Origin of the sequence: Lapillicoccus sp., assembly GCF_025353065.1 — a bacterium.
In the GTDB taxonomy this organism is placed as follows: domain Bacteria; phylum Actinomycetota; class Actinomycetes; order Actinomycetales; family Dermatophilaceae; genus Lapillicoccus.
Window position 1 is genome coordinate 1 of sequence record NZ_JANXRJ010000009.1, and the last position, 55,566, is coordinate 55,566.

General features: G+C 71.0%; 57 protein-coding genes and 2 pseudogenes (1 of these 59 only partly in view). 33 read left to right on the plus strand and 26 right to left on the minus strand.

Annotated features, from left to right (window positions below; all coding sequences use genetic code 11):
• The coding region (locus Q0R63_RS00435; RefSeq protein ID WP_295692380.1) for a PAC2 family protein at positions 1-387 on the minus strand (387 nt) is incomplete at its 3' end.
• 121 nt (positions 388-508) lie between these two features.
• Here Q0R63_RS00435 and Q0R63_RS00440 point away from each other — a divergent pair.
• Together Q0R63_RS00440 and Q0R63_RS00445 are read left to right on the plus strand one after the other, a co-directional pair.
• The gene (locus Q0R63_RS00440; protein WP_295692383.1) at positions 509-1,201 is read left to right on the plus strand and encodes an HAD family hydrolase; all 693 of its coding nucleotides are present in this window, start codon (positions 509-511) and stop codon (positions 1,199-1,201) included.
• Between the two features lie 154 nt (positions 1,202-1,355).
• A complete protein-coding gene (locus tag Q0R63_RS00445; RefSeq protein ID WP_295692386.1) occupies positions 1,356-2,093 on the plus strand; it encodes a GntR family transcriptional regulator in 738 nt (245 codons plus the stop codon).
• A 39-nt stretch (positions 2,094-2,132) separates the two neighbouring features.
• On the opposite strand, the gene Q0R63_RS00450 is transcribed toward Q0R63_RS00445, so the two are convergent.
• From Q0R63_RS00450 to metH, 6 genes are all read right to left on the minus strand, one after another.
• The gene (locus Q0R63_RS00450; protein WP_295692389.1) at positions 2,133-3,050 is read right to left on the minus strand and encodes a PD-(D/E)XK nuclease family protein; all 918 of its coding nucleotides are present in this window, start codon (positions 3,048-3,050) and stop codon (positions 2,133-2,135) included.
• A 53-nt stretch (positions 3,051-3,103) separates the two neighbouring features.
• Entirely contained in the window at positions 3,104-3,655 is a 552-nt protein-coding gene (locus Q0R63_RS00455; RefSeq protein WP_295692392.1) for a hypothetical protein, read from the minus strand.
• Between the two features lie 125 nt (positions 3,656-3,780).
• Positions 3,781-4,464, minus strand: coding sequence for a hypothetical protein (locus Q0R63_RS00460; RefSeq protein ID WP_295692396.1), 684 nt, complete (start codon positions 4,462-4,464; stop codon positions 3,781-3,783).
• Entirely contained in the window at positions 4,461-5,102 is a 642-nt protein-coding gene (locus tag Q0R63_RS00465) for a hypothetical protein (protein ID WP_295692398.1), read from the minus strand. Before Q0R63_RS00465 ends, Q0R63_RS00460 begins: the two co-directional genes overlap by 4 nt.
• Before the next feature lie 86 nt (positions 5,103-5,188).
• Entirely contained in the window at positions 5,189-5,503 is a 315-nt protein-coding gene (locus Q0R63_RS00470) for a hypothetical protein (protein WP_295692400.1), read from the minus strand.
• A gap of 28 nt (positions 5,504-5,531) precedes the next feature.
• The gene (gene metH / locus Q0R63_RS00475) at positions 5,532-9,272 is read right to left on the minus strand and encodes a methionine synthase (protein WP_295692583.1); all 3,741 of its coding nucleotides are present in this window, start codon (positions 9,270-9,272) and stop codon (positions 5,532-5,534) included.
• Between the two features lie 177 nt (positions 9,273-9,449).
• On the opposite strand from metH, the gene Q0R63_RS00480 reads away from it, so the two are divergent.
• Complete coding sequence (locus tag Q0R63_RS00480; RefSeq protein WP_295692404.1) at positions 9,450-10,625, plus strand: M50 family metallopeptidase; 1,176 nt, start codon at positions 9,450-9,452, stop codon at positions 10,623-10,625.
• A gap of 235 nt (positions 10,626-10,860) precedes the next feature.
• On the plus strand, positions 10,861-11,313 hold the full coding sequence (locus Q0R63_RS00485) for a single-stranded DNA-binding protein (RefSeq protein ID WP_295692407.1): 453 nt from the start codon (positions 10,861-10,863) through the stop codon (positions 11,311-11,313).
• Positions 11,314-11,348: 35 nt separating this feature from the next.
• Here the strand turns inward: Q0R63_RS00485 and Q0R63_RS00490 are convergent, their stop codons facing one another.
• Positions 11,349-11,825 carry an SRPBCC family protein gene (locus Q0R63_RS00490; protein ID WP_295692410.1) on the minus strand — a complete coding sequence of 159 codons (477 nt, stop codon included), beginning with the start codon at positions 11,823-11,825 and terminating at the stop codon, positions 11,349-11,351.
• Between the two features lie 10 nt (positions 11,826-11,835).
• The gene (locus Q0R63_RS00495) at positions 11,836-12,258 is read right to left on the minus strand and encodes a TetR/AcrR family transcriptional regulator C-terminal domain-containing protein (protein ID WP_295692587.1); all 423 of its coding nucleotides are present in this window, start codon (positions 12,256-12,258) and stop codon (positions 11,836-11,838) included.
• 47 nt (positions 12,259-12,305) lie between these two features.
• Between Q0R63_RS00495 and Q0R63_RS00500 the strand changes: the two are divergent.
• A pseudogene (locus Q0R63_RS00500) lies at positions 12,306-12,503 on the plus strand (hypothetical protein); the annotation flags it as partial.
• Here Q0R63_RS00500 and Q0R63_RS00505 read toward each other — a convergent pair.
• Both Q0R63_RS00505 and Q0R63_RS00510 read right to left on the minus strand, forming a co-directional pair.
• Entirely contained in the window at positions 12,431-13,090 is a 660-nt protein-coding gene (locus tag Q0R63_RS00505) for an ABC transporter permease subunit (protein WP_295692412.1), read from the minus strand. The pseudogene Q0R63_RS00500 and the gene Q0R63_RS00505 sit on opposite strands and share 73 nt — an antisense overlap.
• A gap of 164 nt (positions 13,091-13,254) precedes the next feature.
• Positions 13,255-14,402, minus strand: a pseudogene (locus Q0R63_RS00510) (ATP-binding cassette domain-containing protein).
• A gap of 130 nt (positions 14,403-14,532) precedes the next feature.
• Between Q0R63_RS00510 and Q0R63_RS00515 the strand changes: the two are divergent.
• Entirely contained in the window at positions 14,533-15,600 is a 1,068-nt protein-coding gene (locus Q0R63_RS00515) for a tRNA (adenine-N1)-methyltransferase (protein WP_295692589.1), read from the plus strand.
• Between the two features lie 236 nt (positions 15,601-15,836).
• Positions 15,837-17,444, plus strand: a complete 1,608-nt coding sequence (gene arc, locus Q0R63_RS00520) for a proteasome ATPase (RefSeq protein ID WP_366521055.1) — start codon at positions 15,837-15,839, stop codon at positions 17,442-17,444.
• 21 nt (positions 17,445-17,465) lie between these two features.
• Here arc and Q0R63_RS00525 read toward each other — a convergent pair whose 3' ends face one another.
• A complete protein-coding gene (locus tag Q0R63_RS00525) occupies positions 17,466-18,245 on the minus strand; it encodes an SDR family oxidoreductase (RefSeq protein ID WP_295692417.1) in 780 nt (259 codons plus the stop codon).
• Positions 18,246-18,345: 100 nt separating this feature from the next.
• Between Q0R63_RS00525 and Q0R63_RS00530 the strand changes: the two genes are divergently transcribed.
• From Q0R63_RS00530 to Q0R63_RS00540, 3 genes are read left to right on the plus strand one after another with little or no spacing between them, the layout of a single operon-like run.
• A complete protein-coding gene (locus Q0R63_RS00530; RefSeq protein WP_295692420.1) occupies positions 18,346-18,726 on the plus strand; it encodes a metalloregulator ArsR/SmtB family transcription factor in 381 nt (126 codons plus the stop codon).
• The gene (locus Q0R63_RS00535) at positions 18,726-19,208 is read left to right on the plus strand and encodes an SRPBCC family protein (RefSeq protein WP_295692423.1); all 483 of its coding nucleotides are present in this window, start codon (positions 18,726-18,728) and stop codon (positions 19,206-19,208) included. The genes Q0R63_RS00530 and Q0R63_RS00535 overlap by 1 nt, the downstream gene beginning before the upstream one ends.
• A gap of 27 nt (positions 19,209-19,235) precedes the next feature.
• Positions 19,236-19,664, plus strand: coding sequence for a VOC family protein (locus tag Q0R63_RS00540; RefSeq protein ID WP_295692426.1), 429 nt, complete (start codon positions 19,236-19,238; stop codon positions 19,662-19,664).
• A gap of 10 nt (positions 19,665-19,674) precedes the next feature.
• Here Q0R63_RS00540 and Q0R63_RS00545 read toward each other — a convergent pair whose 3' ends face one another.
• The 4 genes from Q0R63_RS00545 to Q0R63_RS00560 all read right to left on the minus strand — a co-directional run bounded on the left by Q0R63_RS00545 (position 19,675) and on the right by Q0R63_RS00560 (position 23,401).
• Positions 19,675-20,721, minus strand: a complete 1,047-nt coding sequence (locus Q0R63_RS00545; RefSeq protein ID WP_295692429.1) for a biotin/lipoate A/B protein ligase family protein — start codon at positions 20,719-20,721, stop codon at positions 19,675-19,677.
• Positions 20,722-20,845: 124 nt separating this feature from the next.
• On the minus strand, positions 20,846-21,325 hold the full coding sequence (locus Q0R63_RS00550; RefSeq protein WP_295692432.1) for a DUF3054 domain-containing protein: 480 nt from the start codon (positions 21,323-21,325) through the stop codon (positions 20,846-20,848).
• Between the two features lie 19 nt (positions 21,326-21,344).
• Positions 21,345-22,322: a ribose-phosphate diphosphokinase gene (locus Q0R63_RS00555; protein ID WP_295692435.1), complete on the minus strand. Its 978-nt coding sequence runs from the start codon at positions 22,320-22,322 to the stop codon at positions 21,345-21,347.
• A gap of 86 nt (positions 22,323-22,408) precedes the next feature.
• On the minus strand, positions 22,409-23,401 hold the full coding sequence (locus tag Q0R63_RS00560) for an alpha/beta hydrolase (protein WP_295692437.1): 993 nt from the start codon (positions 23,399-23,401) through the stop codon (positions 22,409-22,411).
• 52 nt (positions 23,402-23,453) lie between these two features.
• Here Q0R63_RS00560 and dop point away from each other — a divergent pair, with 52 nt between their 5' ends.
• From dop to Q0R63_RS00585, 5 genes are read left to right on the plus strand one after another with little or no spacing between them, the layout of a single operon-like run.
• A complete protein-coding gene (gene dop, locus Q0R63_RS00565; RefSeq protein WP_295692441.1) occupies positions 23,454-24,980 on the plus strand; it encodes a depupylase/deamidase Dop in 1,527 nt (508 codons plus the stop codon).
• A 57-nt stretch (positions 24,981-25,037) separates the two neighbouring features.
• Complete coding sequence (locus Q0R63_RS00570; RefSeq protein ID WP_295692443.1) at positions 25,038-25,244, plus strand: ubiquitin-like protein Pup; 207 nt, start codon at positions 25,038-25,040, stop codon at positions 25,242-25,244.
• Positions 25,241-26,068, plus strand: a complete 828-nt coding sequence (gene prcB, locus Q0R63_RS00575; protein WP_295692446.1) for a proteasome subunit beta — start codon at positions 25,241-25,243, stop codon at positions 26,066-26,068. The genes Q0R63_RS00570 and prcB overlap by 4 nt, the downstream gene beginning before the upstream one ends.
• A complete protein-coding gene (prcA, locus tag Q0R63_RS00580; protein WP_295692448.1) occupies positions 26,065-26,937 on the plus strand; it encodes a proteasome subunit alpha in 873 nt (290 codons plus the stop codon). The genes prcB and prcA overlap by 4 nt, the downstream gene beginning before the upstream one ends.
• Positions 26,934-27,425, plus strand: coding sequence for a glutathione peroxidase (locus Q0R63_RS00585; protein WP_295692450.1), 492 nt, complete (start codon positions 26,934-26,936; stop codon positions 27,423-27,425). Before prcA ends, Q0R63_RS00585 begins: the two co-directional genes overlap by 4 nt.
• Before the next feature lie 113 nt (positions 27,426-27,538).
• Here Q0R63_RS00585 and Q0R63_RS00590 read toward each other — a convergent pair whose 3' ends face one another.
• From Q0R63_RS00590 to Q0R63_RS00600, 3 genes are all read right to left on the minus strand, one after another.
• Positions 27,539-28,597 (minus strand): hypothetical protein, encoded by a 1,059-nt coding sequence (locus Q0R63_RS00590; protein WP_295692452.1) that lies wholly within the window; start codon positions 28,595-28,597, stop codon positions 27,539-27,541.
• 60 nt (positions 28,598-28,657) lie between these two features.
• Positions 28,658-30,880, minus strand: a complete 2,223-nt coding sequence (locus tag Q0R63_RS00595) for a hypothetical protein (protein ID WP_295692455.1) — start codon at positions 30,878-30,880, stop codon at positions 28,658-28,660.
• Positions 30,881-31,107: 227 nt separating this feature from the next.
• The gene (locus Q0R63_RS00600) at positions 31,108-32,121 is read right to left on the minus strand and encodes an NAD-dependent epimerase/dehydratase family protein (protein ID WP_295692458.1); all 1,014 of its coding nucleotides are present in this window, start codon (positions 32,119-32,121) and stop codon (positions 31,108-31,110) included.
• A 145-nt stretch (positions 32,122-32,266) separates the two neighbouring features.
• Here Q0R63_RS00600 and pafA point away from each other — a divergent pair, with 145 nt between their 5' ends.
• The 3 genes from pafA (at position 32,267) to Q0R63_RS00615 (ending at position 35,214) form a co-directional block, all read left to right on the plus strand.
• Positions 32,267-33,628: a Pup--protein ligase gene (gene pafA, locus Q0R63_RS00605; RefSeq protein WP_295692461.1), complete on the plus strand. Its 1,362-nt coding sequence runs from the start codon at positions 32,267-32,269 to the stop codon at positions 33,626-33,628.
• A 109-nt stretch (positions 33,629-33,737) separates the two neighbouring features.
• Positions 33,738-34,751 (plus strand): FKBP-type peptidyl-prolyl cis-trans isomerase, encoded by a 1,014-nt coding sequence (locus tag Q0R63_RS00610; protein WP_295692464.1) that lies wholly within the window; start codon positions 33,738-33,740, stop codon positions 34,749-34,751.
• Positions 34,752-34,827: 76 nt separating this feature from the next.
• Positions 34,828-35,214 (plus strand): FKBP-type peptidyl-prolyl cis-trans isomerase, encoded by a 387-nt coding sequence (locus tag Q0R63_RS00615; RefSeq protein WP_295692466.1) that lies wholly within the window; start codon positions 34,828-34,830, stop codon positions 35,212-35,214.
• A gap of 76 nt (positions 35,215-35,290) precedes the next feature.
• Here the strand turns inward: Q0R63_RS00615 and Q0R63_RS00620 are convergent, their stop codons facing one another.
• Positions 35,291-36,397: a DUF3866 family protein gene (locus Q0R63_RS00620; protein ID WP_295692469.1), complete on the minus strand. Its 1,107-nt coding sequence runs from the start codon at positions 36,395-36,397 to the stop codon at positions 35,291-35,293.
• A 41-nt stretch (positions 36,398-36,438) separates the two neighbouring features.
• On the opposite strand from Q0R63_RS00620, the gene Q0R63_RS00625 reads away from it, so the two are divergent.
• From Q0R63_RS00625 to Q0R63_RS00650, 6 genes are all read left to right on the plus strand, one after another.
• Entirely contained in the window at positions 36,439-37,536 is a 1,098-nt protein-coding gene (locus Q0R63_RS00625) for a WYL domain-containing protein (protein WP_295692472.1), read from the plus strand.
• A complete protein-coding gene (locus Q0R63_RS00630; protein ID WP_295692474.1) occupies positions 37,533-38,534 on the plus strand; it encodes a WYL domain-containing protein in 1,002 nt (333 codons plus the stop codon). The genes Q0R63_RS00625 and Q0R63_RS00630 overlap by 4 nt, the downstream gene beginning before the upstream one ends.
• 88 nt (positions 38,535-38,622) lie before the next feature.
• A complete protein-coding gene (locus Q0R63_RS00635) occupies positions 38,623-38,946 on the plus strand; it encodes a hypothetical protein (RefSeq protein WP_295692477.1) in 324 nt (107 codons plus the stop codon).
• 31 nt (positions 38,947-38,977) lie between these two features.
• Positions 38,978-39,322: a Sec-independent protein translocase subunit TatA gene (gene tatA, locus Q0R63_RS00640; RefSeq protein ID WP_295692480.1), complete on the plus strand. Its 345-nt coding sequence runs from the start codon at positions 38,978-38,980 to the stop codon at positions 39,320-39,322.
• Positions 39,323-39,354: 32 nt separating this feature from the next.
• Positions 39,355-40,215, plus strand: a complete 861-nt coding sequence (tatC, locus tag Q0R63_RS00645; RefSeq protein ID WP_295692484.1) for a twin-arginine translocase subunit TatC — start codon at positions 39,355-39,357, stop codon at positions 40,213-40,215.
• A gap of 36 nt (positions 40,216-40,251) precedes the next feature.
• Entirely contained in the window at positions 40,252-41,208 is a 957-nt protein-coding gene (locus tag Q0R63_RS00650; RefSeq protein ID WP_295692488.1) for a diacylglycerol kinase family protein, read from the plus strand.
• A gap of 40 nt (positions 41,209-41,248) precedes the next feature.
• On the opposite strand, the gene Q0R63_RS00655 is transcribed toward Q0R63_RS00650, so the two are convergent.
• Positions 41,249-41,857: a flavin reductase family protein gene (locus tag Q0R63_RS00655; RefSeq protein ID WP_295692491.1), complete on the minus strand. Its 609-nt coding sequence runs from the start codon at positions 41,855-41,857 to the stop codon at positions 41,249-41,251.
• 79 nt (positions 41,858-41,936) lie between these two features.
• Here Q0R63_RS00655 and Q0R63_RS00660 point away from each other — a divergent pair, with 79 nt between their 5' ends.
• The 5 genes from Q0R63_RS00660 (at position 41,937) to Q0R63_RS00680 (ending at position 48,279) form a co-directional block, all read left to right on the plus strand.
• A complete protein-coding gene (locus tag Q0R63_RS00660; protein ID WP_295692494.1) occupies positions 41,937-44,846 on the plus strand; it encodes a DEAD/DEAH box helicase in 2,910 nt (969 codons plus the stop codon).
• Positions 44,847-44,978: 132 nt separating this feature from the next.
• Positions 44,979-45,389, plus strand: coding sequence for a TOBE domain-containing protein (locus tag Q0R63_RS00665; protein ID WP_295692497.1), 411 nt, complete (start codon positions 44,979-44,981; stop codon positions 45,387-45,389).
• Positions 45,390-45,475: 86 nt separating this feature from the next.
• Positions 45,476-46,276, plus strand: coding sequence for a molybdate ABC transporter substrate-binding protein (gene modA, locus Q0R63_RS00670; protein ID WP_295692500.1), 801 nt, complete (start codon positions 45,476-45,478; stop codon positions 46,274-46,276).
• An 18-nt stretch (positions 46,277-46,294) separates the two neighbouring features.
• A complete protein-coding gene (locus Q0R63_RS00675) occupies positions 46,295-47,146 on the plus strand; it encodes an ABC transporter permease (protein ID WP_366521054.1) in 852 nt (283 codons plus the stop codon).
• Positions 47,143-48,279 (plus strand): ABC transporter ATP-binding protein, encoded by a 1,137-nt coding sequence (locus Q0R63_RS00680; protein ID WP_295692503.1) that lies wholly within the window; start codon positions 47,143-47,145, stop codon positions 48,277-48,279. The genes Q0R63_RS00675 and Q0R63_RS00680 overlap by 4 nt, the downstream gene beginning before the upstream one ends.
• Positions 48,280-48,408: 129 nt before the next feature.
• On the opposite strand, the gene Q0R63_RS00685 is transcribed toward Q0R63_RS00680, so the two are convergent.
• Complete coding sequence (locus Q0R63_RS00685; protein WP_295692505.1) at positions 48,409-49,350, minus strand: 5'-3' exonuclease; 942 nt, start codon at positions 49,348-49,350, stop codon at positions 48,409-48,411.
• A gap of 133 nt (positions 49,351-49,483) precedes the next feature.
• On the opposite strand from Q0R63_RS00685, the gene Q0R63_RS00690 reads away from it, so the two are divergent.
• The gene (locus tag Q0R63_RS00690; RefSeq protein ID WP_295692507.1) at positions 49,484-49,936 is read left to right on the plus strand and encodes an Lrp/AsnC family transcriptional regulator; all 453 of its coding nucleotides are present in this window, start codon (positions 49,484-49,486) and stop codon (positions 49,934-49,936) included.
• 226 nt (positions 49,937-50,162) lie between these two features.
• Here the strand turns inward: Q0R63_RS00690 and ybaK are convergent, their stop codons facing one another.
• A complete protein-coding gene (ybaK, locus tag Q0R63_RS00695) occupies positions 50,163-50,669 on the minus strand; it encodes a Cys-tRNA(Pro) deacylase (RefSeq protein ID WP_295692510.1) in 507 nt (168 codons plus the stop codon).
• Between the two features lie 403 nt (positions 50,670-51,072).
• Between ybaK and Q0R63_RS00700 the strand changes: the two genes are divergently transcribed.
• Positions 51,073-51,936: a MerR family transcriptional regulator gene (locus tag Q0R63_RS00700; RefSeq protein WP_295692513.1), complete on the plus strand. Its 864-nt coding sequence runs from the start codon at positions 51,073-51,075 to the stop codon at positions 51,934-51,936.
• Positions 51,937-51,945: 9 nt separating this feature from the next.
• Here the strand turns inward: Q0R63_RS00700 and Q0R63_RS00705 are convergent, their stop codons facing one another.
• Positions 51,946-52,533 (minus strand): TetR/AcrR family transcriptional regulator, encoded by a 588-nt coding sequence (locus tag Q0R63_RS00705; protein ID WP_295692517.1) that lies wholly within the window; start codon positions 52,531-52,533, stop codon positions 51,946-51,948.
• 89 nt (positions 52,534-52,622) lie between these two features.
• On the opposite strand from Q0R63_RS00705, the gene Q0R63_RS00710 reads away from it, so the two are divergent.
• Positions 52,623-54,134: an NAD(P)/FAD-dependent oxidoreductase gene (locus Q0R63_RS00710; RefSeq protein WP_295692519.1), complete on the plus strand. Its 1,512-nt coding sequence runs from the start codon at positions 52,623-52,625 to the stop codon at positions 54,132-54,134.
• Between the two features lie 66 nt (positions 54,135-54,200).
• The gene (locus Q0R63_RS00715; RefSeq protein ID WP_295692522.1) at positions 54,201-55,124 is read left to right on the plus strand and encodes an SDR family oxidoreductase; all 924 of its coding nucleotides are present in this window, start codon (positions 54,201-54,203) and stop codon (positions 55,122-55,124) included.
• Positions 55,125-55,158: 34 nt separating this feature from the next.
• Here the strand turns inward: Q0R63_RS00715 and Q0R63_RS00720 are convergent, their stop codons facing one another.
• Positions 55,159-55,566: a PIN domain nuclease gene (locus Q0R63_RS00720; protein ID WP_295692524.1), complete on the minus strand. Its 408-nt coding sequence runs from the start codon at positions 55,564-55,566 to the stop codon at positions 55,159-55,161.
• On the minus strand, positions 55,563-55,566 hold the 3' end of the coding sequence (locus Q0R63_RS00725) for a type II toxin-antitoxin system VapB family antitoxin (RefSeq protein WP_295692527.1). It continues 209 nt past the right edge of the window; only the last 4 of its 213 coding nucleotides appear in the window; its start codon lies off the right edge, out of view — the gene reads right to left on this strand; it ends in the stop codon at positions 55,563-55,565. Before Q0R63_RS00725 ends, Q0R63_RS00720 begins: the two co-directional genes overlap by 4 nt.

Consider the following 55,566-nt stretch of genomic DNA (forward strand, 5'->3'; position numbering starts at 1 on the left):
CAGCAGGGCACCCAGGGTGACGACCGTCGTGACACCGAGCTGCTCGGCATACTCCAGCAGCTCGATCGTGAAGGACCGCCACCGCGTCGACGGCTCGATGCCCTCGATGAGCACGACGTCGCGCTCGAACCCGGTGTTGCGCGCCAGCAGGATCCGGGTCGTCGGCCAGACGATCCGGCGCTGACCCTCCTCGGACACGACGCGGGGGCGGTTGACCTGGAAGTCGTAGTACTCCTCGGGGTCGAGCGCCGCGATCGGCTCGGCGTCCCAGACGTCGACGAGGTGGGCGATGACGGACGTCGCCGCCTCCCCGGCATCGTTCCAGCCCTCGAAGGCGGCGATGAGGATGGGGTCCCGCAGCTCCGGGACGTCCTCGAGTTCGAGCACGAAGGGCCTCCGGCCGGTCGGTGGGTGTGATGGTCCGAGCGTCCCGGCCCGGTCGGGACGAGAGACCACCCACCCTATGACGTCGTCATGGGGCAACGGGGATGGTGCCTAGACTTGCGCGGTGACGTCCGCTCCTGGTCCCTCCCGACGGCTGCCGGCGGCGGTGCTGTGGGACATGGACGGCACCCTGATCGACAGCGAGCCCTACTGGATCGCCGAGGAGCACGCGCTCGTGGCGTCCTACGGCGGGGTGTGGACCGACGAGCACGCGCACGCACTCGTCGGCAACGCGCTCGAGGTGTCGGCGCAATACATCCTCGACCACTCCCCGGTCGATCTCACGGTGCTGCAGGTCGTGGACCGGCTGATGCACGGGGTGATGGGGCGTATCGAGGAGCACGTGCCCTGGCGGCCGGGCGCCTTCGAGCTGCTCGAGGCGCTGCGGGTGAGCGAGGTCCGCCTCGCCCTGGTCACGATGTCGTGGCGGCCCTTCACCGACCTGTTCGTCGGGCTGCTGCCCGAGGGCGCCTTCGACATCGTCGTGCCCGGCGACGCGGTGGGCCACGGCAAGCCGCACCCGGAGCCCTACCTCACGGCGGCGGGCCTGCTCGGCATCCGGGTGGAGGACTGCGTAGCCATCGAGGACTCCCCGTCGGGGGTGCGGTCGGCCGTGGCGGCCGGCGTCCCCACCATCGCCGTGCCCCACATCGTCCCGGTGCCCCGGCTCGCGGGATCGGTCCAGATCCCGACCCTCGCGGGGCTTCGTCCGGAGGACCTGCTACCGCTGCTCGACGCGGCCATCCGCCACCCCTAGGAGAGGCGACGCTCTCGGACGGGGGCCGCGAGTGGGGCGGACAACAGGGGCTGTCATCCCATTGTCAGGACAACTGCCGGTAGTCTGCCGCGGGGGACGGGCGCGCCGGCTCTCACAAGTGTCGTGAATCGTGGCAGCGGTCGGGAGGGACGGCGTGAAGGCCAAGCGGATCGACGTGAGCATCGACCGTTCCTCGCCGGTGCCGCTCTACCACCAGCTCGCCGAGCAGCTCACGGCCGCGATCGTCTCGGGCGAGCTGCAACCGGGCGACCCCTTCGAGAACGAGCTCGATCTCGTCGAGCGTCTCGCCGTGTCCCGCCCGACCGTCCGGCGCGCGATCGCGGAGCTCGTGGCCAAGGGTCTGCTGCTGCGTCGTCAGGGCCTCGGCACCCGGGTGGCGAACCGCAAGGTGCACCGCCGGGCCGAGCTCTCGAGCCTCTACGACGACCTCGCGCGCGATGGTGACAACCCCCAGACCCGCGTCCTGTCCATACAGCGCTCCACGGACGCGGTGGCGGCCCAGGCGCTCGACCTGCCCGACGACACGGCCATGATCGCGATCGTCCGGTTGCGGCTCGCCGGCGGCCGACCCTTCGCGATCCTGCGCAACTGGCTGCCCGCGGCGGTCGACCTCGGTCGCGCCGAGCTCGAGACCAGCGGCCTGTATGCCGTGCTGCGCGCCCGCGGCATCCGCCCCGTCGTCGCCCACCAGCAGATCGGCGCGCGGATGCCCACGCCCCAGGAACGTCGAGAGCTCGAGCTCAAGGGGACGCAGCCGCTGCTGACGATGACCCGCAGCGCCTTCGACGCGAGCGGCGCGGCGGTGGAGTACGGCTCGCACTGCTACCGGGCCGAGGACTACACGATCGAGGTCATGGTCGACGAGCGTTGAGGACCTTTGGTGCCCGACGAACGGCGCCCGACATAGGTCTCAGCCGTCCGGGTCGACGAGCCCCGTGACGACCGGGTCGACGGCCAGCGCCTCGGCGTCGCGGGGGAGCGGGGGCGGGGTGCCGCCCCACTCGGGACAGAGGGCCTTGTGGTCGCACCAGTCACACATTCTCGACTTGTGCGGCCGCCAGTCACCGTCTTCTGCGGCGCGCTGGATGGCTTCCCAGAGGGCCGTGATCTTGCGCTCGGTCGCGAGGAGGTCGTGCTCGTCGGGGGAGTAGCGCAGGACCTCTTTGTTGCCGAGGTAGACCAGCTGGAGCATCTGCGGGACGACGCCACGCAGCCGCCAGAGCACCAGCGCGTAGAACCGCATCTGGAACAGCGCCTTGGTCTCGAAGTGCTCACCCGGCGACCGTCCGGTCTTGTAGTCGACGATCCGCAGGGCCCCGTTGGGCGCGACGTCGATCCGGTCGACGATGCCGCGCAGCGTCAGTCCGTCGACCTGGGCCTCGACATACAGCTCCCGCTCCGCTGGCTCGAGCCGGGTGGGGTCCTCGAGGGTGAACCACGTCTCGATGAGCTTGACCGCCTCGCCGAACCAGGAGGCCTCCGTGCGCTGCTCGTCGGTCTCGAGCATCTCGGCGAGCTCGGGCTCCTCCTCGACGAGCCGCTCCCACTGCGGCGCGACCAGTGCGGCCGCCGCCTCGGGCGTGCGCTCCGCTGCGGGCAGGTCGAAGACCCGCTCGAGGACGGCGTGGACGAGGGTGCCACGGGCAGCGGCAGGTGACGGCGCTGAGGGGAGACGGTCGATGACGCGGAACCGGTAGAGCAGCGGGCACTGGAGGAAGTCGGCCGCTCGGCTCGGCGACAACGCTGCCGACCGCCCCGGCAGGGGTCCGCGGACGGTGCCCGGGGTGGGGGGTGCGGGCGGTGTGACCGGATCTGCGGTCGTCGTCATGCCTCGACTGTATGCCGGGCCCCCGACAGGGAGCCGGTGCGACACCGCGGAGCTCAGGACGAGGGTGGCGGCGCTCCGCCGGTGGCCAGCAGGTCGCGCCGGATCGAGCTCGCGCGGGACCGCTCGCTGACCACGACGGCGACCACCACGGCAAGGGTCGCGACGGCCCCCAGCACCGCGTTCGCGTCCTTGAGGTTGTAGCCGTAGGCGAAGACCGCGCCGCTCACGAGGAGGAGCACGAGGACCACCCGTCCGGCCGCCCTCCCACCCGCCGCCCGCCGCGCGCAGATGTCGGCGAGGTCGTCCGCGACCTGCTGCTCGGCGGGCGTCAGGGTCTCGCCGGAGCGCATCCGGCGACGGACGGACATGATCTCGGCGAACCCGGCCACCCGCTCCGGCTCGCTCTTGCCCGGACGCCGCAGCGCGGCATACGCGACGACCGCGGCCAGGAGATAGAGCAGCAGGCCGACCGGGATCGAGGCCAGGACACTGAGGCCGCCGACGGTCAGGAAGAAGGCGAAGGCAGTGACCCCGGTCACGAGCAGCACGCCGATGACGGCGAGCAGGTCCGAGCACACGAAGTAGCGCCCCACCCGTGTCCGCACGCTGTCGCCCTCTGGTCGATGTCAGGGTGACGATCCGTCGACCCGCTTCCCCGACTTTACTGAGCGAGGCGACGGCCAGGAGGGCGAGGGGGGACGCAGGACCGGCACGAGTCCGGTATGCCGCGTCAGTGACCTGACATTCCGGGCACCTGCCGGTCCTGCGTCCCACCCAGGCTCAGCCGTCCAGGCTTCGGCGGCTTCGGCGTCGGGGAGATCCCCTGCACGGCAGCGTTGCGCTCGAGGCGTCTGGCGGACCACCAGAGGGCGACCACGAAGACCAGATAGAGCAGGCACAGGATGACGTTGAAGACGCCCTGGGGGCCGTGGTCGAAGATGGCGACGGCAAGGACGCCGATCCCGAGAGGGATCGCGAACCAGATCAGCCGCCGTTGTCGACGAACTGTGTCGACCTGGCCCTGGGCGATCGCGCGGTCCTCGGGTTCGAGCGGCTGACCCTTGTGGAGTAGTCGAACAACCCGGCGACGATCCTTGACGTCACCGCTGACGATGGACCGCCGGGTGGCCCCCGGAAGCAGCATCCGACGGATGGTCAGCATGAGGGCGCCGCCGATCAGGAGTGGGAGACCGACGATCAGCGCGGACAGGAACCAGGGGTTCGGGTGTCGATCGGGGTGATCCCGGCCGAGCACGACAGTGGTGCCGAGGAGGACGGCGAGCTGCACGACGACGAAGCCCACGACGATGAGGACCCGCACGCGGACGAACTTCTGCAGCCGCTCGGCCTGATCGGGGTTCAGCTGGTCCTCGGGGGAGCCTCCTGGTCGGGGGGTCCACAGAGAGGGTCTCATCGGTGACTCCCGGCCGGCGACGGAGTGATGCCCGCGGCGGCGGCGGTCGCCATGATGCGGCGGTAGGTCCAGAGATACAACGGGACCAACGCCAGCAGGATCACGACGTAGACCCATCGCAACCAGGAACCATGGCTCTCGAGCGCGACAAGGATCACGAGCACCGGTGTCAGGGCCATCGCGACAAGGCTGGAGCGCCGCATGCTCGCTTGCACGTCGACAACCGCCTGGGCGGTTGGACGGTCGTCCTCCGGCAGCGGCCGGCCCCGCCGCAGCAGTGTGTTGACTCGCCTGATGTCCTTGCGATCGGCTACCAGTATCAGGCGCCGGAGTGGTCCGGGCCGTTGAAGGCGCCGGGCCCCCAGCCACCACGCGAGACCCAGGGCGACGATGCAGACCCTGACGAAGATCACGATCAAGCCGACGCCGGGTCGGCGCGACGGCGGACGGTGGTTGAGGAGGAGCACGAGGAGCACGGTCGCCAGGAGGAAACTCGCGGCGCTGAACAGAAGGGCTCGCCGCTGTCGACGCACGACGGCAGCCAGACGCCCGATTTCGTCAGGCGTCAGCGCCTGAGGTGCGGCGTGCGTCTGATCATCGGCGGCACTCGACACGTCGTGCCCGTCAGCTGGCCCCACGGCATACTCCTTCGTCGTCCCGCACCGACGTCAGAGATACCCAGGTTGCGTGCGGGCAGAACCGTCAGGGCCCGGGTGTGTGCCGCTCACGAGCGACGTGTGCGTGTGATGCCCTGACGCGCCGCGGCCGCGAGCAGCCGCCACGTGTCCCATGCGAATGCGGCGGAGAGGAGCAGGAAGATGCCACCGAAGAACAGCTCCGACAGACGACGTGGCTGACCGATGGCGAACAGGACCCACATCGCCACGCCGATCACCGCATAGGCCAGGGCGATCCAGCGCTGACGGGCGGCGTGATCGACAACGACCTGCGCCGCTTCCTGCTGGTCGGGCGGCAGAGTTTGGCCGCGGCGCAGGTGGACAGCGACGACACGCCGCTGCTCACCGGTCACCACGCGCATGCCTCGAGGCAGGGCACCACGTCGAACCTCAGTCCTCGGGCTGGTAGCCGAGGTTGGGGGAGAGCCACTTCTCGGCCTCGGCGAGGGTCCAGCCCTTGCGCTCGGCGTAGTCGGCGACCTGGTCCTGCGTGATCCGGCCGACGACGAAGTACTGCGACTGCGGGTGCGAGAAGTACCAGCCACTGACCGAGGCGCCGGGCCACATGGCCATGCTCTCGGTGAGCGACATGCCGGTATTGGCCTCCGTGTCGAGCAGCGACCAGAGGGTGAGCTTCTCGGTGTGGTCGGGGCAGGCGGGATAGCCCGGGGCGGGGCGGATGCCGGCGTACTTCTCCTCGATGAGCGAGACGTTGTCGAGGTGCTCGTCGGGCGCGTAGGCCCAGAACTCCTTGCGCACCCGCTCGTGCATCCGCTCGGCGAAGGCCTCGGCGAGGCGGTCGGCGAGCGACTCGAGCAGGATCGCGCTGTAGTCGTCGAGCTTGGCCTTGTAGTCGGCGACCCTGTCCTGGCTGCCGAGCCCGGCCGTCACGGCGAAACCCCCGACGTAGTCGTGCAGACCGCTGCCTGCCGGGGCGATGAAGTCGCTCATCGCCCGGTTCGGTATGCCGTCGCGGTGCTGCCCCTGCTGGCGCAGACCCAACAGCCTCGCCCGCACCTGCGTGCGGGACTCGTCGGTGTAGACCTCGATGTCGTCGCCGACCGAGGACGCGGGGAACAGGCCGATGACGCCGTTGGCGGTCAGCCACTTCTCGGCGACGACCTGGTCGAGCATCGCGTTGGCGTCGGCGTAGAGCCGGCGGGCGGCGTCGCCGGATGCGGGGTTGTTGAGGATGTCGGGGAAGCGGCCCTTCATCTCCCAGGCGCTGAAGAACGGCGTCCAGTCGATGTAGCGGCGCAGCTCCTCGAGGGGGTAGGCCTTGAAGGTCTTGACGAACTGCGTTGCCACGTCATGGCGGTGGTCGCACGCCGGGCCCTGGCAGACGTCCTTCGCCTGTTGGGTGAGCAGCCGCGGCCGGGGCGGGCGGTAGGAGGTCCAGTCGACCGGGGTCGGGTTGGCGCGGGCCTGCGCGAGGGTGAGCATCTTGCGGTCGCCGTGCTTGGCGTTGTGCCGGTCGCGGACCGAGTCGTAGTCGGCCTTGGTGTCGGCGACCAGCTTGGGCTTGAGCTCGGCCGAGAGCAGCGCGGCGGCGACCGGGACCGAGCGGGAGGCGTCCTTCACCCAGATGATCGGACCGTGGTACTTCGGGGTGACCTTGACCGCCGTGTGCGCCTTCGAGGTCGTGGCGCCGCCGATGAGCAGGGGGATGTCGAAGCCCTGGCGCTCCATCTCGGAGGCGAAGTTGACCATCTCGTCGAGGGACGGGGTGATCAGGCCGGAGAGTCCGATGATGTCGGCCTTCTCGGCCCGGGCGGCGTCGAGGATCTTCTGCGCCGGCACCATGACCCCGAGGTCGACGACGTCGTAGTTGTTGCACTGGAGCACGACCCCGACGATGTTCTTGCCGATGTCGTGGACGTCGCCCTTGACCGTCGCCATGATGATCTTGCCCTTGGCCCGCTCGACGTCGCCGGGCTTCTTCTCGGCCTCGATGAACGGGATCAGATACGCCACGGCCTTCTTCATCACGCGGGCGCTCTTGACCACCTGCGGGAGGAACATCTTGCCGGCGCCGAAGAGGTCGCCGACGACGTTCATGCCGTCCATCAGCGGACCCTCGATGACCTCGATCGGTCGCCCGCCACGGGCGGAGATCTCGGCTCGCAGCTCCTCCGTGTCGGACTCGGCGTGCAGGTCGATGCCCTTCACGAGGGCATACGTGATCCGCTCGCCGACGGGCAGCGAGCGCCACTCCTCGACGACCGCTTCCTGTTTGGTGTCACCGGTGTTGAAGCGGTCGGCGACCTCGAGCAGCCGGTCGGCGGCGTCGGGACGGCGGTTGAGGACGACGTCCTCGATCCGCTCCCGCAGCTCGCCGTCCACCTGGTCGTAGACCACCAGCGCTCCGGCGTTGACGATGCCCATGTCCATGCCCGCGGAGATGGCGTGGAAGAGGAAGACCGCGTGGATCGCCTCGCGCACCGCGTTGTTGCCGCGGAAGGAGAACGACACGTTGGAGACTCCGCCGGAGATGAGGGCCCCGGGGAGGTTGTCCTTGATCCACCTGGTGCCCTCGATGAAGTCGACGCCGTAGTTGACGTGCTCCTCGATGCCCGTCGCGAGGGCGAAGATGTTGGGGTCGAAGATGATGTCCTCAGCGGGGAAGCCGACCTCGTCGACGAGGATGTCGTAGGCCCGCCGGCAGATCGTCTTGCGCCTCTCGAGGGTGTCGGCCTGGCCGTCCTCGTCGAAGGCCATCACGACGACCGCCGCACCGTACTTGCGGCAGAGGCGCGCGTGCTCGATGAACGGCCCGACGCCCTCCTTCATCGAGATCGAGTTGACGATCGGCTTGCCCTGGACGCACTTCAGTCCGGCCTCGATGACCTCCCACTTCGAGGAGTCGACCATCAGGGGGACGCGCGAGATGTCGGGCTCGCTGGCGATCAGCTTGACGAAGCGGTCCATCGCGGCGACGCCGTCGATCATGCCCTCGTCCATGTTGATGTCGATCACCTGCGCGCCGGCCTCGACCTGCTGGCGGGCGACGTTGAGCGCGGTCGGGTAGTCCTCGTCCTTGATCAGCTTGCGGAAGCGGGCCGAGCCGGTGATGTTGGTGCGCTCGCCGACGTTGACGAAGAGCGACTGCGGGACGATGTTGAGCGGCTCGAGGCCGGAGAGCCGTAGGGCCGGCGCGACGTCCGCGGGCACGCGAGGCGCCGCGCCGTCGGCGGCCTTCGCGATGGCCGCGATGTGGTCGGGCGTGGTGCCGCAGCAGCCGCCGAGGAGGTTGACCAGCCCGTCGGTGGCGAACCCGCCCACCACGGAGGACATCTGCTCGGGGGTCTCGTCGTACTCCCCGAAGGCGTTGGGCAACCCCGCGTTGGGGTAGCAGGAGACGAAGCACCCGGCGATGCGGGACAGCTCGGCGACGTAGGGCCGCATCTCATCGGCGCCGAGGGCGCAGTTGAGGCCGACGGCGAGCGGCCGGGCGTGCCGGACAGAGTTCCAGAACGCCTCGGTGACCTGCCCCGAGAGGGTGCGGCCGGAGGCGTCGGTGATCGTGCCGGAGATGACGACCGGCCAGCGCCGCCCGTAGTCCTCGAACAGCGTCTCGACGGCGAAGATCGCCGCCTTGGCGTTGAGGGTGTCGAAGATGGTCTCGATGACGAGCAGGTCGGCGCCGCCGTCGACGAGCCCGCGGGCGGCCTCGAGGTAGGCCTCGACGAGCTCGTCGTAGGTCACGTTGCGCTTGCCCGGGTCGTTGACGTCCGGGGAGATCGAGGCGGTGCGGTTGGTCGGGCCGAGAGCGCCAGCGACGAAACGCGGGCGGTCGGGGGTCTTGGCCGTCATCGCGTCGCACTCGAGGCGGGCCAGGCGGGCCGCCTCGAGGTTCATCTCGTAGGCGAGCTCCTCCATGCCGTAGTCGTGCATCGAGATGACCGTGGAGTTGAAGGTGTTGGTCTCGACGACGTCGGCGCCCGCCTGCAGGTATTCCCGGTGGATGCCGCGGATGATGTCCGGCTGCGACAGGGTGAGGAGGTCGTTGTTGCCCTTGACGTCGCTCGGCCAGTCGGCGAAGCGGTCGCCGCGATACTCGGCTTCACCGAGCTCGTGCCGCTGGATCATCGTGCCCATCGCGCCGTCCAGGACGAGGATGCGCTCCCGCATGAGGCCCGTGAGGGTCTCGGTGGCGTCGGGGCGGAGATCCTGGGGGACGTCCTGCTGCTGGGTCACGGGCACTCTCTCGTCGGCAAGGGTCAAGTCTCCAAGTATGCCGCCTCAACCACAGCCGACGCTCAGGTGTTCCCTTCATGGGGCTCACGTGTCGTGACGTAGTGTCGACCCATGTCCGCAGGCCAGCCCGTGCCCGCCGTCGGGGCGCCCTCCTACGGCTGGCGGCTCGCGAGCGTCCGCGGCATACCGATCTATCTGGGGCGCAGCTGGCCGTTCTTCGCGATCTTCGTTGTTTTCGTCCTGGGGTCGAAGGTCACCCAGCCCACCACGCTGGAGCAGGGGGGCACCTACGGGTATGCCGTGGGGCTGGGTTACGCCCTCCTCCTGCTCGCCTCCGTCCTCCTCCACGAGGGCGCGCACGCCGTGACGGCTGCGCGGACCGGGCACCGGGTCGACCGCATCGTCGCCGACCTGATGGGTGGGCACACCGTCTACTCCGGTGAGCAGTCGCGGCCGGGTGCGAGCGCCGTCATCGCGATCGTCGGTCCGGTGACCAACCTCGTGATCGCGTTGCTGGCCTACGTCGCGTACCAGCAGGTGCCTCCTAGCACGGCCTACCTCCTGCTGGGAGCCCTGTACTACTCGAACCTCTTCGTGGGGCTGTTCAACCTGGTGCCCGGGCTCCCCCTCGACGGCGGTTTCGTCGTCGACGCGCTGGTGTGGAAAGTGACCGGCGACCGCAACCGCGGCCTGATCGTCGCGGGCTGGGTCGGTCGGGTCCTGACCGTGCCCGTGGTCCTCGGCTACGTCGGCTGGGGCGTGCGCGGTGGGGCGACGCAGCCGACCCAGCTGATCGTGAACTTCGCCATCGCCGGTCTCGTCGGCGCGTTCCTCTGGGCCGGTGCGACGAACGCCATCCGTGTCGGGACGACCGGTCGGGCCATCCAGCGGGTGACCATGGCCCGGGTCCTCCGCCCGATCGCGCTCGTGGGCGTCGGCGAGAGTCTCGCCCAGGCCATGCAGCGGACCGGCCCGGTCCAGGGCGCCGTGATCGCCGTCGACGAGGGCGGCCGGCCGATGGGCATCGTCGACGTCGCCGCCGCCAACGCCGTCGACGCGGCCCATCGCGCGCAGGTCACCGTCGCCTCCGTCGTCGCCCGCCAACCCGACGGGTGGGTCGTCGCGGCCGACCCGGACTCCTCCGATGTCTCGGGGGTCATCGACGCCATCGTCTCCCGCGCGAAGTCCCCCCAGGGGATGCCCCAGATCGTGCTCGTCGTCGATCGCTCCGGGAGGCCGCTCGGCACCGTCTCGCTCGCCGACCTCGACGCGGCGCTCGACGCCTGAGCAGGCCAGGCCTCCCGGCCCCCGGATTGGGGTGAAACCGCGTCATCGATGACGCGTCTGGACCCCAATCCGGGCGGGGTGGGTGAACCTGGGGGCTCCCCTTGTCCACACCCCCACCTCCTGTCGTCCCACAATCCACAGGCTGCCGAGAGGGGCTGGCCGCGAGTGGCCCGAGCGCGGTTGGCTGGGTCATGCCCCGGACGGAGAGCGCGGGCCGACGAGAGGGGACGTGCTGGTGACGGCACAGGCAACACATGCGGCACAGGTAACACCGGCAACCGCAGCGGCACAGGCGACACCGGAGGCGTCGACCAACGAGGTGCTCCTGGTCGGACGCGTGAGCGGGGTGCCCGAGGCCCGGGAGATGCCGAGCGGGGACGAGGTCGTCCAGTTCCGGGTGGTGATTCGCCGGCCACCGGCGAAGAAGCCGGCGCGTCGGGCGGCGATCGGACCCAGCGGCGAGGGCGGGGGATCCGGAAGCGCCGGCACGAGCAGCGTGACGCGCACGCAGGTGGACACCATCGACGTCGCCTGCTGGTCGGCGTCGAGCCGGCGGGCGGCCCGCCGGTTCACCGACGGCGACGTCGTCGAGGTCCAGGGCGCCCTGCGTCGGCGGTTCTACCGGGCGGGGCCCGCCACGGTCAGTCGCTACGAGGTGGAGGCGGCAACCGTCCGACGACACACGTGAGAACGGGCACCTCTCCGGCAAGGTCTCCTGCCAGGTCAGTGGGGGAGGAGCACGCCCTCGAGCTCGTCCAGGGCGAGCGCGGCATACCCCTGCCACAGCCGCCCGAAGACCGGCATGGCCACCGCCGCGACGGACGATGCCGGGTGCACCGTCCACCGCCAGGTGACGCTCGCTCCGCTGCCGGCCGGCTCCACCCGCCAGGCCCCGTCGACGGAGGTGGCCAGCGCCTTGAGCGGACCCGTGAGGTCGGTGATGCGGTAACGGAACTCGGTCGGGGTCTCGACCGCGGTCAGCTCCTCGCGCATCGTCCCGCCGCCGGCGAGGTGGATGACGCGGGTCTGCCCGGGCCGCGCCCACGGGCCGTCCTGCCCCGAGACGCCCTGGATCGGGGGGATCGGCCCGTAGCGGTGCCGGAAGATCACCTCGAGCGGCGCCGGCAGAAGGACGGCGAAGGCCTCCGCAACGGCGACGGGGTAGGTGCACGAGCGCTGGACCTCGAGGGGGCTGACCATGACCGGGAGCCTAGGGCCGTTGCGAGGTGCCCGGGTCGATGCGGGTGGCAAGACCGTCGAGGAGCAGCGTCAGTCCGAACTCGAAGGCGGTGATCTCCTCGTGCTCGAGATAGCCGCTGGTGTCGTCCGGGTCGCGGTCCGGCTGGTCGAAGACCCGGGCTGCCTGCAGTCGCGTGATCGTCGGATAGCGCTCGGACCAGGACTCGTCGACGGCCAGCTCCTCGAGCAGACCGGAACGGACCCGCCACCACTCGTCCTCCGGCATCCCTGTCGCCTGCTCCGCGGTCCGGGTGTCGGCGACCGCCTTGGCCGCGCCACCGATGAAGCTGACGACCGCGCCCACCATCTGACTGACCTCCAAAGGCTCGAGGCCCAGCCCCTCGAAGAGAGACAGTGACGCCTCGTAGCCGTCGAACTCGTGGGGGGAGAGCAGCGGCCGGGCACCCTAACTGCCGCACCCACGGGTGGCGAGCCGAGAACGCCCACCGCTCCCAGGCTGTCATCGAGCACAGCCTCGACGTCATCGCCCGCGCCGACTGGGTCATCGACCTCGGCCCGGGCGCCGGCAGCGGGGGAGGCCGGGTCGTCTTCGAGGGCCCGCCGGCTCAGCTGATGTCTCGGCGCCGGAACACGGCCGCCCCGAGGGCGACCAGGACGACGCTCAGTACGAGGAGGTAGTACCCGGCGTGGGTCGTGCTGATCAGCTCCGGCTGGGTGCACACTCCCTGGGGCGTGCAGTCCCCGGACCGGTCGTCCAGCAGGCCGCCCTGCAACCACGCCATCACGTTGTAGAACACCAACCACGGGCGGGACTCGGGGACAGAAGAGCGGAGCGCACTGAGCACCAGCCCTTCGACCACGACGAGGTAGCCGATCGCCAGCCCGAGTGCGGCTGCGGTGTTGCGCAGGAGCGCCGCGACGACGCCGCCGAGGGCCCCGGCGACGCCGAAGACGGCCACCGTCCGGACCGCCGTCCAGAGGAGTCCGCTTCCCGGGTCACCCGACGTGGTGCCGACGATCTGGTTCGACCGCGCGATGAGGTAGACCGCCGCGATGACGAGCGCGACGGCGATCGCCGCGACCATCAGCACCCCGGCGGCCACCGCGGTGAGCTTGCTGGCATACACCCGTCCCCGGCGCGGCTCGTAGGTCAGCCACGTGCCGATGGCCCCGGACGAGAACTCGGCAGCGACGAAGGACACGCCCACGAGGAACGCGATGAAAATGAGGAAGTACGCGATCGCGGAGACCGAGGAGGTTGCCACCGTGGCGAACACCGCCGACTGTGCGCCGGGGTCGGCCGAGCGTCCGAAGGCGGTGCAGTTGAAGTTGGCGTTGGGGTCCTGCTGCTGTCGGGCCTGCGCCTAGGGCCGCGAGACACGGCTGCACCTGTTCCGCCTGCACCTGAGCGATCCGCGCAGGGGTGAGGTCATAGACCTGGCCGTTGGCGCCGTAGGCCGTGATGCCGATGACGACCAGCATCCCTAAAGCGGCGAAGAGCGTGAGCCGGCGGGCGAGCAGCCGGCGCAGCTCGACGACGACGAGGCGGGTCACCGGTGCCTCCCCGGCTCGCCGGCGTCGGGTATGCCGGTGTCGCGGGTGATCCGAGGAAGACCGACTCGAGGTCGGCGCGGATCGGTGTCAGCTCGCTGACCCACAGCCCGGACCCGGCGAGCAGCCGGGTGATCGCGGCGCCGTCGGCGACGCCCTCCACGACGAAGCCGTCACTGTGATCGGTGTTGTCGCTGCCATCGGCGCCGGCACGCACCTGCCAGCCGGCGCCCGTCATCACCAGGCGCGCCGCATCCGAGTCCGCCACCCTGACGCGGAAGCCCGACGAGTGCCCGCTGCCGATGACGTCGGCGACGGTGCCCGAGGCGAGCAGCCGTCCGCGGGCGATGATCGAGACGGTGTCGGCGACGTGCTCCACCTCGGCGAGGATGTGGCTGCTCACCAGCACCGTCTTGCCCTGCTGCCCGAGCGCCCGCATCGTCGCGCGGATGTCGTGGATCCCCGCCGGGTCGAGCCCGTTGGTCGGCTCGTCGAAGATGAGGAGGTCGGGGTCCTTCAGCAGGGTGGCGGCGATCGCGAGCCGCTGTTCATCCCGAGCGAGTAGGTGGCGAACCGGTCCTTGCCGCGGTCGCCGAGCCCGCTCTGCTCGAGCACCAGCCCCACCCGCTGCGCGGGGGCGCCGATGGCGGCGGCGAGCAGGTCGAGGTTGCGCCTTCCGCTGAAGTTCGGGAAGAACTTCGGCGACTCGACGATCGCCCCGATCCGGCCGACGACGCTCGGCAGTTGCGCAGGGACCGGCGACCCGAAGATCTGCATCGTCCCCGAGTCGGGCCGGACGAGGCCGAGGAGCATCCGGATCGAGGTCGTCTTGCCGGAGCCGTTCGGGCCGAGGAAGCCGTGCACCCCCCCGGCCGGCACCCGCAGGTCGAGTCCCTCGACGGCGACCTGACGGTGTCCGCGGCGACTGAGATAGGACTTGCGCAGCCCGGTGGTGGCGATCGCGAGATCGTGTGCGTCACGATCGGCGAGCTGGAGGGACGGTATGGCCGAGGTCTGTGTGGTCATCGTGCGGAGCTCCCCCTGTGAGTCGAGCCGCCCGTCGAGGCGGTCCGACCGCGTCCGGGTCGACCACCGGTCGGCGTCGACCCTTCGAGCCCCGACCCTAGACTCACCCATCGTGACCGACCCGGATCAGATGCACGACACTTTGGCCAGCGTGACCCCCCTTCGCGTGCTGCGAGGACCGTTCGCCGTCGGCGAACGGGTGCAGCTCACGGACGCCAAAGGGCGCCTCCACACGATCGTCCTCGAGGCTGGTCGCGAGTTCCACACCCATCACGGTCGGCTGCTGCACGACGCCGTCATCGGCTGCGCGGACGGCTCCGTCGTGACCAACACCGGTGGCATCGACTACCTCGCGCTCCGACCGCTGCTGGCTGACTACGTCATGTCGATGCCACGCGGCGCAGCCGTCATCTATCCCAAGGACGCCGGCCAGATCGTCATGATGGCCGACATCTTCCCGGGTGCTCGGGTCGTCGAGGCCGGGGTCGGCTCGGGGGCCCTGAGCATGTCGTTGCTGCGGGCCATCGGCGAGCACGGTGAGCTCGTCTCGTTCGAACGACGCGAGGACTTCGCCGACATCGCCCGGGGCAACGCCCGCGCCTTCTTCGGGGTGGACCACCCGGCCTGGAGGGTGGTCGTCGGCGACCTCGTCGAGGCACTGCCCAGCGCCGTGGGGACCGGCTCGGTCGACCGGGTGGTCCTCGACATGCTCGCGCCCTGGGAGTGCCTCGACGCCGTGGGCGACGCCCTGGTGCCGGGGGGAGTGCTCATCTGCTACGTCGCGACGGCCACCCAGCTGAGCCGGGTCGCCGAGGCGATGCGCGAGCACGGCGGCTACACCGAGCCGTCGGCCTGGGAGTCGCTCGTCCGCGGCTGGCACCTCGAGGGTCTCGCGGTGCGTCCCGAGCACCGGATGCACGGGCATACCGGCTTCCTGATCTCGACCCGACGACTGGCCCCGGGCGTCGCCGCGCCGCACCGCACCCGACGTCCGGCGAAGGGCATCATCGGACCTGCGGAGGGCGATAGGGCGGCCTCCGACGGCAGGTCGGACGGCGAGCCAGAAAGCGCGACGGGCCCGGCGCCGGAGCAGCGTGCCGAGGACGGGTGGACGGCGGAAGCGCTCGGTGAACGGCATGTTTCCGAGAAGAAAATTCGACGCGTACGCCGGAGTGTGACCGAAACCTCCGACGGCTGAAGCGATCGCCGGGTTAGGGTCAAGTGGTCCGTTCAGCCCGCCCTCGTCAGGAGGCGCCGATGTCCGAGCCCATGGCCCCCGAAGGTCAGCCCAACGAGCCCGCGTCCCAGTCGGAACCGACGCGGGCCGTGTCAGCGGCCGACGCGCAGGAGCTGGCCCGTCTGCGGGACGAGGTGCGCGACCTGCGCGACTCGCTGCGCGGCAGCCCCACCCGCTCCCGCGAGCTCGAGAACCGCGTGCTCCAGCTGCAGACCTCGCTGTCGACGCTCTCCAACCAGAACGAGCGCCTCGTGCGCACGCTCAAGGAGGCCCGCGAGCAGATCGTCACCCTCAAGTCCGAGGTGGACCGGCTCGCCCAGCCGCCCAGCGCCTACGGCCTCATCATCGAGTCCTACGACGACGCCACCGTCGACATCCTGACCTCGGGTCGCAAGATGAGGGTGGCCGTGAGCCCCAGCGTCGACCCGGCCACGCTGAGCGCCGGCCGCGAGGTCATGCTCAACGAAGCCCTCAACGTGGTCGCGACCTGCGGCTACGAGCGGGTCGGCGAGGTCGTCATGGTCAAGGAGCTGCTCGACGACGACCGGATCCTCGTGGTGGCGCACGCCGACGAGGAGCGCGTATGCCGCCGGGCCGAGTCGCTCGAGGGTGAGCCGATCCGGGTCGGTGACGCGCTGCTGCTCGACCCGCGCTCGAGCTTCGTCTACGAGCGGATCCCCAAGGCCGAGGTCCAGGACCTCGTCCTCGAAGAGGTGCCCGACATCGCCTACGAGGACATCGGCGGCCTGGCCGGCCAGATCGAGCAGATCCGTGACGCGGTCGAGCTGCCCTACCTCCATCCCGAGCTGTTCAAGGAGCACGAGCTGCGCCCGCCGAAGGGCATCCTGCTCTACGGCCCCCCTGGCTGCGGCAAGACGCTGATCGCCAAAGCGGTCGCCGCCTCGCTGGCCAAGAAGGTCGCCGAGCGCACCGGCCAGACCACCGAGAAGAGCTACTTCCTCAACATCAAGGGTCCGGAGCTGCTCAACAAGTACGTCGGTGAGACCGAGCGCCACATCCGGCTGATCTTCCAGCGGGCGCGGGAGAAGGCGTCCGAGGGCTCGCCCGTCGTCGTCTTCTTCGACGAGATGGACTCGCTCTTCCGCACCCGTGGCTCCGGCGTCTCCAGCGACGTCGAGACCACGATCGTCCCGCAGCTGCTGTCCGAGATCGACGGCGTCGAACGCCTCGAGAACGTCATCGTCATCGGCGCGTCCAACCGCGAGGACATGATCGACCCGGCCATCCTGCGTCCCGGACGGCTCGACGTGAAGATCAAGATCGAGCGCCCGGACGCCGAGAGCGCGCGGGACATCTTCTCCAAGTACCTCACCAACACCCTGCCGCTGCACCGCGACGACCTCGCCGAGAACGGGGGCAACCGGGTGGCGACCGTCGAGGGGATGATCCAGGCGACGGTCGAGCGGATGTACTCCGAGATCGACGAGAACCGCTTCCTCGAGGTGACGTATGCCGGCGGCGACAAGGAGATCCTCTACTTCAAGGACTTCAACTCCGGCGCGATGATCCAGAACATCGTCGACCGGGCGAAGAAGATGGCGATCAAGGACTTCCTCACCATCGGCCAGAAGGGCATCCGCGTCGAGCACCTTCTTGCCTCCTGCGTCGATGAGTTCAAGGAGAACGAGGACCTGCCCAATACGACCAACCCCGACGACTGGGCCCGCATCTCCGGCAAGAAGGGGGAGCGGATCGTCTACATCCGCACCCTCATCAACACCAAGGACGGCACCGAGCCCGGCCGCTCGATCCACAACGTCGCCAACACGGGCCAGTACCTGTAGGCCGCTTCGTCTCGACGACCGTCAGAGCAGGGTGTAGCCGCCGTCGATGACGACGGTTTCGCCGACGACGAATCGAGAGCCGTCGCCGGCGAGGTAGGCGACGAGCTCGCCGAGCTCCTCGGGCTCACCCATCCGTCCGGCCGGCGTGCGGCGGAGCCACTCGTCGCGCATCTCCGGCAGCCGGGCGGCGACGTCGCGGGTCATCTCGGAGGCGAAGTAGCCCGGAGCGATCGCGTTGACCCGGATGCCGTGGGGGAGCCACTCGACGGCGAGGCTCTTGGTGAGCATCGAGACGGCCGCCTTGGACGTGTTGTATGCCGCCTGCTGCTGGGGCACGTTGACGATCAGTCCCGACATCGAGGCGACGTTGACGATGCTTGCGACCCGCTCCGCCGCGATGGCCCGCCGGGCGAACTCGCGGCAGACGACGAAGGTGCCGGTGAGGTTGACGTCCATCAGGGCCCGCCACTCCTGAGTCGTGGTCTCGAGGGCCGGCTTGTCCATGGCCACTCCGGCGGCGTTGACGAGCACCGTTGCCACACCGAGCAGCTCGGCCGCCGCGTCGAGTGCGGAGGCGACGGACGCGTCGTCCGTCACGTCGATCGCCCGACCCTCCACCCGGCGCCCGGTCTCGGCTTCGAGCGCCGCGGCGGTCGCGGCCACGTCCTCGAGCCGGTCGAGGAGGACCACGTCGGCGCCGCGTTGGGCCAGGCTGCGTGCCATCGCCAGCCCGAGCCCCCGACCACCACCGGTGACGACGGCCACCCGGCCGAGGAACGGAGGCTGCGTCGCGTCGCTCACCGGCCGAAGGTAGCACCGCGCCGACGGGTTCGGAGGTCTTGACAGCAACCGGGACCTCGTCTTTAATCAACTCATCAGTTGATCAACCGAAAGATTGACCATGCAGGGCATCGGCGAGGTCGGCGAAGACGAGTTGGACCGCGCCTTCCTTGCCCTGGCCGACCCGGTCAGACGAGCGCTCGTCGCCCGGCTGAGTCGCGGACCCCAGACCGTCAACGACCTCGCTGCGCCCTTCGCGATCACCAAGCAGGCGGTCTCGCGGCACATCCAGGTGCTGGAGCAGGCCGGTCTCGTGACTCGCACCCGGGACGGTCAGCGCCGGCCGGTGCACCTCGCCGCCAGCCGGCTCGAGGAGCTGACGTCCTGGATCGACGGCTACCGACTCATCCACGAACACCAGTTCCGTTCTCTCGACGCCGTCCTCGCGGCGCGACCCCCCACACACACCGCCGCCGCCCCAACCGTCAAGGAGGAACCCTGATGACCAACCAGCTGACCGTCACGGCCCCCGAGGGCCCGCCCCTCACCGAGTTCACGCGTGAGTTCGACGCACCGGTCGAGGCCGTCTTCGAGGCGTTCCGCGACCCCGCACTGGTCCGACAGTGGCTCGGGCCGCACGGCTACGACATGGACCTCGAGACCTACGACTTCAGGACCGGTGGGCGCTACCGCTACCGTCACCGCACTCCCGATGGCGCCGAGTACGCATTCCGCGGCGTCTTCCACACCCTGCGGGACAACGAGTTCGCCGTCCAGACCTTCGAGTTCGAGGGAGTCCCTGATGTCGTCAGCCTCGACCGGATGACCTTCGTCCGCCTCGACGGCGGACGCACCCGGCTCGAGGGACACTCGATGTTCCCGTCCGTCGAGGCCCGTGACGTGATGGTGGCGAGCGGCATGGCCGACGGCATGAGCCAGGGCTACGACCGGCTCGACACCGTCGTGTCGTCGGTCACGGCCTGATCACCCCAACAGACAGAGGATCTCATCATGGACTGGACTCTCGAAGTCGTCATCCTCCCGGTCAGCGACCTCGACCGGGCGATCGCCTTCTACCGCGACCAGCTCGGTTTCCACCTCGACCACGACACCCGCAACGAGCACATGCACGTCATCCAGCTGACCCCTCCCGGGTCGGGCTGCTCGATCGTCCTGGGTGACCTGCCGTCCCAGAACGAGATGGCTCCCGGGTCGATGCGAGGTCTCCAGCTCGTCGTCGCCGATGCTCGCGCCGGTCGCGCCGAGCTGGTCTCGCGTGGGGTGGAGTGCAGCGAGGTCACTGCCTTCGACGAGCGCGACGGCGGCACGTTCTTCTGGTTCGCCGACCCCGACGGCAACACCTGGTCCGTCCAGGAGTTGCGGGCGCGAGCCGACAAGCCGCTCATCCCCCTCGAGCACCGGGGCCGGTCCGACATATGAGGGACGGCCCTCAGGGGATGCGCGCTGTCCAGGCCGGATCGGCGTACTTCGCCGTGGCCAGCGACGCCGCCTCCTCGCGGGTCGGCTCGTCGAGGTCGACCCGGGTGAGCCCGTAGCTGCGCTCGAAGTGCCCGATCATCGCCTCCACCACGGCGGCCCGTGACAGACCGGTCTGCGACCGGATGGGGTCGACCCGCTTGCCGGCGCTGACGTGACCCTTGTCGGAGAGCTTCTCCCGGCCGATGCGCAGGATGTCGGTCATCGCCGCGGCGTCCATGTCGTAGGACATCGTCACGTGGTGGAGCACCACTTTGGAGGCCAGCCGCTTCTGGGCCGCACCGCCGATCTTGCCCGCCGGAGAGGCGATGTCGTTGAGCGGCACGTAGCTCGCGTCGACGCCGAGCTCGCGCAGCGCCCGGATGACCCAGGCGTCGAGGAAGGCGGAGGACTCGGCGAAGGACATGCCCTCCACGAGCGAGGTGGGCACGTAGAGCGAGTAGGTGATGGTGTTGCCGGGCTCGACGAACATCGCTCCGCCACCGGAGATCCGCCGGACGACGGTCGTATGGTGCCGGGCCGCGGCCTCGAGGTCGACCTCGTTGGAGAGCGACTGGAAGGACCCGATGATGACGGCGTTCGAGGCCCACTCCCACACCCGCAGGGTCGGCGGCCGGACGCCCGCTCCCACCTGCCGGGCGATGACCTCGTCGAGAGCCATCTGCATCGCCGGGTGCTGGGGACCTGTGTCCAGCAGCTCGACGTCGAGATCGCCCCACCCCGTCGAGCGACCGAGAGCCCGCAGCACGGCGAACGCCACCGACCGGGCATCGAAGCCCACGAGGGTCGCCTCCCGCGTCGCGGCAGCGACCGCGTGCTCGAGCTGGGCCAACGACGCCGACGCCGGTATGCCGTCGAGAGCCGCGGTGATGTCGTCGAGCGCCTCGTCGGGCTCGAGGAAGAAGTCCCCGGAGACCACGACCTGCGCGATCCGGTCGTCCCGGACCTCGAGGTCGACGACGACGAGCTTGCCACCGGACACCTTGAACTCACCATGCACGGGAGGGGAACACCGTTGGGGCGCAGTCGCTTCCCACCGAGCCGCCCGGCATACGGACGTCACGGCTCCTTTGTGGGCCGGCCTTCTCTGCCGGGCAGCGCGATCGGCCGGTGAGCTGTCTGCGTCAGCCGGCTCGGCTGACCGCTGGGCCGAATCTGCCTGCCAGGTAACGCCATCCGAGCAGCACCGCGCCGAGGAACAAGGTCGCGACGACGATGAACGAGGCTGCGGTGCCCTGACCCACGACCGCCCGGAGCAGCATCCCCACCACGACCGTGGCGACCCAGACGACGATGCCCGGGCCGAGGTCGACGGCCCAGCGGTGCGAGCGCCACCAGACCAGGGCCCAGCCGAGGGCGCCGCCCACCAGGAACGGCATCGCCGTGCTGACGGCCCCGACCACGGGATTCTGTTCGGCGTGGCTCGCCCGACCGATCGCGGCGAAGATCAGCACCAGGACCGCGTCGATGACTGCGGCCACCACCGGCGACCGGAGATCGGGCAGCCACGGACGGGGGGCAGCCGACGGGGTCGTCGCAGGGACGGGCGCTTCGGAGGGGACGTGCTTCTCGGGAGTCGTCGGCACGTCGGGAGTGTTGGGCACCCCAGGAGTATTCGGCACGTCAGAAGGGGAGCTTGGGCTGGGGCGGGGCATGCGTCGGGTCGACACCCTCGAAGAGCGACGACACCGACTTTCCCTGGTGGATGCGGGAGATCGCCTCGGCGAAGAGCTCGGCGACGGACCTGATCCGCAGCTCCGGCCAGCCCCGCGGCGGCGGCACCGTGTCGGTCGTCACGACCTCGTTGATCATCGGGTGGTCGCGCAGCCGTTCGACCGCCTGGCCGGCGAACAGGCCGTGCGTGCAGGCGATCGAGGCTTCCGTGCACCCGACGTCCTTGAGCCGCTCGAGGAGCTCGATGATCGAGCCGCCCGTGGCGATCTCGTCGTCCAGGACGATCGCCCGCTTGCCGGCCACGTCACCGACGATGGCGTCGATGACGACCCGGTCGTCGGTCAGGCGCTGCTTGCTGCCGGCGGCCACGGGGAGCCCGAGGAGCCGCGCGAACTGGGTGGCGGTCTTGGCGTTGCCGAGGTCGGGGGAGACCACGATGGTGTCGGTGAGGTCGGCCCCCCGGTAGTGGTCGGCCAGCACCCCGATGGCGGTGAGGTGGTCGACGGGGACGGAGAAGAAGCCGTGGACCTGCGGGGCGTGCAGCGCCATCGTCAGCACCCGGTGGGCCCCGGCGGTCGAGAGCATGTCGGCGACGAGGCGTCCGCCGAGGGAGATCCGGGGTGCGTCCTTCTTGTCCGAGCGCGCGTAGGCGTAGTGCGGCATCACGGCGGTGATCTGGGCCGCGGAGGCGCCCCGCGCTGCGTCGATCATCAGCAGCAGCTCCATCAGGTGCTCCTGGGTGGGCGGCACGAGCGGCTGGATGATGTAGACGTCGCGCTGGCGGCAGTTCTCCAGCAGCTGGGCCTGCAGGCAGTCGTTGCTGAAGCGTTTGATGTCGACGGCCGAGCGTGCCACCCCGAGGTGGTCGCAGATGCGGTCGGCGAGGCGGGGGTGTGCTGTTCCGGAGAAGACGACGACGTCGTTCACGAGCACCCTTCCGGGGGGACGGCGGCGGTGGCCTTCAGACTAACGGTCGGTGAAGCCCGGTGGAACGTCTGCCGCCGACCGCTCTGTCACATGTGCCCTGACACCGGCGCGAGGTACTGCCGCAGCTCGGTCGCGAGCTCGAGGCGCGCCTGCGGGCCGGTGACGGTGGCCCCGGGGAAGCTCATGAAGCCGTGGGGGGTGCCGAGGTAGTTCGTCGTGCGGGTGGGCACGCCCGCGGCGCGCAGCCTGGCGGCATACGCCTTCCCCTCGTCGCGCAGCGGGTCGAGGTCCGCGGTCTGGACGAGCGCCGGCGGAAGGCCGCCGAAGTCGTCCGCGAAGAGCGGCGAGATCAGCGGGTCGTCGAGCGGCAGCCCGCTGGGCACGGCATACAGCTCGAGGAAGGCGTCGATGGCCCGGCGCGTCAGCACGGGCGCGTCGGCGTGCTCGGCGATCGAGGGGTGGCTGCGCGTCGCGTCCGTGCCGGGGTAGAGGAGAGCCTGGTGGGAGATGCGCGGGCCACCCTCGGCGCGGACGACCTGGGTGACGATGGCCGCCAGGTTGCCGCCGGCGGAGTCGCCGCTGACGGCGATCCGTGCGGGGTCGCCGCCGAGCGCCGCGGCGCCGGACTCCACCCACCGGAGTGCGTCGACGCAGTCGTGCGCCGCCTGCGGTGCGACGTGCTCGGGGGCAAGGCGGTAGTCGATGCTCAGCACGAGGGCGGGGACGGCGTCGGCGATGAAGCCGCAGAGGGGGTCGTAGCCGAGGACCGAGCCGAGGACCCAGCCGCCGCCGTGGAAGAAGAGGACCACCGGCAGCGGTCCCGTCGCGGCCCTGGGCCGATAGACCCGCACGCCGACGTCGTGCCCGTCCCGAGCCGGGAAGCTCGTCGACGAGATCTGTACCCCCTTGGGCACTGCACCGGTGACCCAGGAGAAGGGGGCGCGGGAGGGGACCACCCGGGCCCGGGTCGCCCGGATCTGCTCGAGCGTCAGGCTAGCGACGTCGAGGGCGCCGGCCCGGTCGTAGGCGGTGGTGAACACCTTGGTGCGCAGGGGCATCGACGGAGACGTCAGCGACATGTCACCCATCCTGCCCCGCGCGGTGTCATCCCGCCGACATATGGTGATGAGCATGACCGTACGCCGCGTGATGGGGATCGAGACCGAGTACGGCATCTCCGTGCCCGGCGACCCGACCGCCAACCCGATGATCCTGTCGGGCCACGTCGTCAACGCCTATGCCAGCTCCCACGGGGTCCGGTCGGGGCGGGCCAGCTGGGACTACGCCGACGAGGCACCGCTGCGGGACGCCCGGGGCTTCGAGGTGGGCCGCGGCGCCGCCGACCCCAGCCAGCTCACCGATATCGAGGACCCGACCCTCGCCAACGTCGTGCTCACCAACGGCGCCCGGCTCTACGTCGACCACGCCCACCCGGAGTACAGCTCTCCCGAGGTCACCACCCCCCGAGGCGCCATCACCTGGGACCGGGCGGGCGAGCTGATCATGCTCGAGTCCGTGCGCCGCCTGTCGGGCATCCCCGGCCAGCCCGGGGTCAACCTCTACAAGAACAACACCGACGGCAAGGGCGCCTCCTACGGCACCCACGAGAACTACATCATGCGTCGCGAGACCCCCTTCTCCGAGGTGGTGCGCCACCTCGTCCCCTTCTTCGTCGCCCGGCAGGTGATGGTCGGTGCGGGTCGGGTGGGCATCGGCCAGGACTCGCGCAACCCCGGTTTCCAGGTCAGCCAGCGGGCCGACTTCTTCGAGGTCGAGGTCGGGCTCGAGACGACCCTGAAGCGGCCGATCATCAACACCCGCGACGAGCCGCACGCCGTCGCCGACCTCTACCGCCGGCTCCATGTGATCATCGGCGACGCCAACCAGTGCGACGTCGCCAACCTCCTCAAGCTGGGCACGACCTCCGTCGTGCTCGCGATGATCGAGGACGGGGCGATGCCGCAGGACCTCACCCTCGTCAAGCCGGTCGCCACGCTGCACGCCATCTCGCACGACCCCACCCTGCGTGCGCAGGTCACCCTCCGCGACGGTCGGCACCTGACGGCGCTCGAGCTGCTCTGGGCCTACCACGACGCGGCGGCCGCCTACCTCGCGGACCGCGGGCTCGACAGCGGCGACGACCCCGACACCACCGAGGTGATGACCCTCTGGGCCGATGTGCTCACGCGGCTCGGCACCGACCCCATGTCGTGCGCCCGCGACCTCGACTGGGTCGCCAAGCTGCAGCTGCTCGAGGGCTACCGTGACCGCGACAACCTCGGCTGGGACGACCCGCGACTGAGCGCCATCGACATCCAGTGGAGCGACATCCGCCCCGAGAAGGGCCTGTTCCACCGCCTCCTCGAGCGGGGTCGGGTGACCCAGCTCGTCGACGAGGTCGCCGTGAAGGCCGCGGTCACCGAGCCGCCCGAGGACACCCGGGCGTGGTTCCGGGGGAAGTGCCTCGAGAAGTTCGCGCCACAGATCGCCGCGGCGTCGTGGGACTCGGTCATCTTCGACGTCCCCGGCCGTCATGCCCTGCAACGGGTTCCGATGCTCGAACCGTTGCGCGGGACCAAGGCTCACGTCGGCGAGATCATGGACCGGAGCCCGGACGTGACCACGTTGTTGCGTGAGTTGGACGCGGCATCCGGCTAGGGTCGCCGTATCGGTCTTCGCCGCGCGTCAGCGGGGCGACCAGAGTGGAGGAAGCCAGTGCCCAGCCAGGAGCAGAGCAGGCCGCAACGTCGCGAGGGCGAGCCCGAGGAGACGCCGGAGCCCACCCCCGTCGCGCCGGAGGCCACCGCCCGCAAGGAGGCGCTCGACGACGACATCGACAGCGTCCTCGATGAGATCGACGGTGTCCTCGAGTCCAACGCCGAGGAGTTCGTGCGCGGGTTCGTGCAGAAGGGCGGCCAGTGAGCGAAGGCCTGTCGTCAGGGCGACTGCCGGCGGGCTTCACCACCCCCGGCTCGTCGTCGTTCACCGAGTTCATCGGCAGGGTCTCGCCCGATCTGTTGCCGGCCGGCCGGCCGCTCCCGCTCGGGGCCACCGTCGCCGCCCCGCACGGCACGACGATCGTCTGCCTGGAGTATGCCGGGGGCGTCGTCATGGCAGGTGACCGCCGGGCGACGATGGGCAACCTCATCGCGAACCGCGACATGGAGAAGGTCTTCGCGGCCGACGAGTACGCCGTGGTTGGGATCGCCGGCACGGCGGGTCTCGCGATCGAGCTCGTCAAGCTCTACCAGGTCGAGCTCGAGCACTACGAGAAGATCGAGGGAACCCTGATGTCCGTCGAGGGTAAGGCGAACCGGCTCGCGAGCATGATCCGCGGCAACCTCGCGATGGCCATGCAGGGCCTGTCGGTCGTGCCGTTGTTCGCCGGCTACGACCTCGACGACCGCGCCGGGAGGATCTATTCCTACGACGTGACCGGCGGCTGCTACCGCGAGCACGACCACCACAGCATCGGTTCCGGCTCGCTCTTCGCCCGGGGCGCGATGAAGAAGCTCTGGCGCCCCGGTCTCGACGAGGCCGCGACGGCCCGGGTGGCCGTGGAGGCGCTCTACGACGCTGCCGACGACGACTCGGCCACCGGCGGCCCCGACCTCGGCCGGCGGATCTGGCCGACCCTCGCCGTCGTTGACCGGGAGGGCGTCCGGTTCCTCGATGACGACACCCTGGCCGGGGTGGTCGAGCAGGTCGTCGCCGACCGTCAGGGCAACCCGGGAGGTGCCCGATGAGCATGCCGTTCTACGTCTCGCCCGAGCAGCTGATGAAGGACAAGGCGGACTACGCGCGCAAGGGCATCGCGCGCGGTCGGTCGGTCGTCGTCCTGGCCTACGACCGGGGCATCGCCTTCGTCGCCGAGAACCCCCAGAGCCTGCGCAAGATCTCCGAGATCTACGACCGAATCGCCTTCGCGGCGGTCGGCATGTACTACGAGTTCGAGAACCTCCGGGTGGCCGGCATCCGCTACGCCGACCTGCGGGGCTACTCCTACGATCGCTCCGACGTGTCCGCCCGCGGCCTGGCCAACGCCTACGCCCAGACCCTCGGCACCGTCTTCACCCAGGAGCCGAAGCCCTACGAGATCGAGATCGTCGTGGCCGAGGTCGGTCAGGACACCGAGCACGACCAGATCTACCGCTTGACCTATGACGGCTCGGTGGCCGACCAGCACGGCTACGTGGTCATGGGGGGCACCATCGCCCGGGCGGAGGAGCTCCTCCAGGGACGCTGGCGAGCCGGGCTCAGCCTCGGCGAGGCGCTCGAGCTCGCGGTCGACGCCCTGGCCCTCGATCCCCTCGGCGGTGAGCCACGCACCCTGGCGCCCGACCAGCTCGAGGTGGCGGTCCTCGACCGGCAGCGCCCCCGGCGCAAGTTCCGCCGGATCGGGGGTCAGCTGCTCGCCGACCTGCTCAACACCGACAGCCCCGTGTCCGACGCGCCCGAGGCGGACGACCGCTCGCCCGGTCACCACGACGTTCTCACCGGTGAGAGTCCGACCGACGCCGCCCGGGACGGTGCCCCGGAGACCCCGGGCACCGATCGTCCCGCCAACCCCGAGGGCCGCGACGACCCGCTCAGCACTCTGGAAGGTGGATCATGAGCATCTACGACCATCCGGTCAGCGCCCTCGGTGGTGGCCCGGCCGACCTGCACGACTTCGCGGACCGCGCCGTGCTCGTCGTCAACGTCGCCTCGAAGTGCGGGCTCACGCCGCAGTACGCCGGTCTCGAACGGCTCCAGGAGCGGTTCAGGGACCGGGGTTTCACCGTCCTCGGCTTCCCGTGCAACCAGTTCGGTGGGCAGGAGCCGGGCACGGCGGCAGAGATCGAGACCTTCTGCAGCGCCACCTACGGCGTGACGTTCCCGATGTTCGACAAGGTCGAGGTCAACGGAGCCGAGCGCGACCCGCTCTACGCAGAGCTGACCGCCGTGCCCGACGCCGACGGCGAGGCCGGCGACATCCAGTGGAACTTCGAGAAGTTCCTCGTGGCTCCCGGAGGTGGCCCCATCATCCGCTTCCGACCGGGCACCGAGCCGGAGTCCGACGAGGTCGTCACCGCGATCGAGGGGATACTGCCTCTCGCCTGAACGGGGGTCGCGAACAGGTCGCCGCCGGGGTCACTCGGGGGTTCGAGGTAAAAGCGCGGTCCCTGGGCCGCGGTTTGACCTCGGGCCGGGCGCCGCGGAAGGGAACGAACGGGTCAGTGGGCGTTGGCGGCGGCGTCGGGGCCGTGCCCGACCTCGCCGTTGCTGCCGCTCTCCGGTTGGTCGTGGTGTCCGGCACCGTTGTCCCCGGAAGCCGGCTGGCCCTCGGCCGGAGCGACGGGCGGCTCGGGGACGACCTGCTGGGCCAGCGCCGGGCCACCGAGGGTCGCGAGCATCTGCCGGACGTTGGCGAGCTGGGAGTTGATGCTGTCACGGCGCTGGGTCGCGGCAGTGAGCTCGCGCTCGGAGTCGTTCCGGATCCGCTCGGCGTGCTCGCGAGCCTGCTGCACGTGCTGAGTGGCCTCCGCCCGGGCGGTCTCGAGGGTGTGGGCCGCGGTGCTCTTCGCCTCGGCATGGGCGGCGTCCGCCTCCTGCTGGAGGGCGGCAGCTCGCACCTGGATGGTCCGCAGCGACTCCTCGTGGGTGGTCAGCTGCGCCGAGAACTCCTCGGCGGCCTGGTCGCGTCGGACGGCCAGGGTGGTCTCGAAGTCGGCAGCAGCAGAGGCAGCCTTGGCGCGCTGGTGCTCGTAGAGGGCCTCAGCCTCCTCGCGGCGGGCGGCCGCCGAGCGGCTCGCGTCGTCGAGGTGGGAGTCGGCCTGACGCTTGGCTTCTTCGACGATGAGCGCGGCATCGGCCTCGGCCTTGGTCCGCATGTCGTCGGCATACCGGTCGGCCGCGGTCTGGGAGTGCGCGGCAGCAGCCAGTGCATCGCTCCGGTGCTGCTGGGCCTCGACCTCGGCGGTCTCGCGCATGTTCTGCGCCTCGGCGTCGGCGAGGTGCAGGATCTTGCCGATCCGCTCGCCGAGATCCTGATACGTGGGTGTCGTCGCCGCGAGTTGGGCCTGCTCGAGCTCGGCGATCCGCGACCTGGACGACTCGAGCTCTCTCGCGACCTCGGCGTGGGCCGACTGCGCCTTGGTCAGCTCGACCGTGCGATCGGCCGCCTCACGACGGGCTGCCTCCAGTGCGACGGTCAGCTCGGTCAGGGTGGCGTTCACCTGGGCAGGGTCGAAACCGCGCATCACCGAACGGAACTCAGGAATGTTGGTGGTCATGTGTTCGGCCGTCATTTCTGCAGGAGGTCCTGCGCTCTGGGGTGGAGACTGTGGTGGCGTCTAGGGACGGGCGCGAAGGCCCTCGTGCGCGGATTCGTCGCTGCCCCAGAAGAACTGGGGTTCGATGGGAGTGCTCGGGTTGACCGACCCGTCCTTTGGGAGGGTCAGGTCGTCCGCCCTGCCCTCGGTCCCGTTGGCCACGTGGTCGGTCGCGGCGGGATGGTCGGTGGGCGCTTCGGCGGGAGGCGCTTCGGCGGGAGGCGGTTCGGCGGTGGGCGGCTCGGCGGTGGCGGGGCTCTCGGTAGCAGCGGCAACGGGTTCGGCTCGCGCCCACGGGGCGTTCGCGGGTTCGGGGATCGCGGGGATGACCATGGTGTCGGACGCTGACTCGCCGGACGTCGCCCCGGGGCTCGGTTCGGGGACGGCGACCACGGGGATCGACGTCGTGTCGTCGTCCTCGGTTGCCTGGGTGTCGGTGACCTCGTGGTTCGCCCCGGTGTCGGGCGAGGCGAGGGTGGTCACGGGCGCGAGTACCTCGGTGGGGGCGTCGCATGAGCTCTCGGCGGCGCGATCGGCCGCGTCCGGGGAAACGTCCTCGAGGGCGACCGACGATGGTGTCGCTACCTCCTCGACGACCGGGGGGACCACGTCGGGTTTGCTCAGGCTCACGCGGTCCGGCTCGGCAGCCTCGCGGCCGAGGTCCTCGTGCGCGTCGGGGCTGCTGTCGGGGACGTCGGGGCTGTCTGGTCTGCTGTCGGCGACATCGGGTTTGGCGGGGCTGCTGTCGGGGACGTCGGGGCTCGCACCCTCACCCACGTCGGCCTGAGTGGTCGCGGTTTCGGTGCTCTTCGACAGGTCCGTCGACACGTCTGTCGAGCGGCCCGTCGGCACGTCTGTCGAGAGGCCCGTCGGCACGTCGCTGGGCCGTTCGGAGATCGCGAGCGCCTCGATGACGCCGGACAGGTTGCCGAGCTGCGAGGTGATGTCGTTGCGTCGGCGGGTGAGGACCTCGACCTCCCCGCGGGCCTCGGTCAGCAGCCGACGGGCCTCGGTCCGCAACCTGTCGGCCTCGGCTCGGGCGTCAGCAATGGTCTGGACGAGCTCGGTCCGGGCCGACCGGCGGTTCTCGTGAGCCTCCCGCTGCAGCTTCTCGACGTCGGCGGCCGTCCGCTCGCGGATGAGCCGAGCGCCCTGCTCCGCGTCGGCGAGCCGGCGCTCGGCGCGCGCGACGTGGTCGGCGGCGGCGCTCTCCGCGTCGGCGATGATGCGGGCGGCCACCTCGACGCTGCGAGCGTGGGTGCGCCGCGCATCCTCCTCCGCCGACTCGAGGACCGCCGCGGACTGGAGACGCAGGCGGGAGGACTCCGCCGTGGCCGCGGTCAGAGCCTGCTCGGCCCGGTGGGTGCTCTGGGCGACGAGGGACTGCGTCCGCTGCCGGTGCTCGCGGACGTGGTCGACGAGCTCCCGGTGGGACTGCGCCTTGAGCCTCGCCACCTCTTCGTGGGCACCGTCCAGCATGTCCTTCATCGTCGTCTGGGCCCACGCCATGTGCTGGTCCGCCGCCGACACGATCTCGTCGGCCCGTTGCTGTGCCGCGGCGATCGTCGTCTCGGCGCCGGCCTGGGCCTCGTCGGTCAGACGACGGGCCTCCAGCCGGTGGGCCTCGAGCGTGGAGGTGGCCTCGTCGCGCCAGGTCATGGCGTCCCGCTCGGCGGCGGCGCGCAGCCCGACCGCCTGCGCCTCGGCTTCCTGGGCCAGACCTCCGAGCAGGACGTCCGTCTCGGACCGACGGCGTCGTTCCTCCTCGTCGAACAGTCGAATGCGCTGCTCGTGACGGGCGGTCTGCTCGCTCTCGTGCGCTGCCGCCCGTTCCAGCGCGGCCCCGTGGTGCGCTTTGGCTTCGGCGACCAGGACGTCGGCCTGCGCCTGAGCGGTGGCGACGAGCTGGGCCGCCTCGGCGTAGGCGCCGGCAACCGCCTCCTCGCTCGTGCGGACGGCGGCGTCGGTGACCATGGCAGCCTGCTCGGCCGCGTCCCGGTGGAGCTGGTCGGCGTCCTCGTGCGCGGCGCGCAGCCGGGTCTCCGCCTGCTTCTGGATCCGGTCGGCCTCGCCCCGCATGGCGCCGACCTCGTGGGTCAGCCGGTCGGACTCGAGGCGGAGTCGCTCGTTGTCGGCCCGGGCCCGCGTGGTCTCCTCCTCGACCTGGCGGCGCAGGTTGTCGGCGTGGTCCTGGGCGCTGGCGAGGATCGCGAGGGTGTGCCGCGTGACGTCGCCGACGCCCACCAGCCCGGCGGAGCTGCCCGCGGGCGGCGTTGGCGACGCCGACCCGTTCGACCCACCAGGGCCATGCGAATCACGCTGTGTCCGGGGCACATTCAGCACATTCGGCGCATTCTCCTGGGTCAGCGCGGAAGGCGCGGGCGGCGCGGTCGGCTCGGACATGGGGCCATGATTCCATGCGAGGCGCGCTCGTGCGTCCCTCAGTGGCAAACCCGTCGAAGACCTGTGGGTCAGCGGTCCGTCGCCCCGAGAAGCATCAGCTCGTCGGCGCGATCGAGGCCTGCGCGGCGCCCGGTGCGGTCCAGCCCGAGGTGCCGTTCCCACGACAGGGCGTCGGCGGTGGTGAGATCCAGCGGCCGCGCGACGAGGCCGGCCGACAAAGCGGACGCATCGTCACGCGCCGAGAAACCCCGCCACTGCGGATCGTGCATCCACAGGGCCAACGACCTCTCACCCATGTACTCCTCGATCCCCGCCGCGATCAGGTCCGCGTCCGGCACCGCCACGGTCTGGCCGGTGAAGCCCGCGACGGCGGAGGCCGTCGCGAGGACGTCGGACAGGGTCCGACGCGGACCGCAGGCGTCCACGATCCCCGTTGCCCCGGCCATCCCCGCCTCGAGGACCCAGGCGGCGAGGTCGAGCACATCGAGGAGCTGGGCCGGTCGCTCGAGGTCCTCGGGCACGAGGACGGGCCCCCCGTCCTGCTCGGCGAGGGCGAACCGGCTGACCCAGTAGCCGAACCGGTCGCTCAGGTCACCGTGCCCCGCGATGAGACCGGAACGCGCGACCAGCGCGCCCTGCCCACGCTCTCCCCGGTATGCCGCGACCGCCGCCTCGCAGGCGACCTTCGCCTCGCCGTACTGCTCCGGTGGGGACTCGTCGCCGTCGAAGGCCGGCAGCAGCGGCGTCGTGAGGTCGCCGCCGAGCTGCGAGTGGTCGGCGTAGACCGATCCGGACGAGACGAGCACCCAGTGCTCAGCCCGGTCGGAGAGCGCTGCCAGCGCGCCCCGGGCCTGGCCCGGCTGGCGGGTGAGGTCGACGACGAGGTCCCAGCCCCCCGACGTGAGCACACCGGCATACGCGTCCTCTCTGCTGCGGTCACCGCGGACCAGCGTCGTGCCCTCGGGCACCCCGCCGCTCTCGCCGCGGGCGAGGCACGTGACGTCGTGCCCGTCGGCGAGGGCGAGAGCGGCGATCGTGCCGCCCAGCCAGGAGGTGCCGCCGAGGACGAGGAGGTTGCTCATGGTCCTTACCGTCGCACCGGGAGCAGCGCGACGTCATCCCCTTCGGCTGACGGCAGAGCGGACCGGGCGATGCGACCCGCGAGTCCGACCCGCCACTCCCGCCGGGGGGCAGGCAACTCGGGGGAGATCGACCTAAGGTGAGAACATGCAGCGGCGGATCTTCGGCATCGAGAACGAGTACGGCGTCACGTGCACGTTCGACGGCCAGCGCCGCCTGACGCCCGACGAGGTGGCGCGGTACCTCTTCCGCAAGGTCGTCTCGTGGGGCCGCTCCAGCAACGTCTTCCTCGGCAACGGCTCAAGGCTCTACCTCGACGTGGGGTCGCACCCGGAGTACGCCACCCCCGAGTGCGACGACGTGCGCGAGGTCGTCATCCACGACAAAGCCGGCGAGCGGATCGTGGAGGGGCTCGTCGAGGACGCCCAGATGCGGCTTCGGGAGGAGGGCATCGCGGGGGAGATCTACGTCTTCAAGAACAACACCGACTCGGCGGGCAACTCCTACGGCTGCCACGAGAACTACCTCGTCGGCCGCGCGGGCGAGTTCCAGAAGATCTCCGACGTCCTCATCCCCTTCCTCGTCAGCCGCCAGATCACCTGTGGCGCCGGCAAGGTGGTCACGAGCAGCGCGGGCTCCCGGTTCTGCGTGAGCCAACGGGCCGACCACATCTGGGAGGGCGTCTCGTCGGCGACGACGCGCAGCCGCCCCATCATCAACACCCGCGACGAGCCGCACGCCGACGCCGAGAAGTACCGCCGCCTGCACGTGATCGTCGGTGACTCCAACATGTCGGAGACGACGACCCTCCTCAAGGTCGGCTCGGCCGACCTGGTCCTGCAGATGATCGAGGCGGGGGTGGTGATGCGGGACATGGCGCTGGAGAACCCGATCCGCGCGATCCGCGAGATCAGCCACGACCTCACCGGCCGCCGGACCGTCAAGCTCGCCAACGGCCGGGAGCTGTCCGCGCTGCAGATCCAGCAGGAGTACTACGAGCGCGCCGTCGGCTTCGTCGAGCGCGAGGGGATCGCCAACCCGGTGCACAAGCAGGTCCTCGAGCTGTGGGGGCGCACCCTCCACGCCGTCGAGACCGACGACCTCGGCCTGATCGACACCGAGATCGACTGGGTCATCAAGCACCGCTTCATTACCCGCTACATCGCCAAGAACGGGCTGGACATGAGCGACCCGCGGGTGCTCCAGCTCGACCTCGCTTATCACGACATCAACCGCCGTCGCGGCCTCTTCTATCTGCTGCAGCGCCGCGGACTCGCCGCCCGGGTGTGCACCGACCTCGAGACCTTCGAGGCCAAGGTGCTCCCGCCGCAGAGCACGCGGGCCAAGCTGCGCGGCGACTTCATCCGGGCCGCCCAGGCCAACCGGCGCGACTTCACCGTCGACTGGGTGCACCTCAAGCTCAACGACCAGGCCCAGCGGACGGTGCTGTGCAAGGACCCGTTCGCCTCCGAGGACGTCCGGGTGGCGCGGCTCATCGACAGCATGTGAGGTCGACAGCGGCGTGCGCGGCCCACCTGTGCACCGGCGGTCAGGCGACACAGGCACGCCGGTTAGTGTCACCACCTGACAAACGACCCCGATCGAAGGTTCTCCCCGCGTGCGCGTTCAACTCAAGGCCCTGGCGGCGTGTGCCGCCCTCTCCCTCGGTCTGACGGCCTGCAGCTCCGGCGGGAGCGGCACCACCGCCACGGCGACCCCGTCGGTGGGTGCGTCCGCCGCGACGGGGGTGCACGCTCCGCTGAACAAGGCCGCTGACCTCGCCGTCCTCGACCAGATCAAGGTCACCGAGACCGATCCGGCCGCCGGCCCGACGCTGACCTTCAGCAAGACCCCGATCGCCGTCAGCGCCACCACGGTGAAGGTGCTAACGCCGGGGACCGGCGCGAAGGCCACCACCGACAGCCTCGTCACGGTCAAGCAGTCCCTCTATGTCGGGGGGACCGGCAAGCTCGTCGACAACGGCTTCGGCGCGTCGAAGCCCGCCTCGACCTTCTACACCGGCGACCAGCAGACCATCTCCGGGCTGCTGACCGCGCTCGTGGGCGCGCAGAAGGGCTCGCGCATCGTCTTCGCGATCCCCCCGGCGGAGGCCTTCGGGGACCAGGGCCAGACGGCGGCGAGCATCGGCCCGAAGGACGACCTCGTCGTCGTCGCGGACGTCACCGGTGTCAGCCTTCCGCAGTCGGTCGCGACGGGCGCGGCCGTGGCTCCGGTGGCGGGTCAGCCGACCGTGACCTTCGACGCGACCAAGGGCCCGACGATCACCATGCCGAAGACCGCGGCCCCCAAGACCCTGGTGAGCCAGTCCCTCATCGAGGGCACCGGCCCCGTCGTCAAGGGTGGTCAGTCCCTCATCGTCAACTACACCGGCGCCCTCTATGCCGACGGCACCGTCTTCGACTCGTCGTGGACGCGCAAGGCGCACTTCAGCTTCCAGACCAACACCGGCGCCGTCATCCCTGGTTGGGACAAGGGCCTCGTGGGCAAGAAGGTGGGCTCACGGGTGCTTCTCGTCGTCCCTCCGGCCGATGGCTACGCCGCCACGGCGAAGCAGGGCATCCCGGCCAACTCGGAGCTCGTCTTCGTCGTCGACATCCTCGCCGCCGCCTGACGGCAGCCCGCAGCACCACCGGGCCGGCAACCCGCCGGCCGGCATACCCGATCCCCCATGTGCACCAGGAGACCTCATGCCCCTCGACCCGAACCGCACGAAGCCCGAGCTCGACTACCCGGGCGGCGAGGCTCCCACCGAGCTCGTCATCCAGGACCTCATCGAGGGCACCGGTGACGAGGCGGCGGCCGGGCACACCGTCAGCGCCCACTACGCCGGCTGGACCTTCTCCAGCGGCGAGGAGTTCGACTCCTCGTGGAACCGTGGCGCGCCGCTGGACTTCGGCCTCGGCCGCGGTCAGGTCATCGCGGGCTGGGACCAGGGCATCGTCGGGATGAAGGTCGGCGGTCGCCGCCAGCTGACGATCCCGTCCGACCTCGCCTACGGCGATCGCGGTGCCGGCGGCGTCATCAAGCCGGGCGAGACCCTGATCTTCGTCGTCGACCTCGTGGACGTCCGCTAGCCGCCCCACCCACCGCAACACGTGGGTGTGTGTGGGGGGGACGGTGGGTGTGGGGTGGGTGTTGCTGCGGGTCGGGTCAGAGGAGGCTCGCGGCATACCGGCCGGCGGCGGCGGCGGCGAGGAAGCTCGCCGGGTCGTCGGCGTAGCCTCGGCCCATCGTGCGCACGGTGACGGGGGAGCGGACGATCGCCTCCTCGAGCCCCTCGAGCTCGATGTCGTGGCGCACCAGGCGACCGCCGGTGGCGGCGACGAGGGCCGCGGCCTGCACGTCGACGAGGGCGCCGACGTCACCCGGCAGCAGGGGCACCGGCAGGTCGGCCGACACCAGCGCCACCCGTCCGTATGCCGTGCGGCTGTGGTGCGAGATGCCGCGGTGCCGCTCGCGGGCGTCGGCCTGCGAGACGCGTAGCGACGCGACGGGCCGTCCGCCCAGCGTGCCTGCCGCGTTGACGGACTCCCCGGCGATGACGCCGGAGAACCCCCACCGGGTGCCGGTGCCGAGGTTGCCCGGGCCTTGCGCGACGACCGCGATATCCGCCCCGGCGACGAGCCGGGCGGCCAGCAGCCCGGAGTGCACCGTCACCGCCTCGAGGTCGCCCCCGTAGGCCTGGCCGACGCTGATGCACGTCGCCAGCACCCCGGCCCGCCGCAGCGCGGCCACGGTCCGGGAGAAGGCGACGGGCAGGGCGCCACCGTCGGTCATGAGGTAGGCGATCCGCGCGTCGGGCGCCCGTTCCAGCACGCCGGCGACGATCGCCGGCAGGGCCGAGTGCAGGTCGGCGACGACGACCGGCAGCCCCGCCAGGTCGTCCGCGTCGGCCAGCAGCGCGTGGTGCGGGCTCTCCTGCTCGTCGACCCCCAGCACCATTGTCTGGAGCGGCGTGTAGCGCGCCTTGACGAGGTGCCCCGGCGCCCCGGGAGGTGGCCCCCCGGGCTGGTCGGCATCGTCACGGTCCGGCAGCGCGGTGACCAGCGCGAGTCCACCCGTGCCGAGGCCTCGGTCCAGCGCCGTGACGTTGAGCAGCACCCGCTCACCGATCCGGGGGACGCCGACGACGTCGGCGTAGGCCAGCGCCGGCACGCTCGTGCCGTCCGTGAGTCGCACCGTCACCTCGAGCGCCCCGGCCAACGCCGACACCAGATCGACCCGGTCGACCACGACACCGCTGCGGATCCGGATCACGTCATCGAGCCTAGCGACGGGAGTCGGGTAGCGTCGTGGCCGTGACTGTCCCCCCGTCGGCCGCGGTGAAGACCGAGCGTCTGCTCAACCTCGTCATCGCCCTGCTGTCGACCCGGATGCCGCTCTCCAAGGCCCGGATCCGGACGGCGGTGCCGCAGTACCAGGGGACGGCCTCGACCGAGGCCTTCGACCGGATGTTCGAGCGTGACAAGGACGAGCTGCGCGAGCTCGGGATCCCGCTCGTCACGGCGGTCATCGACCCGCTCTTCGACGACGAGCTCGGCTACCGCATCGACAAGCGCGAGTACGCCCTCCCGGAGATCCACTTCGAGCCCGACGAGGTGGCCGCCCTCTCGCTGGCCGCCCGCGCCTGGGCCCGGGCCAGCCTCGCCGGCCCGGCGGCGACGGCGATGCGCAAGCTGCGCTCTGCCGGGGTGGAGATGGACGACAGCTCGCTGGTCGGCATCGAGCCGGTCGTGCGGACCACGGAGGACGCCTTCGAGCCGCTGCGCCGGGCGGTGTTCGACCGGCAGGAGGTGACCTTCGGCTATCGCAAGCCGGAGGAGGAGAGCACGCTGCGCCGGCTGCAGCCGTGGGGACTCACCCAGTGGCACGGACGGTGGTACGTCACGGGGCACGACCTCGACCGTGACGACCTGCGCGTCTTCCGGCTCGGTCGGATCGACTCCGGGGTCACGGCTACGGGCCTTCCGGGTGCCTACGAGGTGCCGGACGACCACGACCCGCGCACCCTCGTCGAGACGACGCAGCCGCCGGAGCTCCCCGACCGCACCGCCACCCTGCTCGTGCGCGAGGGGGCCGGCAACACGTTGCGGCGCCGGGCCACCTCGTCGGTCGAGACCACGTCGGTCGAGACCACGGTGGCCGAGACCACGGTGGCCAAGACCACGGTGGCCGACGGCGACGCGTGGTCGCGACTGACCGTCCCCTTCGGCGGCCTCGACCGCCTCGCGGACGAGGTCAGCGGGTTCGGCCCGGACGTCGTGGCGCTCGAGCCGGACGACCTGCGGCACGCGGTCGTGCGCCGCCTCACCGGGGCGCGCACGCGGCATACCGACGGCCCCGACGGCCCCGACGGCCCCGACGGGCCCGACGGGCCGCAGGGGGAGGGGCCGTGACGACCACCCGGCGCCGACCGCCGCAGGAGTCCGCGACGAACCGGCTCTCCCGGCTCCTCACGATGGTCCCGTGGCTGCTCACCCACCAGGGGGTCGAGGTGTCTGTGGCAGCGGCGGAGTTCGGGGTCACCGACGAGCAGCTCGTGGCCGACCTCGGGCTGCTGTTCCTCTGCGGGACGCCAGGCGGGATGCCCGACGACCTCATCGAGGCCGACTGGGAGGACGGGCGGGTCTTCATCGGCAACGCCGAGCACATCGCCCGGCCGCTGCGCCTCTCGGTCGACGAGGCCCTCAGCCTCATGGTCGGCCTGCGGGCGCTCGCCTCGACACCGGGGATCGCCGAGCACGAGCCGGTCGACCGGGCGCTGACCAAGCTCGAGGACGCCACCGGCGCGATCGGCACGGCGAGCGCCCGCGTGCAGGTCTCCATCGACGACGGCGCAGCGGAGCTGACCCTCGCCGACGCGCGGCGGGCGGTGCGGGAGCGGAAGCGGGTCCACCTGCGCTATCTCGTGCCGGCTCGCGACGAGGTGAGCGAGCGCGACGTCGACCCGATGCGCGTGGTCAGTCTCGACGCGAAGTGGTATCTCGAGGGATGGTGCCACCTCGCCGAGGACGTCCGGCTCTTCCGGGTCGACCGCATCGAACGGCTCGAGGTGTTGGGCGTCGACGGCACACCACCCGTCCAGGCGCTCCCGCGGGACCTCGGCGGGGCTGCGTATGCCGCGCACGAGAGCGACCTCGAGGTCGTGGTCGACACCGACCGCTCGGGCGCGTGGATCGTCGACTACTACCCCACCGAGTCGGCCGTGGACCTGCCGGGCGGTGGCCGCCGGGTCACCCTGCGCGTCGCCGACCCCGCCTGGGTGCGCCGGCTGGCGTGGCGGATGGGGGGGCACGTCACCGTGGTCTCGCCCGCGTCGTTGCGCGACGAGGTGGCCGCCGGCGCCACCCGCGCACTCGCCGCGTATGCCGGTGACGAGGGTCGGCCGGCATGAGCACCGACGGGGCGGCGCGGGACTCCCGCGCTGGCGTTAGGCTCGGAAGCGTGCGCACACAGTGGACGCGACGAAGGGGTCCGACGGGATGAGGGTGCTCGTCTGGATCCTCGTCTGGGTCGTCCTCATCGTGCTCGGCGCCCTCTACATCTGGTCGAAGGGCCGCGTCACGTGGCGCCAGACCAAGGCCCTCGGCTCCGAGATCGCGGAGGCGTCGGAACGGCTGGGGGCGGTCCAGGCCCAGGTCGACCGACTCGGCGAGTCCACGGACGCCATCCAGAAGCTCGCCGTCTTCGAAGACCCCGGACGGGTCCGCGCGGAACGACAGACCACCCGCCGGACGTTGCAGGAGGAACGGCGCGCCCGAAGAAACCGAAATCTCCCTACGTGGGCACGGCACGTAGACTCGTGAGTGTCACCAACGACGAAAGGCATGACCCATCATGTTGAGAGACTTCGCCCAACCCAGCCACCTCATCATCCTCGCGGTGCTCGTCGTGGTGCTGTTCGGATGGAAGAAGCTCCCGGACGTCACCCGCAGCGTCGGTCGCTCGATGCGCATCTTCAAGTCCGAGATGGGCGAGATGAAGACGGACGGCAAGGAGAGCTCGCCCAGCCCGGCCGCGTCCGACACGGTGAAGGGCACGGCCACGCCGCCGCCCGCAGCGACCGTGCCACCCGTGCAGGTGCCGCTGCAGAAGCCGATGACCGTGCCGACGCAGGCCTCGCCGGTGCAGCAGGACCAGCCGGTCGAGCCGGCGGCCGCACCGCACGACGCCACGCGCTGACCGCGCGACGCCTCGAAACTCGACGCTGAGTCATGGCCCGGACCGAGAAGGTCGACACCGGCGAGAAGCGCGGTATGCGTCGCCGGCTGCGCAAGCAGCGTGACCCCGAGGGTCGGATGTCGCTCGGCGACCACCTGCGTGAGCTGCGTCGCCGGGTCATCATCTCCGGCGTCGCCATCCTCGTCGGGGCCGGCATCGGCTGGTGGCAGTACGACAACCTGTTCAACCGGCTCATCGCGCCGATCAAGGACCTCGCCAGGGAGCGCAAGCAGGAGATCGCGACCCTCAACTTCCCCGACCTCACCGGCTCGTTCACGCTGCTCATCACGGTCGGTCTGTTCACCGGGCTGATCCTCGCCTCGCCCGTCTGGCTCTACCAGATCTGGGGCTTCATCGTCCCCGGCCTGAGCAGGCGCGAGAAGCGCACCTCACTGCTGTTCATCGGCAGCGCCGTGCCGCTCTTCATCGGCGGGTGCACGCTCGGCTTCATCGTCCTGCCGCGGGCGGCGGCCGCCCTGCTGTCGTTCACCCCGGCCGGCGCCTCCAACATCCTGCCCGCGCCGGACTACCTCAACTTCGTCCTGCGCTTCATCCTCGCGTTCGGGCTGGCCTTCCTGCTCCCCGTCTTCCTCGTCGGGCTCAACGCCGCCGGCATCCTGCCCGCCCGGATCCTGGTCAAGGCGTGGCGCCCGGCGGTCTTCCTGATCTTCCTCTTCGCCGCGGTGATGACGCCGACCCCCGACGCGTGGACGATGCTCTTCCTGGCCGTGCCGATGATCATCCTGTTCTACCTCGCGGTCGGCATCTCCTTCCTCCTCGACCGACGCAAGGCCAAGAGGGACGTCACGGCCGAGTGGCGCGACCTCGCCGACGACGAGGCATCCCCGCTCTAGCCGAGATCGCGCCGAGATCCCGGTAGCGTTCCGTCCGTGCCGAAGCCGCCCGACGGGGCCCGCCGCCGGGTGGGTCTGATCGTCAACCCGACGGCCGGAAAGGGGCAGGGGGCCGTCCTCGGGGAGCGGACGCGACGACGGCTCGTCGGCACCGGGCAGGAGGTCCTCGACCTCAGCGGGCGCGACCTCGCTGAGGCGCGCGCGCAGGCCCGGGAGGCGGTCGAGGCGGGGGCCGTCGACGTCCTCGCCGTCGTGGGCGGCGACGGGCTGGCGCACCTCGGGGTCAACCTCTGCGCAGGCACGGACGTGCCACTGCTGATCGTGGCCGCAGGCTCCGGCAACGACAACGCCCGGAGCCTCGGCCTGCCGGTGCGCGACCCGGAGGCCGCGGTCGACCTGCTCGTCGACGGGCAGATCCGCGCCATCGACGCGGGGCGCACCACCGCAGGTGTCGACGGCGGAACCGACCGCGACCAGTCCGTGCGGTGGTGGCTCGGTGTCCTCGGCGGCGGATTCGACTCCATCGTCACCGAGCGTGCGCACCGGCTGCGGTGGCCCCGCGGGCCGTCGCGCTACACCCTCGCCGTGGCACTCGAGCTGCCCCGATTCCGCGCCATCCCGTATGCCGTGACGGTGGACGACGTCCGCATCGAGACCGAGGCGATGCTCGTCGCCGTCGCCAACGGGCCGGCGTTCGGGGGCGGGATGCTCGTCTGCCCCGACGCCTCCTACGACGACGGCCTGCTCGACGTCCTCATCCTCCACAAGGTGTCGACCCGGCGCTTCCTGAGGATCTACCCCCAGGTGTTTCGCGGACGGCACGTCGCCCAGCCCGAGGTGCAGGTCCTGCGCGGGCGACGGGTGCGACTGGAGGCGGCCGGCATCATGACCCAGGCCGACGGGGAGCGCTTCGAGCCGCTGCCGCTGGACGTCGAGGTCGTGCAGGGGGCGCTCCGGGTCGTGTGCCCACGGAAGACCTTGCCGCCGGGGTGAGCGCCGTGGGACCGGGCACCTGACTGAGCGCGATGGGGACTCAGCGCGGGCGGCGCAGGTCGAACCGGTGCTCCGCGCTGATGCCGTAGTAGGCGCTGGGACCACCGGCGCGCAGGACCGGCGCGGCCCTGACCGTGTCGTAGACCCCGTCGACGAGCAGGTCCTCGTCGATGTGGATCCCGACGACCTCCCCGAGCGTCAACCAGGTGTCGAGCTCGGCGCCACCGCGGTCGACGAGCCGCACGATCTGGGTGACGCGGCACTCGAAGCTCACCGGCGACGCCGCCACCCGCGGCGCGGCGATCTCGACACTCGCCGCCGCCTCGAGCCCGGACCGGTCGAACTCGTCGACCTCGTCCATCGTCGACGTCGCGTTCATGGCGGGCGCGAGGTCCCGGGTGACGAGGTTCCAGGTGAACTCCCGCGTCTGCTCGAGGTTGGCGACGCTGTGCTTGTGGCCGATGCTCGCGAACCCGACGATCGGCGGGGTGTAGTTGAAGGCGTTGAAGAAGCTGTAGGGCGCGAGGTTGCGCCGGCCGTCCGGGGCCAGCGAGCCGATCCAGCCGATCGGGCGCGGCCCGACGATGGCGTTAAAGGGGTCGTGCGGGAGGCGGTGCCCCTCGGCCGGTCGGTAGAAGTGCTCGCTCATGACGTCAAGCAAACCAGACGCCTCCGCGGCTCAGACGGGCGGCCCGCGGCATACCGGACCGCTCCCGTAGCCTGACACCATGTCCGCTGCCGACCGGTTTGCCGCCGCGAAGGCGCGGGCCCGAGACCAGGGCAGCGCCTTCGCCGACTTCGCCGGCTCGATCGACTTCCCGCTCGACGACTTCCAGGTCGAAGCCTGCCGGGCCCTCGAGAGCGGTCGGGGCGTCCTGGTCGCGGCCCCCACCGGCGCGGGCAAGACGATCGTGGGCGAGTTCGCCGTCCACCTCGCGCTCGCCCAGGGGCGAAAAGCGTTCTACACCACCCCGATCAAGGCGCTCTCCAACCAGAAGTACGCGGACCTCGTCGCGATCCACGGCGCGCGCAACGTCGGACTGCTGACCGGCGACTCATCGATCAACGGTGAGGCCCCGATCGTCGTGATGACGACCGAGGTGCTCCGCAACATGATGTATGCCGGGTCGACCACCCTCTCGGGGCTCGGCTACGTCGTGATGGACGAGGTCCACTACCTCGCCGACCGCTTCCGCGGCGCGGTCTGGGAAGAGGTGATCATCCACCTGCCCCCCGACGTGCTCGTCGTCTCGCTGTCGGCGACGGTGTCCAACGCCGAGGAGTTCGGGGCCTGGCTGACGGAGGTGCGCGGCGACGTCGACGTCATCGTCTCGGAGCACCGGCCGGTGCCGCTCTGGCAGCACATGATGGTCGGCCGCGACCTCTACGACCTCTTCGTCGACGAGGCCCTCGACCCGCCCACGCACCTCCACACCGCCAAGGCCAGAAACGGCGAGCTGGACGCACCGCGCGACCGGGCCACCACGCGGGTGGGTCCCGAGCTGCTCCAGGCGATCGGCAACGCCTCGCGCCGGGCCCACGACGAGCAGGGCGGCTGGCAGCGCAGCGGGCGCCAGGGCCGCGCCGGGCGCGGTGGCCCCCGGGGTCGCGGCGGTCCCGGCGGCGGCACCGACGGCCGCGGTCTGGCCCGCAGCACCGGCGCCCAGTCCGGTGGCCGTCCCGGCGGTGGCGCGACCCGCGGCGAGGTCATCGACCGGCTCGAGCGCGAGGGGCTGCTGCCCGCGATCACCTTCATCTTCAGCCGGGTCGGATGCGACGCCGCCGTCGGCCAGCTGCTGCGCCAGGGCGTGCGCCTGATCGACGTGACGGAGGGAGAGAGCATCCGCCAGGTCGTCGAGGAGCGCGTCTCCGGCCTCGCCGAGGAGGACCTCACCGTGCTCGGCTACTGGGACTTCGTCGAGGGGCTGTCCCGGGGCTACGCCGCGCACCACGCGGGGATGCTCCCGACCTTCCGCGAGATCGTCGAGAGCCTCTTCACCGCCGGCCGGATCAAGGCGGTCTTCGCCACCGAGACCCTGGCGCTGGGCATCAACATGCCCGCGCGCACGGTCGTCCTCGAGCGCCTGGTGAAGTTCAACGGCGAGGCCCACGTCGACGTCACCCCGGCCGAGTACACCCAGCTCACCGGCCGCGCGGGCCGGCGCGGCATCGACATCGAGGGCCATGCGGTCGTCCTCTACAACCGCGGCCTCGACCCGCTGGCGGTCGCCGGCCTCGCCTCGACACGCACCTACCCCCTGCGCTCGAGCTTCCGGCCGACCTACAACATGGCGGTCAACCTCGTCGGGCAGTTCGGGCGGGCCCGGGCCGCCTCGATCCTCGAGACGTCCTTCGCCCAGTTCCAGGCCGACCGCGCCGTCGTCGGCTTCGTGCGGACGCTGCGGCGCAACGAGGAGGCCCTCGCCGGCTACGCCGAGTCGATGTCCTGTCACCTCGGCGACTTCACGCAGTATGCCGCGATCCGCAACGAGATCCGCGACCTCGAGAAGGATGCGGTGAGGTCGCGTGCCGCGACCTCGCGCGCCGAGGCAGCGATCAGCCTCGAGGCCCTCAAGGTCGGCGACGTCATCCGGATCCCGGCGGGCCGACGCAGCGGGTATGCCGTGGTCGTCCAGGCGAGTCAGCCGAGTCGCAGCGGCCGCGGCGAGCCGCCGTCGCCGACCGTCGTCACCGAGGACCACCAGCTGCGCCGGCTCACCCTCGTCGACGTGCCCACCCCGGTCGAGCCGGTCACGACGCTGACGCTGCCCAAGGGCTTCAACGCCAAGAGCCCCAAGTCGCGGCGCGACCTCGCGACGTCGCTGCGGATCGCCGCGCCGCACGAGTCGAGCACCCGGCATACCGGACGGGGCAGTGGCGCGGGCGAGGGAGTCGCGGGGGAGGAGGAGCAGATCGCGGAGCTGCGCCGCCGGATGCGCGCGCACCCCTGCCACGCCTGCCCCGACCGCGAGGACCACGCCCGGTGGGCCGAGCGCTGGTGGCGGTTGACCCGCGAGACCCGGACCCTGCAGCGCAAGGTCGACGGCCGGACGAACTCCGTGGCTAAGACCTTCGACCGGATCTGCGACCTGCTCTCGGAGCTCGGCTACCTCGGCGCCGGCGGGGAGTCGGTGACCCCGCAGGGGGAGCAGCTGCGCCGGCTCTACACCGAGAAGGACCTGCTCACCGCCGAGTGCCTGCGGCAGGGGGTCTGGCAGCGGCTCGACGCCGCCGGGCTGGCCGCTGCCGTCTCGGCGATCGTCCACGAGCCGCGCCGCGAGGAGCACGAGATCTCGCCCCGGATGCCGAACGACGACGTCGCGCAGGCCTGGCAGGAGATGGTCGGCATCTGGAGCCGGATCGAGGACGCCGAACGAGATCACGCGCTGCCCTTGACCGGAGACCCGGACGGCGGCATCGCCTGGATGGTGCACCGGTGGGCCAGCGGTCAGCGGCTGGAGCTCGTGCTGCGCGACAGTGACATCGCGGCCGGCGACTTCGTCCGGCGCTGCAAGCAGATCGTCGACCTGCTCGACCAGATCGCCGGCGCCGCCCCGACCCCCGCGCTGCGGTCCACGGCTCGCGCGGCCGTCGATGCGGTCATGCGCGGTGTCGTCGCCGCTGACCGGATGGACTGACCCTGCCGGTTGAACTGAGAGACCACCCCGGCCGACCCGGTATGCCGCGACTGCGTGTTGCAGCCGCATAACGGTTCCGCGTTCGCCCAGGTGTGGCGCTCCTAGCACCGCAGGTGCGGGTAGATTGTCTGCGTGCCCACTTTCCGCGTCCGTGAGGCCGCCGAGCTGCTCGGCGTGAGCGATGACACCGTCCGTCGATGGGTGGACGCCAAGCGGCTGCCGATCACGAGCGACGCCGCTGGTCGCCAGGCCATCGACGGCGCCGCCCTCGCCGCCTTCGCCCAAGAGCTGGCCGCCTCGGCCGAACGGCCCGAGCCCGGGCCCGTGCTGTCCGAGTCCGCCCGCAACCGGTTCGTGGGCCTCGTGACCCGCGTCCTGCGCGACACCGTGATGGCTCAGGTGGAGATGCAGTCCGGCGGGCACCGGATCGTCTCGCTGATGAGCCGTGAGGCCGCCGACGAGCTGCAGCTCGAGCCCGGCGTCCTCGCCATCGCCGCGATCAAGTCGACCAACGTCGTCATCGAGGTCCCTCAGCGGAACTAGCACGACCACCGCGGATGAGCGCGGTCCCCCCACCCCGATCACGTCGCCACCGACCTCGACGTGGCAGAAACCCTCAGGAGCTCACCTTGCGTCGCACCGTCGTCACCGCCTCAGTGGGCCTGTCCGCGGCCGCCCTCGTCCTCGCCGGCTGCGGCTCATCGGGCGGCTCCGGGACCGCGTCCAGCAGCTCGGGGTCCTCCACGACGTCCGGTGTGACCGGTACCGTCACCGTCTTCGCCGCGGCCTCGCTCAAGTCGTCGTTCACCGTCATCGGCAAGGCCTTCGAGGCCGCGAACCCGGGCGTCAAGGTGACCTTCAACTTCGGCCCGAGCTCGGGTCTCGCGACCTCGATCGCGCAGGGCAACCCCGCGGACGTCTTCGCCTCCGCGAGCCCGACCAACATGGACTCCGTCGTGAAGGCCTCCGACGCCAGCGACCCGACCACGTTCGCCAAGAACGCCATGCAGATTGCGGTGCCGCCGAGCAACCCGGGAGCGATCACCGGTATCGCCGACCTCGCCAAGCCGGGTGTCAAGGTCGCCCGGTGCGCCGATGCGGTGCCGTGCGGCAAGCTCGCGATGACGATCTTCACCAAGGCGAAGATCACGGTCAACCCCGTCGACCGGGCGGTCGACGTCAACGGCGTCGTCAAGGACGTCACCACCGGAGAGGTCGACGCCGGACTGGTCTACGTCACCGACGTCCTCGCGCAGGGCGCCAAGGTGAAGGGGATCGTCATCCCCGCCGACGTCAACGCCTCGACGAGCTATCCCATCGCGGTGCTGAGCAAGGCCCCCAATGCCGCCGGCGCCAAGGCGTTCAAGGCGTTCGTGCTCTCGGACACCGGTGTGGCCGCCCTGACGGACGCCGGCTTCGAGAAGCCGTAGGTCCTCCGAGTGGTCCGAGTGGACCGAGTGGTCCGGGTGGTGCGCGTCGAGCGGTCGACCGGGTCGATCGACCGGACCCGCGAGCGGGGCACGATGCCGTGGCCACTCGGCATACCGGCTGCGGTCGCGGTCTTCTTCCTCCTCGTCCCCCTCGTGGCGATGCTCGTCCGGGCGCCGTGGTCGGGTCTGACCCGGATCCTCGCCAACAGCACCGTGCTCGATGCGCTGCGCCTGTCGCTGCTCAGCGCGAGCGCGGCCACCGTCGCCTCGTTCGTGCTCGGCGTCCCGCTCGCGTGGATGCTCGCCCGGGCGCGGTGGCGGGGCCTGTCGGTGTTGCGGGCGCTCGTCACGCTGCCGCTCGTCCTGCCTCCCGTCGTCGGCGGGGTCGCGCTGCTGCTCGCGTTCGGCCGCAACGGCGTGGTGGGGAAGGCGATCTACGACTGGACGGGCTTCGCGCTGCCCTTCACGACGTGGGGTGTGGTCGTCGCCGAGACCTTCGTCGCGATGCCGTTCCTCGTCGTCACCGTGGAGGGGGCCTTTCGGGCCGCGGACCAGGGTTTCGAGGAGGCGGCCGCGACCCTCGGGGCGTCCCGGATGACCATCTTCCGCCGGGTCACCCTGCCGCTCATCGGGCCGTCCCTCGTCGCGGGGTCGGTGCTGTGCTGGGCGCGGGCGCTGGGCGAGTTCGGTGCGACGATCACCTTCGCCGGCAACAACCCCGACACCCAGACGATGCCGATCGCGGTCTATCTCGCGAACGAGAGCGATACCGACGCCGCCATCGCCCTGTCGCTGGTACTGCTGCTCGTCTCCGTCGTCGTCCTCGTCGCCCTGCGCGACCGGTGGCTGCGGCAGGGGCCGGCGCTGTGAGCGGGGCGTTCGTCCGCACCACCACCAGCCCGACGGTCCTGCGGGTCGACGCGCTCGTGCGCCGGGGGGAGTTCGACCTCGACGTGGGCTTCGACGTGCAGCCCGGCGAGGTGCTCGGGGTGCTCGGTCCCAACGGCGCAGGCAAGTCGACGCTCCTGCGCGCCCTGGCCGGACTCACCCCGCTAACGGCCGGGTCGATCCGGCTCGGGGATGTCGTCCTCGACGACACCGCGACGGACACCTTCGTGCCCCCGGCCGACCGTCCCGTCGGGCTCGTGTTCCAGAACTACCGGCTGTTCCCGCACCTCGACGTCCTGGACAACGTCGCGTTCGCCCCCCGCAGCCAGGGTGTCCCCCGGGCCGAGGCCCGGGCCAGGGCGACCGAGCTGCTGGCGCGATTCGACCTGACCGAGCTGGCCGCACGCCGTCCGTCCCAGGTCTCGGGGGGACAGGCGCAGCGGGTGGCCCTGGCGCGGGCCCTGGCCGCGACGCCGCTGCTGCTCCTGCTCGACGAACCGCTGTCGGCCCTCGACGCGCGGACCCGGCTCGACGTGCGCACCCAGCTGCGGCACCACCTCGCCGACTTCCCCGGACCGGTCCTCATCGTCACCCACGACCCGCTCGAGGCGATGGTGCTCGCCGACCGGCTGCTCGTCATCGAGGAGGGACGCGTCGTCCAGTCCGGCCCGCCCGGGGAGGTCGCCCGACGGCCCGCGACGCAGTATGTCGCCCGCCTCGTCGGCCTCAACCTGTGGCGTGGGCGGCTGGGGTCGGACCAGCGGGTCGTGCTGGCGGACGGTGGAGCGCTCGTCGTCGCCCCGGCCGACGGGCTCGCGGCGGGGGACCCGGTCCTCGTGGGGCTGCGTCCCTCTGCCGTCACCGTCTCCACGGAGCGGCCCGAGCACGGCAGCGCCCGCAACGTGTGGCCGGGCCGGATCACCGGTCTGGAGCTCCTCGCCGACCGGGTGCGGGTCCAGGTCGACGGCGCCCCCTCGACCCTCGTCGACATCACGGCTGCTGCCGTAGCTGATCTGAGTCTCGCTGCGGGACAACGGATCTGGCTCGCAGCCAAGGCCACGGAGACGGACGCCTACCCCGACCGGCCACCCGCTTCCACCGGCTCGGCGGGCTGAGCGCGGGGACGCAGGACCGGCACGTGCCCGGAATGTCCAGCACGTCGGGCGGCATACCGGACTCGTGCCGGTCCTGCGGCCCATCGATGCTTCGGACGTCCGGGATCTCGGCGGCTGCGAGCTCGTGCGTCAGTCGATGCCGAGCGAGGCGAGGACGCGGTTGAACGAGCTCGTCACGCCGTACTCCGAGGCCACCTTGCTCATCAGGCGCGCGTCGGCGACCTGCGTCGGGAGCCGGCTGTCGTGGTCGGGCACGGGGGCGTCGAGGGCGACCTTGACGACCTTCGGCGCGACGTCGAGGTAGGCCGAGGCTGCTTCCAGGCGGGTCCGCTGAGCCCCGTTGATCGCCGGGTCGCCGCGCTCGACCGCGGCCCGCAGCCCGGCGAGGTCGCCGTAGGTCGCGATGAGCTTCGCGGCGGTCTTGTCGCCGATGCCGACGACCCCCGGCAGACCGTCGCTGGTGTCCCCGCGCAGCATCGACATGTCCGCGTATGCCGCGCCGGAGGCCACGGCATACTTCGTCGCGAGGAAGGCTTCGTCGACGATGTCGGAGCCGCGCACCCCGCCGCGGGCGGTGTAGATCACCCGCACCGAAGCCGCGTCGTCGACGAGCTGGAAGAGGTCGCGGTCACCCGTCACGACGTCGACCGCCCGGATCCCCCGCGCGGCGTGGGTGAGGGTGCCGATGACGTCGTCCGCCTCGTAACCGTCGGAGCCGATCCGCACGAAGCCGAGCGCGGCGAGGGCGTCGACGATGACGGGCACCTGGACGCCGAGCTCGGCGGGGACGGACTCCTCCTCGGGACCCGCGCCCTCGGCGACCCGGTGCGCCTTGTAGGACGGGATGGCCTCGACCCGGAACGCGGGCCGCCAGTCGTTGTCCCAGCAGGCGACGAAGTGGGTCGGGCGGTGCTGCTCGATCAGCGACGCGACCATGTCGAGGAACCCGCGGATCGCGTTGGTGGGCGGCTCGCTCTCGGACGTGCGCTGGTCCGGGACGCCGAAGAAGGCGCGGAAGTAGAGACTGGCCGAGTCGAGCAGCATGAGGCGTTCGGGCGTGTCCGGTGACATGGGAGGGAGCCTATGGTCCCCGCCCGCTGCCGTGCGTCCGGCAACGTGGTTGCCCTGACTACCGACATGCCGGACGCGACACCGTTTCGCGTATGCCGCGGGTCGGGGGAGTGGACTGGCTAGCCTGTCCCTCGTGGAACGTCTCGACCGTCGCCTCGTCGACCTGCTCGCCACCGACGGGCGGATGAGCTTTACCGACCTCGGCAAGGCCACCGGCTTGTCCACCTCGGCCGTCCACCAGCGGGTGCGGCGCCTCGAGGAGCGTGGCGTCATCCGCGGCTACCACGCGGTCATCGACCCCGAGGCGGCCGGGCTGCCGCTCACCGCGCTCATCTCGGTCTCGCCGCTCGACCCGGCAGCACCGGACGACGTGCCGGAGCGCCTCGCGCACATCACCGAGATCGAGGCGTGCTTCTCCGTCGCCGGCGACGAGAGCTATGTGCTCAAGGTCCGGGTGCCCAAGCCCGGCGCCCTCGAGGACCTGCTCGCCCGGATCAGGGCCGCCGCCAACGTCCGGACCCGGACGACAGTCGTCCTGTCGACACCCTGGGAGGGGCGTCAGCCCCCCTCGCCCGACACCGACTGACACCGACTGACAGCGACTGACAGCGACTGACAGCGACTGACAGCGACTGACAGCGACTGACAGCGACTGACAGCGACTGACAGCGACTGACAGCGACTGACACCGACTGTCACACCGTACGGTCCCCGATCGTCGAAGTAGTTACGTGGTCGCGTAAACCTCGTCGGCACAACGAGATTCGTCGCCGCGAGGTCGTCGCTGGCCGGTGCCCCGGGGAGGGCACTGGTCAGCGGGCGATGGTGGCCGTGCGCGCAGAGGTGATCCTGACGAGGTCCGCGGGGGCCAGCTCGAGATCGAGGCCACGGCGGCCGCCCGAGACGAAGACGGTCTCGTGCTCGAGGGCCGAGGTATCCACGATCGTGGGGAGAGGACGTTTCTGACCGATCGGGCTGATCCCGCCGACGACGTAGCCGGTGCTCCGCTCGGCTGCAGCCGGGTCGGCCATCGACACCTTCTTGGCGCCCAGCGCGGCGGCCACCGCCTTGAGGTCGAGCTGACGGTCCACCGGCACGATCCCGACGGCCAGCCCCGCGCCGGTGTCGACGAGCAGGGTCTTGAACACCCGGTCGGGCGGGACGCCGAGCGCCTGCGCCGCTTCGAGGCCGTAGGACGGGGCGGCCGGGTCGTGGTCGTAGGGGTGCATGGTGAACGCCACCCCTGCCCGGCCGAGCGCGAGCGCCGCCGGGGTTCCCGACCCGCCCGGCTCACCCCTGCCTGTCGTCGACCGTGCCACGGATGGAGTATGCCGCGTGGCCCGCTCCGACCGGCTACGCGCGGGACCTGATGTGGTCAGACACGCGACCCGCGCTTCCTGACAGCCGCGATGAACCATGGTCGCTGCTGAGTAGTCTTCGATGGTGCCCCGACGACCATTGCGCCGCCGCCCCGACAGCGATGAGCGGACTCCCACACAGCGTTTTCCGGAGCCCGAATCCGATGCGTCTGACGTGCCTGATGCGTCTGACGCACATGATGCGCCTGATTCCGAGCCGGTGGTGCTGGAACCCATCGGGACACGGCCCACGGCCTCAGACCCTCCTGAGGCAGCAGCTCCTGAGACGGAGCCCGGTGGGTCGGAACCTCCGGACGCCGAGCGCACTGAGGCGGACCGGGCTGACCCCCGGGCGGTAGGGGCGGTGCCCGTCGAGACCCGGGCGGTCGAGAGCCGGACGGCTCGCAGCGAGAGCGCTCCACCACCGACGACGAGGGATGGGAAGGGCGGCCGGGGTCCGCGGGTCGGTCGCCGGCGGGGCCGCCGTGATGGTGAGCTCACCGTCGACGAGCTCGCCGCCGAGTCGGGGATGACCGTCCGCAACGTCCGCGCCTACAGCAGCCGTGGGCTCCTGCCGCCGCCGCGGCTCGAGGGTCGCACCGGCTACTACGGGCCCGACCACCTCGCCCGGCTGACCCTCGTGCGCGAGATGCTCGACCAGGGCTACACGCTGGGGGCCGCTGAGAAGCTGATCACGGCGGCGCCCGGCAGCGGCACCCAGGCGCTGGGTCTCTACCACGCGTTGATGAGTCCCTGGGAGGGTGTGGAGGCCGAGGTGTTCGAGCCTCGGGCCCTGGCCCGCGAGGCCGGGGTCGCCTACGACCCCGCCTTCATCGACCGGCTCGTCACGCTCGGGCTCGGCGTCGAGCTCGACGACGGCACCATGCGCATCGACAACCCCACGCTGGTGCGCGCCGGCCTCCGGGTGATCTCGACCGGGGTGCCGGTCGAGAAGGTCTTCGGACTGGTCCCGGAGCTGGTGTCGCACGCCGATGCCGTGGCCGACCTCTTCGTCACGCTCATCCGCGACTCGCTGTGGGTCGACTTCGTCCAGGCCGGTATGCCCGCCCGCCAGTGGTCGCGGATGTCCGAGTCCTTCGAGGAGATCATCCCGCTGGCGGGGCAGGCCCTGCTGGCGGCCTTCCAGGCGTCACTGGGCAAGGCGGTCGAGGTCGCCATGCGCGACGGGCTGCTGCGCGTCGACGACGAGGACGAGGACGAGGACTGACGCCAGGGGTCAGCGGGCGAACGAGCTCAGGCCGTGCCAGACCGCAGACATCACGAAGTCGGTCGCGTCGTCGGCGGAGATGTCGTCGCGATGGGTGCGCCAGACGGCGACCCGTTCGCAGGCGCCGATGATCACCTCGGCGTAGCCCTCGAGCAGCAGCGGTGGCACGCCGGCGAGCTGCGGCGAGCGGAGCAGCGAGCTGACCACCACCGCGGACTGCTGGGCGCGGATGCGCTCGATGTCGGTGCTCGCCCCGGCCGCTGCCGCGTTCTCGGTGTGGATCACCCGGAAGCCCATGACGTGACCGTCGATGAAGGTGAAGAAGGCGGCGATCCCTGCCCGCAGGACGTCCTCGAGGGACGTCCCCTGGGGCAGCGCCCGGACCGCTGCCTCGGTGACGTCGGCGAGCTCGGTCCGGGCCTTGTCGACGCACGCGACGAGCAGGCCGTCCTTGCTGCCGAAGTAGTCGTAGATGAGCGGTTTCGTGACTCCCACGCGCTCGGCGATCTCGTCCATGGTCGTCGCCTGGTACCCCCGCTCCGCGAAGACCTGCTCGGCCACCGTCAGGATCTGCGCCTCGCGCTGGGCGCGTGGCATCCGTCGTCGGGTGATCGGTGGGGAGGAGCTCACAACAAGGGATTCCTTACTCTCGTGCAATCTAACTTACTCATGGTAACTTGACGCCCGTGAGCACACCACACGTGCGGGTCGCCATCGTCGGCAGCGGGTTCTCGGGCCTCGGCATGGCCATTCGACTGTCCGAGCGAGGCGACTCCGCACCGCAGGACTACGTGGTCTTCGAGAAGGCCGACGAGGTCGGGGGCACCTGGCGGGACAACCGGTACCCCGGGTGCGCCTGCGACGTGCCGTCGCGACTCTACAGTTTCTCGTTCAGGCAGAATCCGCGCTGGTCGCGGGACTTCGCGACCGCCGGGGAGATCTGGCAGTACCTCATCGACTGCGCCGACCACTACCGCGTGCGTGACCACATCGAGTTCGGAGCCGACCTGACCTCGGCGGCATACGACGAGACGACGCGGCGGTGGAGCCTGCGGCTGGCCGACGGTCGCGAGTGGACCGCTGACTCCCTCGTGATGGGGGTCGGCGCGCTGCACCGGCCCGTCGTCCCCGACATCGAGGGCATCGACACCTTTGCCGGCCCGACCCTCCACACGGCCATCTGGCCCGACGACGCCGACCTCGCCGGCAAGCGGGTCGCCGTCATCGGCACGGGCGCCTCAGCGGTCCAGCTCGTCCCCGAGCTCGCCCAGGAGGCGTCCCACCTGTCCGTCTTCCAGCGCACCCCCGCCTGGATCCTGCCCAAGCACGACAAGGTGTGGGGTGCCCGACGTCAGCAGACGTTTGCGCGTTTCCCGGCGCTGCAGCGACTCGTGCGGTGGCGCACCTACCTCCAGCTCGAGTCGCGGGTCCTGCTCTTCGCCCGCATCCCCCGCGGGATGGTGCTCGTCGAGGGGATCGCCCGCCGGCACCTCAAGGCGTCGGTCAAGAACCCGGAGGTCCGCGCCCGACTGACCCCGACCTACACGATCGGCTGCAAGCGGATCCTGCTCAGCAACGAGTACTGGCCGACCTTCGACCGCGAGGACGTCGACCTCGTGACCGACCCCATCGTGCGCATCGAGCCGGACGCCGTCGTCACCGGCGACGGCACGCGCCACGAGGTCGACGCACTGGTGCTGGGGACCGGCTTCTCGCTCAGCGGGAGCTACGACCGGATGCGCATCACCGGGAGCGGGGGCCGCGAGCTCGCCGAGGTGTGGTCGGGCGGCATGCACACCAACCTCGGCATCACCGTCGCCGGCTTCCCCGAGCTCTACGTGCTGCTCGGGCCCAACACCGCGCTCGGGCACAACTCGGTCGTCCTCATGATCGAGTTCGCCACGGACTACGTCCTGCAGTGCCTCGACCGGGCCCGGGCCGGGGCGCGCGTCACGACGGCCGCGGCGCAGGACGGGTTCACCTCCGAGATGGCGTCCCGCAGCAAGCACACCGTGTGGACCAGCGGGTGCCAGAGCTGGTACCTCGACCGCTTCGGCAACAACACGTCGGTATGGCCCGGGTCGACGATCTCGTACTGGCTGCGGACCCGCCGGGTGCGAGCCGCGGACTTCGAGCCCGTCGCCGCCCACCTCGAGTCCGCTGCCCTCGAGGACCGCGTGCCCGCGCCCACGTCCTGACCCTCGAACCCGCCCCGGCCTGACCTTCGACCCCTCCCTGAGCACCCGCTCCCCGAAAGGAAACCCATGTCCTCCGCCAGCCTCCTGCAGCGCGCCGGGATCTCGACCCGAGGTCACTTCGCCCCCCGGGCCAGCATCGTCACCGGCGCCGCATCCGGCATCGGCGCGGCCATCGCCGCCCGACTGGTGGCCCGGGGGAGCCACGTGGTCATCGCCGACCTCGACCTCGACAAGGCCACGACGGTGGCGGAGCAGCTCGGCAACGCCACCGCGGTCGCCGTCGACGTCTCCGACGCCGCAGCCGTGCGCGACCTCGTCGCCTCCACGGTCGCGCGCCACGGCCGGCTCGATGTGATGGTCAACAACGCCGGGGTCGCGATCGGCGGGTTCCACGAGCAGCTCGAGCAGGCCCAGTGGGACCTCGCCCTCCGGGTCAACCTGGGCGGGGTCATCAACGGGGTCAACGCGGCATACCCCGTGATGTGCCAGCAGGGGTCCGGACACATCCTCAACACCGCCTCCCTCGCGGGCCTGATCCCCGCGCCGACGATGCTTCCCTACACGACGACCAAGCACGCGGTCGTCGGCCTCAGCACGGCGCTGCGGGCCGAGGCCGCGTCGATGGGGGTCCGGGTGAGCGTCCTCTGCCCGGGCTTCGTCGACACCCCGTTGCTCGACGAGATCCACACCGGCGGGCTACCCGAGGGTGAGGAGTTCATCAGCATGCGCAAGGAGATCCGCTTCATGCAGCCGAGCCTCATCACGGCCGACGCGGTCGGCGACGCCGCCCTGCACGGGATGGAGCGCAACAAGGCGATCATCGCGGTCGGGTCCTCGGCGCACGTCATGTGGCGGCTCAACCGCTACCTGCCCCCCGTCGCCCGGGCGATCATCCAGGTGCAAGCCACCGGTGCCCGCCGGGTGATGAAGCGCACGCCCGTGGTGACCCAGGTGCAGGACAGCCCGACGCCGACGAAGGTCGGCGCGTAGTCAGGGAGAGCCACGCCCCTGGCGCCGGGCTGGGCTACGCGGCCGGCCAGTTCTCGATGCCGATACCGACGACCTCGGCGACGCGCTGGAGGTCCATGTCCTGCGCGAGAAGGGTGGCGCCGGTGCGCCAGGCGACCGCGGCAATGAGGCAGTCGATCAAGCCGCGTGGTGTGACGCCGACGTGCCGACACCGGCGGTAGACGCGCGCGGCAGCGTCGAAGTCCGACACCGGATCAAGCGGAGTCCAGGCGAACCGGAGCAGCAGGCGCCGCAGGTCCTCCGCGCGCGCATCCGTTCGCGCACCGGCCAGGACCTCCGTCAGGATCGGCTCGGTGACGGTCAGGGGTCCGTCGCTCGTGATCAGCTCCGTCATCCGGAGGTCGACAGGGCTGCCTGTCGCTCGGTCGAACTCGACCCAGGCCGAGGTGTCTGCGAGGATCAC

Bases quoted from the DNA above. Each gene is read 5' to 3' on its own strand.
- Q0R63_RS00450 (WP_295692389.1), bottom strand. From the start codon at position 3,050: ATGACGACGACCGCAGATCCGGTCACACCGCCCGCACCCCCCACCCCG.
- Q0R63_RS00460 (WP_295692396.1), bottom strand. From the start codon at position 4,464: ATGAGACCCTCTCTGTGGACCCCCCGACCAGGAGGCTCCCCCGAGGAC.
- Q0R63_RS00470 (WP_295692400.1), bottom strand. From the start codon at position 5,503: ATGCGCGTGGTGACCGGTGAGCAGCGGCGTGTCGTCGCTGTCCACCTG.
- metH (WP_295692583.1), bottom strand. From the start codon at position 9,272: ATGCGGGAGCGCATCCTCGTCCTGGACGGCGCGATGGGCACGATGATC.
- Q0R63_RS00480 (WP_295692404.1), top strand. From the start codon at position 9,450: ATGTCCGCAGGCCAGCCCGTGCCCGCCGTCGGGGCGCCCTCCTACGGC.
- Q0R63_RS00490 (WP_295692410.1), bottom strand. From the start codon at position 11,825: ATGGTCAGCCCCCTCGAGGTCCAGCGCTCGTGCACCTACCCCGTCGCC.
- Q0R63_RS00515 (WP_295692589.1), top strand. From the start codon at position 14,533: ATGCACGACACTTTGGCCAGCGTGACCCCCCTTCGCGTGCTGCGAGGA.
- Q0R63_RS00530 (WP_295692420.1), top strand. From the start codon at position 18,346: ATGCAGGGCATCGGCGAGGTCGGCGAAGACGAGTTGGACCGCGCCTTC.
- Q0R63_RS00535 (WP_295692423.1), top strand. From the start codon at position 18,726: ATGACCAACCAGCTGACCGTCACGGCCCCCGAGGGCCCGCCCCTCACC.
- Q0R63_RS00540 (WP_295692426.1), top strand. From the start codon at position 19,236: ATGGACTGGACTCTCGAAGTCGTCATCCTCCCGGTCAGCGACCTCGAC.
- Q0R63_RS00560 (WP_295692437.1), bottom strand. From the start codon at position 23,401: ATGTCGCTGACGTCTCCGTCGATGCCCCTGCGCACCAAGGTGTTCACC.
- dop (WP_295692441.1), top strand. From the start codon at position 23,454: ATGACCGTACGCCGCGTGATGGGGATCGAGACCGAGTACGGCATCTCC.
- prcA (WP_295692448.1), top strand. From the start codon at position 26,065: ATGAGCATGCCGTTCTACGTCTCGCCCGAGCAGCTGATGAAGGACAAG.
- Q0R63_RS00585 (WP_295692450.1), top strand. From the start codon at position 26,934: ATGAGCATCTACGACCATCCGGTCAGCGCCCTCGGTGGTGGCCCGGCC.
- Q0R63_RS00590 (WP_295692452.1), bottom strand. From the start codon at position 28,597: ATGACCACCAACATTCCTGAGTTCCGTTCGGTGATGCGCGGTTTCGAC.
- Q0R63_RS00600 (WP_295692458.1), bottom strand. From the start codon at position 32,121: ATGAGCAACCTCCTCGTCCTCGGCGGCACCTCCTGGCTGGGCGGCACG.
- pafA (WP_295692461.1), top strand. From the start codon at position 32,267: ATGCAGCGGCGGATCTTCGGCATCGAGAACGAGTACGGCGTCACGTGC.
- Q0R63_RS00615 (WP_295692466.1), top strand. From the start codon at position 34,828: ATGCCCCTCGACCCGAACCGCACGAAGCCCGAGCTCGACTACCCGGGC.
- Q0R63_RS00635 (WP_295692477.1), top strand. From the start codon at position 38,623: ATGAGGGTGCTCGTCTGGATCCTCGTCTGGGTCGTCCTCATCGTGCTC.
- tatA (WP_295692480.1), top strand. From the start codon at position 38,978: ATGTTGAGAGACTTCGCCCAACCCAGCCACCTCATCATCCTCGCGGTG.
- tatC (WP_295692484.1), top strand. From the start codon at position 39,355: ATGGCCCGGACCGAGAAGGTCGACACCGGCGAGAAGCGCGGTATGCGT.
- Q0R63_RS00655 (WP_295692491.1), bottom strand. From the start codon at position 41,857: ATGAGCGAGCACTTCTACCGACCGGCCGAGGGGCACCGCCTCCCGCAC.
- Q0R63_RS00660 (WP_295692494.1), top strand. From the start codon at position 41,937: ATGTCCGCTGCCGACCGGTTTGCCGCCGCGAAGGCGCGGGCCCGAGAC.
- Q0R63_RS00685 (WP_295692505.1), bottom strand. From the start codon at position 49,350: ATGTCACCGGACACGCCCGAACGCCTCATGCTGCTCGACTCGGCCAGT.
- Q0R63_RS00705 (WP_295692517.1), bottom strand. From the start codon at position 52,533: ATGCCACGCGCCCAGCGCGAGGCGCAGATCCTGACGGTGGCCGAGCAG.
- Q0R63_RS00715 (WP_295692522.1), top strand. From the start codon at position 54,201: ATGTCCTCCGCCAGCCTCCTGCAGCGCGCCGGGATCTCGACCCGAGGT.